Source organism: Prevotella sp. P5-108, from assembly GCF_002251385.1.
Taxonomy (GTDB): Bacteria; Bacteroidota; Bacteroidia; order Bacteroidales; family Bacteroidaceae; genus Prevotella.
Map to the genome: position 1 here is coordinate 173,015 of NZ_NPJJ01000018.1, position 57,671 is coordinate 230,685.

51 protein-coding genes (2 of these 51 running past the window's edge) are annotated in these 57,671 nt (G+C 54.9%); 24 read left to right on the plus strand and 27 right to left on the minus strand.

Annotated features, from left to right (window positions below):
- Together metK and CIK95_RS03000 are read right to left on the minus strand one after the other, a co-directional pair.
- Positions 1 to 988: the 5' portion of a methionine adenosyltransferase gene (gene metK, locus CIK95_RS02995; RefSeq protein ID WP_094466209.1), read on the minus strand. Its footprint begins 275 nt before the window's first position; the window shows 988 of its 1,263 coding nt (coding positions 1–988); the start codon lies at positions 986 to 988; its stop codon lies beyond the left edge, outside the window.
- 22 nt (positions 989 to 1,010) lie between these two features.
- Positions 1,011 to 3,833 carry a pitrilysin family protein gene (locus tag CIK95_RS03000; RefSeq protein ID WP_094466210.1) on the minus strand — a complete coding sequence of 941 codons (2,823 nt, stop codon included), beginning with the start codon at positions 3,831 to 3,833 and terminating at the stop codon, positions 1,011 to 1,013.
- A 41-nt stretch (positions 3,834 to 3,874) separates the two neighbouring features.
- Between CIK95_RS03000 and CIK95_RS12715 the strand changes: the two genes are divergently transcribed.
- The 3 genes from CIK95_RS12715 (at position 3,875) to CIK95_RS03010 (ending at position 5,681) form a co-directional block, all read left to right on the plus strand.
- On the plus strand, positions 3,875 to 4,054 hold the full coding sequence (locus CIK95_RS12715) for a hypothetical protein (RefSeq protein WP_144007699.1): 180 nt from the start codon (positions 3,875 to 3,877) through the stop codon (positions 4,052 to 4,054).
- A gap of 354 nt (positions 4,055 to 4,408) precedes the next feature.
- Positions 4,409 to 4,768 (plus strand): fluoride efflux transporter CrcB, encoded by a 360-nt coding sequence (crcB, locus tag CIK95_RS03005; RefSeq protein WP_254046091.1) that lies wholly within the window; start codon positions 4,409 to 4,411, stop codon positions 4,766 to 4,768.
- 40 nt (positions 4,769 to 4,808) lie between these two features.
- Positions 4,809 to 5,681 (plus strand): PfkB family carbohydrate kinase, encoded by an 873-nt coding sequence (locus CIK95_RS03010; RefSeq protein ID WP_094387554.1) that lies wholly within the window; start codon positions 4,809 to 4,811, stop codon positions 5,679 to 5,681.
- On the opposite strand, the gene CIK95_RS03015 is transcribed toward CIK95_RS03010, so the two are convergent.
- The 5 genes from CIK95_RS03015 to CIK95_RS03035 all read right to left on the minus strand — a co-directional run bounded on the left by CIK95_RS03015 (position 5,678) and on the right by CIK95_RS03035 (position 8,565).
- Positions 5,678 to 6,388: an ABC transporter ATP-binding protein gene (locus CIK95_RS03015; protein WP_094466211.1), complete on the minus strand. Its 711-nt coding sequence runs from the start codon at positions 6,386 to 6,388 to the stop codon at positions 5,678 to 5,680. The two genes, CIK95_RS03010 and CIK95_RS03015, sit on opposite strands and share 4 nt — an antisense overlap.
- Before the next feature lie 8 nt (positions 6,389 to 6,396).
- Positions 6,397 to 7,182: a glycosyltransferase family 2 protein gene (locus tag CIK95_RS03020; protein ID WP_094466212.1), complete on the minus strand. Its 786-nt coding sequence runs from the start codon at positions 7,180 to 7,182 to the stop codon at positions 6,397 to 6,399.
- 11 nt (positions 7,183 to 7,193) lie between these two features.
- Complete coding sequence (locus CIK95_RS03025) at positions 7,194 to 7,943, minus strand: glycosyltransferase family 32 protein (RefSeq protein WP_022310942.1); 750 nt, start codon at positions 7,941 to 7,943, stop codon at positions 7,194 to 7,196.
- Positions 7,944 to 8,000: 57 nt separating this feature from the next.
- On the minus strand, positions 8,001 to 8,258 hold the full coding sequence (locus CIK95_RS03030) for a DUF3791 domain-containing protein (RefSeq protein WP_022310943.1): 258 nt from the start codon (positions 8,256 to 8,258) through the stop codon (positions 8,001 to 8,003).
- Positions 8,259 to 8,322: 64 nt separating this feature from the next.
- Positions 8,323 to 8,565, minus strand: a complete 243-nt coding sequence (locus tag CIK95_RS03035) for a DUF3791 domain-containing protein (RefSeq protein WP_254046403.1) — start codon at positions 8,563 to 8,565, stop codon at positions 8,323 to 8,325.
- Between the two features lie 98 nt (positions 8,566 to 8,663).
- Between CIK95_RS03035 and CIK95_RS03040 the strand changes: the two genes are divergently transcribed.
- Genes CIK95_RS03040 through CIK95_RS03050 form a run of 3 tightly spaced genes read left to right on the plus strand, consistent with a single transcriptional unit; the run spans position 8,664 to position 11,613 of the window.
- The gene (locus CIK95_RS03040; RefSeq protein ID WP_254046404.1) at positions 8,664 to 9,689 is read left to right on the plus strand and encodes a C1 family peptidase; all 1,026 of its coding nucleotides are present in this window, start codon (positions 8,664 to 8,666) and stop codon (positions 9,687 to 9,689) included.
- The gene (locus CIK95_RS03045; RefSeq protein WP_022310947.1) at positions 9,664 to 10,305 is read left to right on the plus strand and encodes an HAD family hydrolase; all 642 of its coding nucleotides are present in this window, start codon (positions 9,664 to 9,666) and stop codon (positions 10,303 to 10,305) included. The genes CIK95_RS03040 and CIK95_RS03045 overlap by 26 nt, the downstream gene beginning before the upstream one ends.
- A 12-nt stretch (positions 10,306 to 10,317) precedes the next feature.
- Positions 10,318 to 11,613 carry a histidine-type phosphatase gene (locus CIK95_RS03050; protein ID WP_094466213.1) on the plus strand — a complete coding sequence of 432 codons (1,296 nt, stop codon included), beginning with the start codon at positions 10,318 to 10,320 and terminating at the stop codon, positions 11,611 to 11,613.
- 79 nt (positions 11,614 to 11,692) lie between these two features.
- Here the strand turns inward: CIK95_RS03050 and CIK95_RS03055 are convergent, their stop codons facing one another.
- The 4 genes from CIK95_RS03055 to CIK95_RS03070 all read right to left on the minus strand — a co-directional run bounded on the left by CIK95_RS03055 (position 11,693) and on the right by CIK95_RS03070 (position 17,548).
- On the minus strand, positions 11,693 to 14,350 hold the full coding sequence (locus tag CIK95_RS03055) for an ATP-binding protein (protein WP_158215068.1): 2,658 nt from the start codon (positions 14,348 to 14,350) through the stop codon (positions 11,693 to 11,695).
- A 976-nt stretch (positions 14,351 to 15,326) separates the two neighbouring features.
- The gene (locus tag CIK95_RS03060; RefSeq protein ID WP_094466215.1) at positions 15,327 to 16,376 is read right to left on the minus strand and encodes a glycosyltransferase family 9 protein; all 1,050 of its coding nucleotides are present in this window, start codon (positions 16,374 to 16,376) and stop codon (positions 15,327 to 15,329) included.
- Positions 16,373 to 16,981 (minus strand): DUF4254 domain-containing protein, encoded by a 609-nt coding sequence (locus tag CIK95_RS03065; RefSeq protein ID WP_022310953.1) that lies wholly within the window; start codon positions 16,979 to 16,981, stop codon positions 16,373 to 16,375. The genes CIK95_RS03060 and CIK95_RS03065 overlap by 4 nt, the downstream gene beginning before the upstream one ends.
- Positions 16,982 to 17,248: 267 nt before the next feature.
- Positions 17,249 to 17,548: a hypothetical protein gene (locus tag CIK95_RS03070; protein ID WP_094466216.1), complete on the minus strand. Its 300-nt coding sequence runs from the start codon at positions 17,546 to 17,548 to the stop codon at positions 17,249 to 17,251.
- Between the two features lie 192 nt (positions 17,549 to 17,740).
- Between CIK95_RS03070 and CIK95_RS03075 the strand changes: the two genes are divergently transcribed.
- From CIK95_RS03075 to rnc, 3 genes are read left to right on the plus strand one after another with little or no spacing between them, the layout of a single operon-like run.
- Entirely contained in the window at positions 17,741 to 17,977 is a 237-nt protein-coding gene (locus CIK95_RS03075) for an acyl carrier protein (RefSeq protein WP_022310954.1), read from the plus strand.
- Positions 17,978 to 19,240: a beta-ketoacyl-ACP synthase II gene (fabF, locus tag CIK95_RS03080; RefSeq protein WP_022310955.1), complete on the plus strand. Its 1,263-nt coding sequence runs from the start codon at positions 17,978 to 17,980 to the stop codon at positions 19,238 to 19,240.
- Positions 19,230 to 20,255, plus strand: a complete 1,026-nt coding sequence (gene rnc, locus CIK95_RS03085; RefSeq protein ID WP_094466217.1) for a ribonuclease III — start codon at positions 19,230 to 19,232, stop codon at positions 20,253 to 20,255. The genes fabF and rnc overlap by 11 nt, the downstream gene beginning before the upstream one ends.
- A 93-nt stretch (positions 20,256 to 20,348) precedes the next feature.
- Here the strand turns inward: rnc and CIK95_RS03090 are convergent, their stop codons facing one another.
- Positions 20,349 to 20,570: a hypothetical protein gene (locus CIK95_RS03090; RefSeq protein ID WP_094466218.1), complete on the minus strand. Its 222-nt coding sequence runs from the start codon at positions 20,568 to 20,570 to the stop codon at positions 20,349 to 20,351.
- 272 nt (positions 20,571 to 20,842) lie between these two features.
- Here CIK95_RS03090 and CIK95_RS03095 point away from each other — a divergent pair, with 272 nt between their 5' ends.
- From CIK95_RS03095 to CIK95_RS03125, 6 genes are all read left to right on the plus strand, one after another.
- On the plus strand, positions 20,843 to 22,378 hold the full coding sequence (locus CIK95_RS03095) for a GH3 auxin-responsive promoter family protein (RefSeq protein ID WP_094466219.1): 1,536 nt from the start codon (positions 20,843 to 20,845) through the stop codon (positions 22,376 to 22,378).
- The gene (locus CIK95_RS03100) at positions 22,368 to 24,332 is read left to right on the plus strand and encodes an Ig-like domain-containing protein (RefSeq protein WP_094466220.1); all 1,965 of its coding nucleotides are present in this window, start codon (positions 22,368 to 22,370) and stop codon (positions 24,330 to 24,332) included. Before CIK95_RS03095 ends, CIK95_RS03100 begins: the two co-directional genes overlap by 11 nt.
- 7 nt (positions 24,333 to 24,339) lie before the next feature.
- Positions 24,340 to 25,149: a DUF3108 domain-containing protein gene (locus CIK95_RS03105; RefSeq protein ID WP_094466221.1), complete on the plus strand. Its 810-nt coding sequence runs from the start codon at positions 24,340 to 24,342 to the stop codon at positions 25,147 to 25,149.
- A gap of 5 nt (positions 25,150 to 25,154) precedes the next feature.
- Positions 25,155 to 27,818: a DNA mismatch repair protein MutS gene (gene mutS, locus CIK95_RS03110; protein WP_022310960.1), complete on the plus strand. Its 2,664-nt coding sequence runs from the start codon at positions 25,155 to 25,157 to the stop codon at positions 27,816 to 27,818.
- 22 nt (positions 27,819 to 27,840) lie between these two features.
- Positions 27,841 to 28,140 carry a hypothetical protein gene (locus tag CIK95_RS03115; protein WP_094466222.1) on the plus strand — a complete coding sequence of 100 codons (300 nt, stop codon included), beginning with the start codon at positions 27,841 to 27,843 and terminating at the stop codon, positions 28,138 to 28,140.
- A gap of 492 nt (positions 28,141 to 28,632) precedes the next feature.
- The gene (locus CIK95_RS03125) at positions 28,633 to 29,226 is read left to right on the plus strand and encodes a hypothetical protein (RefSeq protein ID WP_144007700.1); all 594 of its coding nucleotides are present in this window, start codon (positions 28,633 to 28,635) and stop codon (positions 29,224 to 29,226) included.
- Positions 29,227 to 29,405: 179 nt separating this feature from the next.
- Here CIK95_RS03125 and CIK95_RS03130 read toward each other — a convergent pair whose 3' ends face one another.
- The 5 genes from CIK95_RS03130 to CIK95_RS03150 all read right to left on the minus strand — a co-directional run bounded on the left by CIK95_RS03130 (position 29,406) and on the right by CIK95_RS03150 (position 35,669).
- Entirely contained in the window at positions 29,406 to 31,118 is a 1,713-nt protein-coding gene (locus CIK95_RS03130) for an SUMF1/EgtB/PvdO family nonheme iron enzyme (RefSeq protein ID WP_094466225.1), read from the minus strand.
- A gap of 251 nt (positions 31,119 to 31,369) precedes the next feature.
- Complete coding sequence (gene lgt, locus CIK95_RS03135) at positions 31,370 to 32,251, minus strand: prolipoprotein diacylglyceryl transferase (protein WP_094466226.1); 882 nt, start codon at positions 32,249 to 32,251, stop codon at positions 31,370 to 31,372.
- 11 nt (positions 32,252 to 32,262) lie between these two features.
- Positions 32,263 to 33,369: a redox-regulated ATPase YchF gene (gene ychF, locus CIK95_RS03140; protein WP_022311234.1), complete on the minus strand. Its 1,107-nt coding sequence runs from the start codon at positions 33,367 to 33,369 to the stop codon at positions 32,263 to 32,265.
- 385 nt (positions 33,370 to 33,754) lie between these two features.
- Positions 33,755 to 34,852, minus strand: coding sequence for a hypothetical protein (locus tag CIK95_RS03145; protein ID WP_094466227.1), 1,098 nt, complete (start codon positions 34,850 to 34,852; stop codon positions 33,755 to 33,757).
- An 85-nt stretch (positions 34,853 to 34,937) separates the two neighbouring features.
- Positions 34,938 to 35,669 carry a hypothetical protein gene (locus CIK95_RS03150; protein ID WP_144007701.1) on the minus strand — a complete coding sequence of 244 codons (732 nt, stop codon included), beginning with the start codon at positions 35,667 to 35,669 and terminating at the stop codon, positions 34,938 to 34,940.
- Between the two features lie 148 nt (positions 35,670 to 35,817).
- On the opposite strand from CIK95_RS03150, the gene CIK95_RS13065 reads away from it, so the two are divergent.
- On the plus strand, positions 35,818 to 35,973 hold the full coding sequence (locus tag CIK95_RS13065; RefSeq protein ID WP_158214793.1) for a hypothetical protein: 156 nt from the start codon (positions 35,818 to 35,820) through the stop codon (positions 35,971 to 35,973).
- 148 nt (positions 35,974 to 36,121) lie between these two features.
- On the opposite strand, the gene CIK95_RS03155 is transcribed toward CIK95_RS13065, so the two are convergent.
- Complete coding sequence (locus CIK95_RS03155; RefSeq protein ID WP_144007702.1) at positions 36,122 to 37,360, minus strand: sel1 repeat family protein; 1,239 nt, start codon at positions 37,358 to 37,360, stop codon at positions 36,122 to 36,124.
- A gap of 55 nt (positions 37,361 to 37,415) precedes the next feature.
- Positions 37,416 to 40,178 (minus strand): DNA polymerase I, encoded by a 2,763-nt coding sequence (polA, locus tag CIK95_RS03160; protein ID WP_094466230.1) that lies wholly within the window; start codon positions 40,176 to 40,178, stop codon positions 37,416 to 37,418.
- A gap of 91 nt (positions 40,179 to 40,269) precedes the next feature.
- On the opposite strand from polA, the gene CIK95_RS03165 reads away from it, so the two are divergent.
- Positions 40,270 to 41,247 carry a polyprenyl synthetase family protein gene (locus tag CIK95_RS03165; protein WP_094466231.1) on the plus strand — a complete coding sequence of 326 codons (978 nt, stop codon included), beginning with the start codon at positions 40,270 to 40,272 and terminating at the stop codon, positions 41,245 to 41,247.
- 345 nt (positions 41,248 to 41,592) lie between these two features.
- On the opposite strand, the gene deoC is transcribed toward CIK95_RS03165, so the two are convergent.
- From deoC to mnmG, 8 genes are all read right to left on the minus strand, one after another.
- Positions 41,593 to 42,489, minus strand: coding sequence for a deoxyribose-phosphate aldolase (gene deoC, locus CIK95_RS03170; RefSeq protein ID WP_094466232.1), 897 nt, complete (start codon positions 42,487 to 42,489; stop codon positions 41,593 to 41,595).
- 31 nt (positions 42,490 to 42,520) lie between these two features.
- Positions 42,521 to 42,841, minus strand: a complete 321-nt coding sequence (locus tag CIK95_RS03175) for a nucleotide pyrophosphohydrolase (protein WP_022311227.1) — start codon at positions 42,839 to 42,841, stop codon at positions 42,521 to 42,523.
- A 2-nt stretch (positions 42,842 to 42,843) separates the two neighbouring features.
- Entirely contained in the window at positions 42,844 to 43,086 is a 243-nt protein-coding gene (locus CIK95_RS03180) for a hypothetical protein (RefSeq protein ID WP_094420840.1), read from the minus strand.
- Positions 43,087 to 43,116: 30 nt separating this feature from the next.
- On the minus strand, positions 43,117 to 43,410 hold the full coding sequence (locus CIK95_RS03185) for a hypothetical protein (protein WP_094466233.1): 294 nt from the start codon (positions 43,408 to 43,410) through the stop codon (positions 43,117 to 43,119).
- A gap of 9 nt (positions 43,411 to 43,419) precedes the next feature.
- Positions 43,420 to 43,872 carry a D-aminoacyl-tRNA deacylase gene (gene dtd / locus CIK95_RS03190; protein ID WP_094387583.1) on the minus strand — a complete coding sequence of 151 codons (453 nt, stop codon included), beginning with the start codon at positions 43,870 to 43,872 and terminating at the stop codon, positions 43,420 to 43,422.
- Between the two features lie 486 nt (positions 43,873 to 44,358).
- Positions 44,359 to 46,194, minus strand: coding sequence for an excinuclease ABC subunit UvrC (gene uvrC, locus CIK95_RS03195; protein WP_094466234.1), 1,836 nt, complete (start codon positions 46,192 to 46,194; stop codon positions 44,359 to 44,361).
- 179 nt (positions 46,195 to 46,373) lie between these two features.
- Positions 46,374 to 46,904 carry an adenine phosphoribosyltransferase gene (locus tag CIK95_RS03200; RefSeq protein WP_094466235.1) on the minus strand — a complete coding sequence of 177 codons (531 nt, stop codon included), beginning with the start codon at positions 46,902 to 46,904 and terminating at the stop codon, positions 46,374 to 46,376.
- 43 nt (positions 46,905 to 46,947) lie between these two features.
- Entirely contained in the window at positions 46,948 to 48,819 is a 1,872-nt protein-coding gene (gene mnmG / locus CIK95_RS03205) for a tRNA uridine-5-carboxymethylaminomethyl(34) synthesis enzyme MnmG (protein ID WP_094389231.1), read from the minus strand.
- A gap of 220 nt (positions 48,820 to 49,039) precedes the next feature.
- Here mnmG and CIK95_RS03210 point away from each other — a divergent pair, with 220 nt between their 5' ends.
- From CIK95_RS03210 to CIK95_RS03240, 7 genes are all read left to right on the plus strand, one after another.
- Positions 49,040 to 49,717 carry a fumarate reductase transmemBrane cytochrome b subunit gene (locus CIK95_RS03210; RefSeq protein WP_022311220.1) on the plus strand — a complete coding sequence of 226 codons (678 nt, stop codon included), beginning with the start codon at positions 49,040 to 49,042 and terminating at the stop codon, positions 49,715 to 49,717.
- A 49-nt stretch (positions 49,718 to 49,766) separates the two neighbouring features.
- Positions 49,767 to 51,749, plus strand: coding sequence for a fumarate reductase/succinate dehydrogenase flavoprotein subunit (locus CIK95_RS03215; protein ID WP_094466236.1), 1,983 nt, complete (start codon positions 49,767 to 49,769; stop codon positions 51,747 to 51,749).
- A gap of 5 nt (positions 51,750 to 51,754) precedes the next feature.
- Positions 51,755 to 52,513, plus strand: coding sequence for a succinate dehydrogenase/fumarate reductase iron-sulfur subunit (locus CIK95_RS03220; protein ID WP_094387589.1), 759 nt, complete (start codon positions 51,755 to 51,757; stop codon positions 52,511 to 52,513).
- A 918-nt stretch (positions 52,514 to 53,431) separates the two neighbouring features.
- A complete protein-coding gene (locus tag CIK95_RS13070) occupies positions 53,432 to 53,569 on the plus strand; it encodes a hypothetical protein (protein WP_158215069.1) in 138 nt (45 codons plus the stop codon).
- A gap of 74 nt (positions 53,570 to 53,643) precedes the next feature.
- On the plus strand, positions 53,644 to 55,605 hold the full coding sequence (locus CIK95_RS03230; RefSeq protein WP_094466238.1) for an Ig-like domain-containing protein: 1,962 nt from the start codon (positions 53,644 to 53,646) through the stop codon (positions 55,603 to 55,605).
- Between the two features lie 24 nt (positions 55,606 to 55,629).
- Positions 55,630 to 55,830 carry a hypothetical protein gene (locus CIK95_RS03235; protein ID WP_094466239.1) on the plus strand — a complete coding sequence of 67 codons (201 nt, stop codon included), beginning with the start codon at positions 55,630 to 55,632 and terminating at the stop codon, positions 55,828 to 55,830.
- Positions 55,831 to 56,585: 755 nt separating this feature from the next.
- Positions 56,586 to 57,671 carry the 5' portion of an SAM-dependent methyltransferase gene (locus CIK95_RS03240; RefSeq protein WP_371591359.1) on the plus strand. 150 nt of this gene lie beyond the right edge of the window, so 1,086 of the gene's 1,236 nt are visible here — the first part of the coding sequence; its start codon is at positions 56,586 to 56,588; the stop codon falls past the right edge of the window.

Genomic DNA, 57,671 nt, shown 5'->3' on the forward strand with positions numbered 1-57,671 from the left:
CGTAGGTGTTTACATATACGCTCACGGGCTCTGCCACGCCGATGGCGTAAGCCAGCTGCACGAGCATCTCATCGGCCACTCCGGCAGCCACCATGTTCTTGGCGATGTAGCGGGCGGCATAGGCAGCCGAGCGGTCTACCTTGCTCGAGTCTTTGCCAGAGAATGCGCCACCGCCGTGGCCGCCCTTGCCACCATAGGTGTCGACGATAATCTTGCGGCCGGTAAGACCGGTGTCGCCGTGGGGACCGCCGATGACAAACTTGCCGGTGGGGTTGACGTAGTACTTGATGTCGTCGCCGAAGAGCGCCAGCACCTTCTCGCTGTGTATCTGGGCCTTGACGCGGGGCATGAGTATATGGAGTACATCTTCCTTGATGCGGGCCAGCATGCGGTCGTCGTCATCGTCGAACTCGTCGTGCTGGGTGCTCACCACGATGGTGTCGATGCGCTGGGGCACGTTGTCGTCGCTGTATTCCACGGTGACCTGACTCTTGGAGTCGGGGCGCAGATAGGTCATCTCCTTGCCTTCCTTGCGTATGTCGGCGAGAGTGGTCATGATGAGGTGGGCCAGGTCGAGCGAAACGGGCATGTAGTTTTCGGTCTCGTTGCAAGCGTAGCCGAACATCATGCCCTGGTCGCCGGCACCCTGGTTGTCTTCCTCCTCACGGCTCACGCCGCGGTTGATGTCGGCGCTCTGCTCGTGGATGGCGCTCAGTATGCCGCATGAGTTGCCGTCAAACTGGTATTCGGCTTTGGTGTAGCCGATATTCTTGATGGTCTTGCGGGCGATGGCCTGCAGGTCGATGTAAGCCTCAGAGGTCACCTCGCCCATGATGACCACCTGTCCGGTGGTCACAAAGGTCTCGATGGCGCAGTGTGCCTTGTCGTCGTAAGCCAGGAACTGGTCGAGCAAAGCGTCTGATATCTGGTCGGAAACCTTGTCGGGATGTCCTTCGGATACCGACTCAGATGAAAATAGATATGACATGTCTTTTTTCTTTGTATTTAGTTTATTCCTTAAAGTCGGCAGGGAGCATAACCACCTCGATGCGGTTGCCCTGCTTTACAAATTCCTTCATGAAGTTGCAGATGTCCTCGGGCTTGATGCTCTTGAGCACATCGGCATAGCGTGTGTGCCATTCCACACCATACTTGTTGTAGGTGTTGATGGTGTTCATCCAGTAGCCATTGGTCTTGACGGCGAGTTCAAACTGCTTGCCCATCTGCTCCTTGACCTTGTTCAGCTTCTCGGCGTCGCAGGTCTTGGTCAGAGCCTCTACCTCGCCCAGCAGGATGGTGCGGGCGGTGTCGGCCTTGGCGGGCTTCACGGGGCACTGAGCCATAATCTGTGCCAGGGTATAGCCGTCTTCTTCGTGGCTCTGTCCGCCGTAGGCACCTACAGAGTAGGCAGCGCTGGCTTCCTCGCGTATCTTCTCCAGATAAATCATGGAGAGCACCTGACCTACCACCTGGCTGTTGATGCTGTTTTCGAGTGTCCAGGGCATCTGGTCGTTGTACCACATGGTGACGTTCATGGCCTTGGGAGTCTCCATCTTGCGTGTGAAGTTGTTGACTACCTCGCCCTTGACCAGCTGGCCCAGACGGTGCCCCTTCTTGGCTTTCTTCTTAGAGGGCAGCGAGCCGAGATACTGGCACACCAGCTGGCGCAGAGCCGCCTCGTCGAAGTTGCCCACGAAGGTGAAGGTGAAGTTGCCTGTGTTGGCGGTCATCTCTTTGGCTATCTGCAGGATGCGGTCATAGTTCACGTGCTGCAGGTCGCTCTCCTTGACGGCGCGATGGCGTGGGTTGTGGCCATAGAGTGTGGCGGTGAGCGAGTCAGAGTATGCCGACATGGGGTCCGAGGCGCGGTTCTTGAGCGTCAGAGCCATGGTGGTCATCAGGTTCTGGTATGCGTCCTGGTCCTTGTTGATGTGGGTGAGATAGAGGTATGTGAGCTGTAGCATGGTCTCCACGTCCTGAGGTGTGGAGCTGCCGGTCACGTTGACCGAGGTCTGTCCCAGACTCAGGTCAGCATTGGCTATCTTGCCTGCCAGAGCCTTGTCGAGCTCGGTACTGCTGAAGTTGCCCAGTCCGCTTACGCCGATGACCTCGTCGAAGAGCTGCAGATTGGCCCAGTCTTCCATGCCGTAGAGCGAGCTGCCGCCTGCACATTCGCCGGTCATGCGTACCTCGTCCTTCTTGTAGTCGGTCTTCTTCAGCACCACCTTGATGCCGTTGCTCAGAGTGAGCTCCTTGAAGCCCAGAGTCTTGTTTTCGGTCTCTTTCTTTATCTTTCCTGCCTTGGGGAGCTTCTGGATGAGAGGCTCGTTCTTCACGTTGTCCACGTAGGCAGTCACTTCAGCCTTGCGGGCAGCCTCGACGGCGGCGAGCAGAGACTCCTGGGTGGGATAGGCAGCGCCTTCCTTCTCCACGTTGAAGTTCATGATGACCATATTGCTGTCGTTCATGGTGATATACTCCTTGAACATGGCGTTGATCATGTCTACGTTGAGTGTGGGCAGCACCTGCTTCATCACCGCATAGCTGAAGTCGATAGAGGGCAGACAGTCGTTGTTGAGGTAGTTGCCCAGTATCTGGTTGAAGAGTTGGGTGTTGGTGCGCTTGTCGCGGTTGGTATACTGCTTTTCGAGCATGCTCAGCGCGTCTTTGCGTGCGCGGTCAAACTCGGAGGCTGTAAATCCGAACTCTGCCACGCGTCGTGCCTCTACGAGAGCGGCTGTCAGAGCGGCTTCTGTCTGTCCCTCCTTGGGAATGATGCCAATGGTGAAGGCGTCCTTGGTCTTGGCAAAGATGTAGTTGCCATCGTTGCCCGAAGCGGCCACGTAGGGGCAGTCGGCCTTCTGCACCGCCTCGTTGTAGCGAGTTGCCAGCATAGCCTCTCCCAGTGCCTGGGCCTCGCGGCTTATCATGTACATGAGTGTAGAGCGCAGACTGTCGGGGGTGGCGTCGTGCTTGAACATCACCTGGACCACGTTGCTGTTCTGTTCCTTGTCCTTGTCTATCACTACGATTGGTTTCGCGTTGTCGGGCACGGGCTCCTCTGTCACCTTACCGGCTTCGGGGCTGGCCTGGATGCCGCTGAAGAGCTTCTTGATGAGCGCTTCGGTGTGGGCCACATCCACGTCGCCCACCACGATGATGCCCTGGTTCTCGGGGTTGTACCACTTCTCATAGTAGTCGCGCAGCTCCTGATACTTGAAATTGTCTATCACGCTCATCAGACCGATGGGCATGCGCTGGCCATACTTGCTGCCAGGATAGAGGGCAGGCAGGGCGCGCTCAAACATGCGCTGCGAAGCGCTCGAGCGCAGTCGCCACTCCTCGTGTATCACTCCGCGCTCCTTGTCTATCTCCTTGGGAGCCAGAGTCAGGGCGTTGGCCCAGTCGTAGAGTATCAGCATGCACGAGTCGAGTGCAGACTGGCGCGCGGTGGGCACGTTGTCGATGTTGTACACCGTCTGGTCAATGCTGGTATAGGCGTTGAGGTCGGCTCCAAATCTTACACCCAGAGTCTCCAGATAGCGTATCAGGCCGTTGTCGGGGAAGTGCTCGGTGCCGTTGAAGCACATGTGCTCGAGGAAGTGGGCCAGACCGCGCTGGCTCTCATTTTCCTGCAGCGAGCCTACCTTCTGGGCGATGTAGAAGTTGGCACGATGTTCGGGCCATCCGTTGTGGCGGATGTAGTAAGTCAGACCGTTATCCAGCTTACCCATGCGTACTGCGGTATCCATAGGTACCGTCATGTTCATTTGGGCTTGCGCCATCACTACTGTCAAGAGTAGCAGCGCCAGCGTAAGAGACTTTTTCATCATAGTCGTGTTATTGTTATAATTACGTGTTATCTATATAAATAATGTGCAAAGTTACGTATTATTTCCGACACGAGGCTTATCCCGAGGTTAAAATCTCTTGTAAAAGAGATAAATTAGCCCTTCCCGCCACCACTTCAGCCACTCTCGGGGCGCAGCTCGCCCGGCGCCCTACCCTCTCCACGACCGCTGCGATGACTTCCGGCGGTCGTGGAGAGCCGTGAGCATCAGCGGGATGTACCTCGGCTGGCTCGTGCCTTCCGATACGTGGTCACGTGCCTTATGATACGCGGTCACGTAACTTACGATACGAGTCCTCGTGACTATTGATACGAGCCAGCAAGGGCGGTCACGGTGTGGCTGTAGCTGTCTTCCTGTGCGCTTGGGTTAGACTGTGGGCTGACGAGGATGGTCGGGGGATGGCGTATAAAAAAACATAAGTTTTTCCTTTGCATTGTCTTCGACTTGCACTACCTCTACGGCTGTCGCCGTGAAGGTAGGCGGCGGTTCGGAAATAAAAATAAAAGATTTTATTTTGTATTTCTCTCACCTTGCACTACCTTTGCAGCATGAAAGAAATGATGTGTGTATGTGTGGGAAGCTGCTTCGGCGGCTGTCTGCGTTATCTAGTGGGCCGATGGATGGAACTCTGGGTGCCGGCAGCGTCGTTTCCCTATGCCACATTGGCGGTCAATGTGGTGGGGTGCTTCCTGATAGGCGTGCTGGCGGCGATGGCCAATGTCGGCGGAATATCGCCTATGGCCAAGCTCCTGCTGGTGACGGGGTTCTGTGGAGCCTTCACCACCTTCTCTACATTCATGAACGACAACCTGCTGATGGCCCGCGACGGACAGATGCTGGCGGCGCTGCTCTACACCGTGCTGAGCATGGTGTTGGGCATGGCGGCGGTGGTGGCTGGCTATCAGGTGGTAAAATAATGAACTATAACGCGCCCCAGGGCGACAACAATCGATACTGATGAACCAAATCTGCTGTATAGGACATATCACTCACGACCGTATTATCACTCCCCAGCGCACCATGGAGATGGCGGGAGGTACGGCACTTTACTTCTCGTGGGCGCTCCACGCCATAGACCCTACATTCGACTTCAGTCTGGTCACCAAGGTGGGCAACGAGTCGATGGACGAGGTACAGAGGCTCCGCGAGGCTGGTGTCGATGTGACCCGATACGGCTGCCCCCACTCCGTGTTCTTCGAGAATGTCTACGGCTCCAACCTCGACGACCGCCGGCAGCGCGTGCTCGCCAAGGCAGAGCCATTCACCATCGACGAGCTGATGCACACCTCTGCCCGTGTCTATCATCTCGGCACGCTGCTTCCCGATGATTTCTCGCTCGACACCATTGCCTGGCTCCGCCAACGTGGCATCGTGTCTATCGACGTCCAGGGCTATCTGCGCCAGGTGGTGGGCGAGGACGTGGTGCCCATAGACTGGGACCAGAGCCGCTCGCTGCTTTCTCAGGTCGATGTGGTGAAGCTCAACGAGATGGAGATGCAGGTGGTGACGGGCATGACAGATGCCCACGAGGCGGCCCGCTACATCGCATCGATGGGCGTAAGCGAGGTGGTGCTCACCTTTGGCAGCATGGGCTCTATGATTTATGCCGGCGGCAGCTTCTACGATGTTCCGGCTTACGCTCCACGAGAGGTGGTCGATGTCACGGGCTGTGGCGACACCTACTCGGCGGGTTATCTCTATGGTCGCTCTATGGGCATGGATTATGGCGAGGCGGGCCGGTTGGCTGCCGCCATGTGCACACTCAAGATAGAGCGTGCCGGAGTCTTCACGGGCAGTCGTGAAGATGTAGACAGAATATTGCAGGGTTAGCCGCGCAACAGCCGTCCGATGATGCGGCTCACCTCATCGGCGGTGATTTTTCGGATATGCTTGTTCTCTATTTTCATCAGTTCGTCGCCCAGTTGTGCGGCGAGCTCCAGGTCGTGTGTGCTCATGAGTATGGTCTTGCCCTCGTCGTGGGCGAGTCGGGCAAGAGTCTTCATTACGGCCACCTTGCTGGGATAATCGAGAAAGGCGGTAGGCTCGTCGAGCACGATGACGGGCGTGTGCTGTGCCAGGGCTTTGGCTATCATCACCTTCTGGCGCTCGCCGTCGCTCAGTCTGCCCATGCGTCGGGTGGCGAGCGGGGCTATGCCTACCGTCTGCATTGCCTCGCTGATGAGGCGGCGGTCGTCATCGCTCAGCCTGCCCCAGAACCCCGTGTAGGGGGCTCGGCCCATGCCCACCATCTCTGCGGCGGTGAGCGAGGGGGTGAGCGGACGGTCGGTGAGCACCACGCTCACGTGGCGTGCCACCTCGGCGGCGCTCATGGTGGTGATGTCGCTTCCGGAGATGGTCACCGTGCCCGCTATGGGTGGCTGAAATCCGCACAGCGTGCGCAGTAGGGTCGACTTGCCTGCACCATTGGGACCGAGCAGACATACCAGACGGCCACAGGGCAGCGAGAGGCTGATGTCCTCGACTACTCTGTGGCCGCGATATCCTACGGTGAGACGGTTGGTCGTGATGGCTGTCATGGCGGGGGTCATTTCCGGTGGCGTATGTCGCGCTCGGCGTTTTTCGACTCTATCACCTTGGCGATGGTGATAAACCGATAATAGGCGTCGAGCGACGCATTGATGAATCCGGGCACGCCTTTGCATATCTGTCCTTTGAAGAAATAAGCCTTGACGAAGCGAAATAGGGGGTCAAAGACCAGCTTGAAGGCGCCATAGTGCTTGCCGCGCTTCTTCTCGACCTCGTTGTCGGTATACTCATTGGTCTTGTAGACTCGTGTGCGTATCGAGTCGTCGGCCAGATGTATCAACGCCAGTTCGCGGCGACGCCTCGGGATATACTCTATGCGGCCCTGGACGGTGGGGAATGTGTGTACATAAGGCGGCCAGACGGTTCCCTCGCGGATGAAGAAGCGCAACTGGTAGTCGGGATAGGCAAAGAGGCGGTGCATGAAGTATCCCTTTCGCGGTATATACAGTCCTTGCGGGCAGTCGGGTTGGCTGATGCGCTGGTAGAGATAGTCGCGCAACTCGGCGGTGATAATCTCGTCGGCATCGACGACCAGCACCCAAGGACATAGAGCTGACTGTATGGCAAAGGTTCGGGCTGGTTCGGCACTCTTATGGTCAGCTTTAGGGAATGTAACCACGCGTGCTCCCAGTCGCTCGGCTATGGCCACGGTGTCGTCGGTGCTCTCCATGTCGCACACCAGCACCTCGTCAAATCCCTCTGCGGCTCGGATGACCTCTTCGAGCATGGCGGCGGCGTTGTAGGTGTTGATGACCACCGAAATCTTGTGTTCGTTATTCTCCATGACGTGCTGTGTTATTTTCGGGTGATACGGCGCCACAGTTTCTGCAGTTTCTCCTTGACCGAGGGATGCCAGCTGTGGGCGCAGTAGTGTATGCAGTAAGATGCGGGGGTGACCTCGTGGCGGTTGCCGGCGAATATCTCTGAGCGGTAGATCATGATGTTGTCGCTGAGCTGCTGGTCGCGGTCGGCATAGATAAATCCGTATTTCTCGGCGACACGGGCATAGATCTGCGGCGATACCACGTCGGTGGCGAGGGTACCGTCGGGCTTGATGAATGGCTTGTCCTTATACCAGTCGAGCACATCCTTGATGAAGGGAGAGCCTGGCTCGGCGCCCATCACGGCTGCCTGTATCTGGATACCCGACACAAATCCCTCCTTGATGCGTTTGCCCTCGCTGTCTATCATCGCCATCGCTCCATCGCGCTCTATCTGGATGGGGTGATACTCCAATGACGACATGAAAGAGTGGTTGAGCAGGTCGTCGAAGGGCTTCAGAACCAGCACATCGGAGTCAAGATAGATGCCACCCTCATGGTAGAGGGCGTACATGCGTATGTAGTCGGCGGCGAAGGCCCACTTGCGCTGGCGGATGGCCTCGCGCACATAGTCGGGAGCACCCTCGACATCAAAGTTCTGGGCGTTCCACAGCTTTATCTCGTAATCGGGCATCACCCGACGCCATGTCTTCATGCACCGTTTAATCTTGGCTGGGTACGGGTCGCCGCTCATCCAGCAGAAATGTATCTTCTTAGGTATCATAGTAATACAGTATGTGTCTATATATAAACTTGGTAATTACAAAGTTAAGCCAAATAATCAATTCCCACAAGCATTTTGATGCTTATTTTCATGAGAGTTGTCTTTATTCTCATTCCAGATTTCTTCAGCCAGGTATTTGTCACTGCGGCAGTGCAAATCGGCAACTCCATCTTCAAGGAGCGTCAGCATATCAGAGTCATAAAACATATCCATCGCCTCCTTCAGCGTGATGTCGTGCATCTCGCTTATCTCCTTGATGATTCGCGCATACTTGGCCTCAAGTATAGCATGAAAGGAATCGTCGTGTACGTTCATAATCGGATACTGCTTTTATAAGTAAGACATCTGTCAATAACGCTTGATGCATGATATACTTCCATTAGCCAATTACTCCTTTTTCTTTCATATAGTCAACCAGGTCTTCGACAAGGTAATCTTTGCCGAAGGTATGGAGGACGTCGTAACTTGGAATGATGTAATCGCTCAATATGCCAGAAGACTTCAGTCGATGATAGACTTCTTTGGGGCATAGGTTCAGCTTGCGCGAAAGGTTACCTATGCAGTAAGTGATAAAGTCTACGGTGTCGATATTCATACTCTTGCTGTTTATTTCCAGTTCCAAAGTTAAGCCATTATTTTCTATTAGCCAAGCAATTTCCATGATTATTTCGCTGCTTATGTTGTATTTATTGTGTAACTTTGTTCCTATATTTATTAATAATGTATATACGAATAAAGTATTTAGTCTTGGCGGCGCTGGTGATGATGGCCTGCGAGAGGCCAGCCAACCCGGCAGCCGACAGTGAATTCACCGACGAGCTGCGGCTTGCCACCACACCTGTCAAGAACCAGGGGGCGAGCAGCGTGTGCTGGATGTATGCCATGCTCTCGACCATTGAGACCGACCGGCTCAGCCAGGGCGACTCCGTCAATCTCTCTGTGGCGTTCCCGTTGCGCCGCTATATAGAGGAAGGGGCTGCCGAGGCCATGCTCGGTGGCAGGCGCCACGCCATCACGATGCGCGGCACAGCCTGTATGGCTCTGAGTCTGCTCGACACCTATGGTGCCGCGCCCTATGACAGCTATCCCGCCGAGGGAGTGAACTATGACGCCTTGGCACGTGGTGTCAACGCGATGGCACGCCGTTCACAGTCTCTCAGCCACTTGCGCCGGCAGGTGGGCGATATGCTCGACAGCCGTATGGGCGCTCTCCCCCAGCGTGTCTATATGCTCCATGCCCAATACAGTTTCGGCGAGTTTGCCCGAAGCGTATATGCACAAGACTACCAGGCTCTCACCAGCTTCACCCATCATCCCTTCGGACGCAGGGTGGTGCTCGAGCTGCCCGACAACCACCGCCGCGACAGCTTCCTCAATGTGCCTCTCGACACGCTGATGCACGCCATAGACCGGGCGCTCGACCAGGGCTACGCCGTGTGCTGGGAGGGCGACATCTCTGAGCCCGGTTTCTCCTTCAGCCGTGGTGTTGCCACCCTACCCCACTCTCCACGCTACGACCAGCAGTTGCGACAGCGCTGGTTTGAGCGCCGACAGACCACCGACGACCACTGCATGTGCATCATAGGCCGTGCCCACGACCGCCAGGGCCATCCCTACTACATCGCCAAGAACTCCTGGGGCACGGACAATCCGTTCGGAGGCATGATGTACATCTCCCGCGACTATATCAGAATGAAAACCATAGCAATAGTAATCAACAATGAAACTTGTCATATTCGACTTTGACGGCACCTTAGCCGACACCGAGACACTCATCACCCAGACGATGATGAAGACCATCGAGGCCATGCACCTCGAGCCCCGCAGCCGCGAGGAGATAAGGGCTATGATAGGGCTGCCGCTCAAGGAGACCTTCACGCGGCTTATTCCTATGACCGACGCCACCGGAGATGCCTGCGCCCAACTCTACCAGGAGATATTCGCACGCGATAACCAGCCCGGAGTGGTCCAGCTCTTCCCCCACGTGAGGGAGACGCTGCAGAAGCTCTATGACGCCGGACTCACGCTGACCATCGCCACCTCGCGCCAACGCTTCTCGCTCATGGTCTTCCTCAGAGATATGCAGATAGAGCATCTCTTCAGCCACATTGTCACCGTCAACGATGTGGAGCATGCCAAGCCCGCACCCGACATGGTCGTCCAGACTATGGAGCGCATGGGAGCGACGCCCGACGAGACCATGATGGTGGGCGACGCCGTCTACGACATACAGATGGGAGTCAACGCCGGAGTACACACCACCGCCGTGACCTACGGCAACGGTTCGCGCGAGGAGATGGAGGCGTGCGGTGCGCAGCATGTCATCGACGACTTCGCCGACCTGTATCAAGTAATCGTATAAATGTAGCAAGATATGAGAAAACTCTTAGTTATCATCGCGCTGCTGTCGCTGACAGTGTGCGCAGAGGCGCAGAACGCGCGTCAGGAAATCAAGAAGAACCCCCGCGTATCGGCCAGTGGCTATCTGGCTTACCCCGGGCCGCAACACCGGCTTACCCCCGCGCCCAAGGGATACAAGCCTTTCTATCTGAGTCATTATGGACGCCACGGCTCGCGTTACCTTATCGGTACTGCCGACTACGACCGTGCCTATCTTACCCTCATGCGCGCCGACAGTCTGGGTCAGCTCACCGCCAAGGGACGTGAGGTGCTTGGCAAGGTGGCACAGATACGTCAGGAAGCCATGCACCGCGACGGCGAGCTCACCCAGCGCGGAGCCGAGCAGCACCGACAGATAGCCCGAAGGATGTGGGAGAGGTTTCCCGAGGTATTTGAGGGCAAGACCAATGTAGACGCCAAGAGCACCGTGGTGATACGCTGCATCCTGTCGATGGAGAACGCGCTGCAGGAGCTGGTGAGCATCAATCCCCAGCTCAACATCACCCACGACGCCAGCCAGCACGACATGTACTACATGAACCAGGACGACAAGGTGCTCTACAAGCAGAAGATGGCGGGTGGCACCAAGGAGCTGCTCGACAGCTTCAAGCGCCGCCACCGTGACGACAGCCACATGCTGGGTCTCATCTTCCGCGACCCCAACTGGCTCGGCAAGGCTAAAGCTGACAAACTGGCCGACCGACTCTTCAAGCTGGCAAGCAATGTACAGAGTACCGAGCTGCGCCACCAACTCTCGCTCTACGACATCTTCACCGACGAGGAACTCTACCAGCACTGGCTCTGCAACAATGCCTTCTGGTATCTCACCTATGGCCCCAGCACCGTCAATGGCGGCAACCAGCCCTTCTCTCAGCGCAATCTGCTCCACAAGATTATATCCCAGGCCGACAGCTGCATAGCTCTGCCCCACCCCGGTGCCACGCTGCGCTACGGCCACGATACGATGGTGATGCCGCTGGTATGTCTGCTCGACCTCAATGGCTACGGACGCCCCGTGAGCGACATCGAGCAGCTGCCCGCAGTGGGATGGTGCGACTACCGCATATTCCCCATGGCATGCAATGTGCAGTTGATATTCTACCGACGCTCTGTAGATGACAAGGACGTGCTGGTCAAGATACTGCTCAATGAAGACGAGGCGCGCCTGCCTATCTCTACCGACTGCGCACCTTATTACCACTGGAGCGATGTGCGCCGCTACTATCTCGACAAGCTCGCTTCCTACAAGCCGCAGCCACTCCAGAAGTAACCCCCGCCCCCACCCCGATAATGCCAATCGCCGCCATGTCTCTGCTGACATGGCGGCGATTGCTGTCTATGGCCCCGGCCTACTGCGCCGTGGGCTTGGCGGTCCACGCCGTGGGACTTACGCCCGTCACCGTGCGGAACACCTTGGCAAAGTGTGAGTAGTCGGTGAAGCCGCATGCCAGCGCCACGCTCTTGAGCGGCATCTCGGGCTTGGCGGCCATGATGGTCTTGGCGCAGTTGATGCGCGTGATGCGTATGAGTGCCGCCGGCGACTGGTTGATGAGCCCCGTCACCTTGCGGTGCAGCTGTCGGGCGGTGATGTTGAGGTCGTCGGCCACCATGGTCACGGTGATGTCTTCGCCCTTGTTGATATGGGCCACTATGACCTGCTCCACGCGGGCGAGGAAGTGGTCTTCGATGGCGTCGTCGCTCACGGGAGCCTGGGTGATGGTCTGCGCATACTTGTCTCTGAGCATGATGCGCTGTTCGAGCAGCTTGGCCACGCGGGTGAGCAGCTCTTCGGTGTTGAAGGGCTTGACCAGATAGGCGTCGGCACCTGCCTTGATACCCTCGATGCGGTCTTGCTCGGTCACGCGGGCAGTCACCATGATGATGGGTATGTGGGCGGTGAGGTCGTTGGCGCGTATGGCGCGCGCGAGGGCCATGCCGTCCATGTTGGGCATCATCACGTCGGTGATTACGAGGTCGGGAATTATCTCTCCGGCGCGCTTGAGTGCCTCGACGCCGTCGCGCGCAGCCACCACTTCATAGAAGGGTTCGAGCTGGCTGCAGAGCAGGTCGGCCACATCGGCATTGTCTTCGGCCACCACGATGATGGGCTTGCCCGAGTTGCCTATCTCGGTCTCGGTCACCGGGTCGGCAGAGCGGTTCTGTATCGGCATGACGATGTGGAATGTGGTGCCCTTGCCCACCTGGCTCTCGGCGGTGATGGTACCGTTGAGATGGGATATTATCTCTTGTGTTAGTGCCAGTCCTATGCCCGTTCCCTTGGCTTCGCCCATGTCGCCGGTGGTGTAGAACGGCTCGAAGATATGGGCGAGCTTGTCGCTGCTGATGCCATGACCCGTGTCGCTCACGTCGATGTGCAGCCGGTCGCCGCGCTGATAGAGATTGACGCTGATAGTGCCCCCGTTGGGTGTGAATTTCAGTGCATTCGACACCAGGTTGCTCATCACCTTGTTCACGTAATCGGGCACAAAGTCCATCTCGATGGCCTTGTCGTAATGATACTTGAGCGTCACGCCGCGGTTGGCGGCATAGTCTATATAGGTCTCGAGCAGCATGGCGACCTGGGCGCAGATGTTGCCGTGCTGCCAGTTGGGCTCGCCGATTACCGACTTGACCTTGCTGATGTCCAGCAGTTGGGTGACGAGCGTGAGCAGGCGGTTGCCCTGCCGCTCTATGGTCGACGCCTTGTCGCTGACCGACTGTGGCACCTCCGTGTTTTCCCTGATTTTGCGGCTCAGTCCGAGTATCACCGTCAGAGGCGTTCGGAACTCATGGGTAATGTTGGTAAAGAAGTCTTCGCGCAGCCTGCTGGCTTCTCTCATCATCTCCATGCTGCGGTGGCGCATGCGTTGCACGTAGAGCAGTGCGCTGATGACCGCCAGGAGCAGTATCACCGTGAGCCCGAAGAGCCATGCGCTCTGCTGGCGTATGCGCTTCTCGGTCTGCAGCTCGTTCTGCGCCATGTCTACCATCTTCTGCTGTCGCGTGCGCTCGATGTTGATGCCGATATTGTGTATGCGGTCCAGCTTCTCGTTGTCCAGGATGCTGTCCTGATAGGCGGTGGCGATGAGATGGTGGTCGAGCGCCTCGCGGTAGCGGCCCTGGCGCTGCATGAGCAGGAAGTAGAGATGGTGTACCTCGACGATATGCTCCCACGAGTTGATTTGGCGAGCCGTGGCGTCGGCCCTGTCGAGCAGCGCCAGTGCCTTGGCGTCCTCGTGGGTGTGATAATAGACCGAAGCCAGTGCCAGACGCGGCTCGAGAGCGTGCCAGAGGTCTTTCAGGTCGGTCATCATGCGGTCTGACTGTTCGTATTCGCGCAGCGCGAGGTCGTACTGCTGGCGTCTCTCATAGATATTGCCGAAGTAGAGGTGGCAGAGAGCCATGCCCAGCAGATTGCTGTCCTTCTTGTTGTAGAACATGGACTGGCGGTAGTAGTCGAGCGCCTTCTCGTCATCGCCGCGGGCACTGTAGATGGAGCCCAGATTGGCATAGTTGATGGCCTGGCCCGTGGCGCTGCCCAGCTGGTGCTCGCCCTCGAGCGCCTGGCGGAACACGCTGTCGGCGTCGTCGTAGCTGTAGATAGAGAGGTAGATGTTGCCCAGTCCGTTGAGCGCCTTCACGCGGTTCTTGCGCATCTGGTAGGTAGTGTCGGACGACTCGTCGCAGAGGCTGAGCGCCTGGTAGTGGTAGCTCTGCGCCACGTCGAGCATGCCCATGCGGCGGTAGTCGGTGGCAATGTTGTTGAGCGCCTGTATCCACTCGCTGCTGTCGCCCACAGCGCGGGCCATGTCGAGTCCGCGTATGTGGAGTCTGAGAGCCTCGTCGTAGCGGCTGGCGTCGCGCTCCTTCTTGCCCTGCTGGCGCAGCGTGGCAAGGCTGTCGCGTATACTTTGGGTCTCGCTCTCGCTCGGGCTGCCGTGTTGGCAGCAAGTCAGGATAAAGGCGAGTGCCGTGGCCCATAGCAGTCTGGTCAGAGTGTGTAGCATATAGGTCATGGAGTTATCAGATGACAGTATTCTCTTCCTTGCTGCAATATTCGGAAAAAATCGTGAAATGACCAAGCATTTCGTTAGATTTTTCGCAAATTGACACCGAAAAGGTGCAGATTTATTATAAATGTCCGATTCATACCACTTATTGTCCGAAATATACCAGTGGTTTGGTTAATATTTGTCGACCTTTGCAGCAGAGTAATGACAGTGGTCATAGAGGTAATTGATAATCTCTTTCCTTATGTGGTTTCAACATCCGTAAATTTTTGCAGGCAATCGTGAGATAACCCTATACAAAATCCATCAGATGACGCAAAGGCCCTCTTTACCTTCGACCGAAGGTAAGGGGGGCTGATTTTTTTGCCCATCAAGGTTGGGGGAGTTGAGCTACCCTTTTGCTCGCATGGGTCTACCTTTCTGTTCGCACCGAGCGTGCCTTGATAGAGCAAGAACTACCCTTTGCGCGCACCGATGGTCACCCCAACAGCATGGAAATTCCCATTTGCTCGCACCGAGGGTGCCTTGATAGAGCATAGAGCTACCCTTTTGCTCGCACCGAGGGCGTCTTGGCTGGCTCGTAACATACGATACGTGAGCTCGTGCCTTATGGTACGCAGCCTCGTGACATAAGAAACGTGGTCACGTGACTTCCGTTACGAGCCGCCCGATGCCCTCTCTCCGCTTGCCTGGCGTCTCTCCGGCTGCAGCAGCTGCTCTGCCTACACGCTGAGCGTCACTCCCGCTTTGCGGGTCGACCTTCTCCGCTTGCCTGAGCATCTCTCCGGCTTTGCCGACCGACCCTTTCCTACACGCCGGGCGTCACTCCCACCCCACCCCGCCCGTTGCGGGCGCGCGTATATATAATAAGGTGTTGTCCGGCGAGGCATCCAGACGCGACAAGCCCCTGCATGCCGTGTCGGATGGATGCAGGGGCTTGTCTTATGTCTTGTTGCTTGAGTCTACAGTAGCTCTACCGGCGCTCTGCGGTCGCCACGATGCGCGCCACGATGGTTTCGGGCTCTATCTGCTTCATGCAGGGATAGTTGCCGTGTATGCAGGGCTTGTTGCCGTAGATGCTGCACGGACGGCAGTCCATGTCGAACTGCACGGCGTTGTCCTCGCTCTGCCTCCAGCCCATGAAGCCGGCGTAGGGATGGGTGGCGCCCCAAACGCTCACCACGGGGGTGGCTACGAGCGAAGCCAGGTGCATGTTGGCAGAGTCCATCGAAACCATCACATCGAGCATGCTCATCAGCGCGAGCTCCTGGCGGAGTCCCTTGACCACGGCCGATGCCACGGTGCAGCCGGGGGTCTGCTCGGCGATGTGGTTGAGCTGTTCGGTCTCCGTCTTTCCGCCTCCGAAGAGGAATATGCGGTAGTCGGGGTGCTGCTCGGTGAGCAGGGCGACCACCTGCTTCATCTGTCCCAGTGGATATACCTTGCCCTGATGGGCTGCAAAGGGCGCTATGCCTATCCAGCGCTGGTTCTCGGGCTTGTCGCCTACCCTCTCAGAACGGTCTGCCGCCGGCGCTTTGCCGTCGGGATAGATGGAGGTGAAGTCGGGCTTGATGGGATAGCCCAACTCGGCGAGCACATCGGCGTAGTTCTGGAACGACGTGGGCTGCTGCACGCGCTGTTTCCCCTCCTGCTGAGTGAGCAGACGCTTGCCGCGGCGGTGCTTGTCTATATGCGCCACGTGGAAACGCCCCATGCAGAAGCGCAGACGCAGATACTTGGTGCGCAAGACGTCGTGGAAATCGGCGACAGCGGTGAAGTGCTTGGCTACAAGTCGGCGGTAGAGGCTATTGAGGCCATGCAGATTGTGCAGCTCTTCGGTCGAGGCTTCCATGAACCCGACATTGGGCGCGAGGTCGTCAAAGAAGGCGCGCGCGAAAGGTCGGCTCAGCACCGTGATGTGGGTGTGAGGGTACTGGGTGGCGAGCGAATAGACTATAGGCACGGTCATCGCCACGTCGCCCATCGCTGAGAGACGTATGATGAGTATGTGGTCGGTCTTCACTTCTTGCCGTAGAGTATCGGATTGGTTGATGGGTCGTTGTACATCTTCATCTGGCGATATACCTTCATATACTTGCGGCCGGCGGCGATGTCGTCGAGCAGCTGGTTGATGGCAGTGCCGAGGTCTACCTGCTGCTCGAGCAGCACGTTGAGCTTGGCCTGACACTTGGCGCGGTGCTCGGCGTCGGCGTCGGTACGCTCGGCCTGCTCGCGCATATGGTATATCTTGAGGGCGAGGATGCTCAGACGGTCGATGGCCCATGCGGGGCTCTCGGTGTTGATGGTAGCGTCGGGGGCTATGGTCACGTCGGAGTACTGCTGACGGAAATAAGAGTCAATCTGCTCTACCAGGTCCGTGCGGTCCTGGTTGCTGCGGTCAATGCGGCGCTTCAGCTGCAGGGCTTCCATCGGGTCAATGTGGGGGTCACGGATAATGTCTTCCAGATGCCACTGTACTGTGTCTATCCAGCACTTCAGATAGAGCCGGTTGTCGATAGACTCGCGGTCGTAAGGGTTATTAATGGGTGTATCTACATCGTTCTTAATGTGGTAATCACTAATCGCTTGATTGAAGATGTGATTGCACTGCTCAGTAAATGATGCCATGTTTTTAGTTGTTTATATTATTATACTTGTATCGTTGTTTAGGGGCGTAAACCTTAATTTTGCAAAGATAATGTAAAATGAAGACAGCGCCAAGCAAAACCCCGACTTTTTATATTTTTCCCCCGTTTTTGCCCAAGCCCCCACCTCAATGCTGGCGTCCATCACGCCATAAGTATCGCTATATATGCTTTATGTGTCAATGGATATCTGCCGTCTGTCCACCCATGATGCGCTGCCCGACAGCCCATCTACTATGTCCGTCTGCCTTTATATTCTATCCATGCACCTATATATTATTTCCACAGCCATATATATTCTATCCATGCACCTATATATTATTTCCATAGCCATATATATTTCATCCATGCACCTATATATTATATATAAGGTGTAAAAGTCTGCCGCCCAGGGTAAGGCCGGTTGGGGTAGGGGTGCTTCCGCCACACGCGAAGGCCTTAAATATTGGTTATAAAGGGCTATGGCTTGGTCGTGAAGATGAAAGTTGCCGTTTTGGAACTTGTCTGCGCTCTTCTGGCGGTCATCTCCCCGCGTTTTTAACAAATTCATTTTGTCCGATTTGTGTCATCAAAAGGTGGTTAATTATCAAAAGAATAGCCATTTTATTGCACAAACATAGGGGTAGTGTGCATGCGAATGTCGTTTTTATACGAAAAAATTTGCCAGAATGATAAAAAATGTGTTCCTTTGCAGCCAGAATTTTTAATAATACGTATTTTTAACAATTTAAATTTTACAATTATGTCAGAAATTGAAAGCAAAGTTAAAGAGATTATCGTTGACAAACTCGGTGTTGAGGAAGAGAATGTAACTCCAGAAGCAAGCTTCACCAACGACCTGGGTGCCGACTCTCTGGATACCGTTGAGTTGATTATGGAATTTGAAAAGGAGTTCGGTATCAATATCCCCGACGACAAGGCTGAGACCATCCAGACTGTAGGCGACGCCATCAAGTACATCGAGGAGAACGCAAAATAAATGGAGCTTAAGAGAGTAGTAGTAACAGGTCTTGGTGCCGTTACCCCATTGGGCAACACCCCCGAAGAGACATGGGCTGCCATGGTCGAGGGTAAAAGCGGCGCCGCACCTATTACACAGTTTGACGCGTCTCTGTTCAAAACCCAGTTTGCTTGCGAGGTAAAGAACCTTAACGTCAATGATTGGATTGACCGCAAGGAGGCCCGCAAGCTCGACCGTTACACCCAGCTGGCACTTATCGCCGCCATGCAGGGTGTAAAGGACTGTGGTCTTGACCTTGAGACTGCCAACAAGAACCGCATCGGAGTAGTATTTGGTGTGGGTATCGGTGGTATCAAGACTTTTGAAGAAGAGGTGACTTACTATGGTAAGCACCCTGAGAATGGACCTAAGTTCAATCCTTTCTTCATCCCCAAGATGATAGCCGATATCGCATCAGGACATATCTCTATCCACTTCGGTTTCCACGGTCCCAACTACACCACAACATCAGCGTGCGCTTCTTCGACCAATGCGTTGGCTGATGCGTTCAACCTTATCCGTCTGGGTAAGGCCGATATGATAGTAAGCGGCGGCGCCGAGAGCGCCATCTGCGCTTGCGGTGTAGGCGGTTTCAACGCCATGAAGGCGCTGTCAACCCGCAACGACGACCCTGAGCACGCTTCGCGTCCGTTCAGCGCCAGCCGTGATGGATTTGTGATGGGCGAGGGCGCCGGCTGTCTCATACTCGAGGAGCTGGAGCATGCCAAGGCCCGTGGTGCCAAGATATATGCTGAGATGGTAGGCGAGGGCGAAAGCGCCGACGCATATCATATCACCGCATCGCACCCCGAGGGACTGGGCGCCAAGCTCGTTATGGAAGCCGCTCTTGAAGATGCGGGTCTGAAGCCCGAGGATATCGACTACATCAATGTACACGGTACATCGACCCACGTGGGAGATATCTCTGAAGCCAAAGCCATCAAGGAAGTGTTCGGCGATGCAGCCTTCAAGCTCAACATCTCATCGACCAAGTCGATGACGGGTCACTTGCTGGGTGCTGCCGGTGCTGTAGAGGCTATGGCATGTGTACTGAGTGTCATGAACGACATCGTGCCTCCTACCATCAATCACGAGGAGGGCGACGAAGATCCTGAACTCGATTATTCGCTGAACTTTACGTTCAACAAGGCACAGAAGCGTGAGGTACGTGCTGCTCTGAGCAATACGTTCGGATTTGGCGGCCACAACGCTTGTGTTATCTTCAAGAAATATGCTGAATAATTTAATTGACCGAATAAAGCTCTCTTTCCGCAAGGACAAGGAGCTTTATTCGTCTTTATACGCCATTCTCGGCTTTTATCCCCGCCACATCGACAACTACAAGATGGCGCTCATGCACAAGAGCATCATGCACCGCAACAGCAAGGGCAAGCCCGTCAACAACGAGCGGCTCGAGTTTCTCGGCGATGCCATTCTCGATGCCATTGTGGGCGACATCGTGTACCATCATTTCCCCGGCAAGCGCGAGGGATTTCTTACCAATACCCGTTCCAAACTCGTTCAGCGTGACACCCTCAACAAGCTGTCGCAAGAAATGGGCATCGATCAGCTCATCCTCTCCAACGGTCATAGTGCCTCGCACAACAGCTATCTGGGCGGCAACGCTTTTGAAGCACTCGTCGGTGCCATCTATCTCGACAAGGGTTACAAGGGATGTATGGACTTCATGCAACAGCGTATCCTCGGCAAGATGATTAACATCGACAAGCTGGCTTATAAAGAGGTGAACTTCAAGAGCAAGCTCCTCGAATGGAGTCAGAAGAACAGGGTCAACGTGAGTTTCGAACTGCTCAGCCAGAAGGTTGACAGCAACGGCAGTCCTATGTTTGACTACCGCGTGGTTATCGAGGGCGTCAACGGATGCAACGGCCAGGGCTACAGCAAGAAGGAGAGCCAGCAGCTCGCCTCCAAGCTCACGCTCGAGAAGCTGCGCCGTGAGCCTCAGTTTATCGACCAAATCTTCGCGGCCAAGACCAATCGCACCAAGATGGAAGAGGAGCCTGTAGAGACTGTGCCCGACACCGCCGAGAAGCAGGATTTCATCATCACCGTCGAGTCGGCCCCCGCCGAGCCTCGTCAGCGAAAGTCCAGGAAGCCAACCGTTTCCAAGGAGCAGCCCGTCAAGGAAGCTGCCGATGACTCCGACGAGTTTGACTTGAGCGACATCTCTGCGCGAGCCATGAGCCGCGAGGAGATAATAGCCGCCGCCGAAGCCGAAGCCTTCGGAGGAGAGTAGGGGAGTGCCCGCTCCACTTCTGCCATCAGTCACAGGGTGGAAAACGATTACTTATGGGGGAGAGTTGATTACCATAAGGTTGAAATCAATTACTCACGAAGGGATGCTAATCTCCATGATGCAGTAGTCTGCCATCCCGAGGCAGTAGCCTGTCATCCTGATGCTGTAGATTGACATCTCGATGCAGTATCCGATTGCCAGAAAAAGGATGGCAGCCACCCCCAGGCAGAAGCCAATGACAATAGCCCCAGGACAGACGATAATCGTCGCTGTCCTGGGGCTATTGGCGTAGATGGAGGTGACTCCCACGCCCAAAGTCCCTCATAAAAATGTAGCAATAGCCATAAAAGTCCCTCATAAAAGTGTGGCGGTATGCGCAAAAGTCCCTCATAAAAGTGTGGTGATGCGCTCCAAAGTCCCTCATAAAAGTGCGAGCAGCCCATAGACTATCCAGTCTCTCTTCATGATACTCACGGCACTTGTCCTGTTCACTTCCCCACGTTTATTTTATATTAAAAATGGTAAATAATTGTGCTATGTGAAAGAAATCGGTTAACTTTGTATGATTAATTGGCAATTACATACACATGAGTTTAACCCGTATAGCAAGCATGGCTTTTTTGCCGCGACAGAAGAGTCTTGAGAAGCATTTTACCACTCCTGACGAGCTGCAGGAACGTGTACTCAGATATCTTATCTCCAAGGGAAAGAATACCGAATATGGCGCCAGCCATCACTTCGATGAGATAAGAACTTATACAGATTTTGCCGCCAATATTCCCGTCAATACTTACGAAGAGCTGAAAGGCGATATAGACCGTATGCGTCATGGTGAGAAGAACGTGCTGTGGCCCGGTACCGTCAAGTGGTACGCCAAGTCATCCGGAACCACCAACGACAAGAGCAAGTTCATCCCCGTCTCTGCCGACGGACTCAAGAACGTCCATTATCAGGGCGGCACCGACGTCGTGGCCATGTATCTCCAGAACAACCCCAACTCCCGCCTCTTCGACGGCAAGGGCCTGATACTCGGAGGCAGCCACTCACCCAACTACAATCTCAGCGGATCGCTCGTGGGCGACCTCTCCGCCATACTGATTGAGAATATCAATCCTCTGGTCAACCTCGTGCGAGTGCCCCAGAAGAAGACGGCGCTGCTGTCCGACTTCGAGGTGAAGCGCGACCTCATCGCCCGCGAGACGATGCACAAGAATGTCACCAACCTTTCGGGCGTGCCCAGCTGGATGATGTCTGTGCTGGTGCGCGTGCTCGAGCTTACCGGCAAGCAGCACATCAACGAAGTATGGCCCAACCTTGAGGTCTTTTTCCATGGCGGCATAGCCTTTACCCCTTACCGCAAGCAGTACGAGCAGATTATCACATCGCCCGGCATGCACTATATGGAGACTTACAACGCCAGTGAGGGATTTTTTGGCATCCAGAACGACCCCTCCGACCCATCGATGCTGCTCATGCTCGACTACGGCGTCTATTACGAGTTTATCCCCATGGACGAGTTTGGCACCGACCGCCCCACCGTCCTGCCATTGAGTGGGGTAGAGGTAGGCCGCAACTACGCCATGCTTATCTCCACCTCCTGCGGACTGTGGCGTTACCTCATCGGCGATACCGTCCAGTTCACCTCCACACGCCCTTACAAGTTTGTCATCACCGGCCGCACCAAGTATTTCATCAATGCCTTCGGCGAGGAGCTTATCATGGACAATGCCGAGAAGGGCCTCCAGTATGCCTGCGAGCAGACTGGCGCCCAGGTGAGCGAGTATACCGCCGCCCCAGTCTATATGGACGCCCGTGCCAAGTGCCGCCACCAGTGGCTCATCGAGTTCAGCCGTCAGCCCGACAGCCTCGACCATTTCGCCCATGCCCTCGACGAGCGTCTGCAGCAGCTCAACAGCGACTATGAGGCCAAGCGCTTCCACGACATCACCCTCCAGCATCTCGAGGTCATCGAGGCGCGCCAGGGACTCTTCAACGACTGGCTCAAGGCCAAAGGCAAGCTGGGCGGACAGCACAAGGTGCCCCGTCTGAGCAACAGCCGCAAAAATCTCGACGAACTGCTTCAACTTAACGGTAACAACAAGTCAAACGACAATGATAAATAAGAGGTTTACGCCTGTCAGCCGCTGCGCCTTTGCCGCGGTTGTCGCCATAGTGCTTCTGACGGTCATGGCGGCGTGTGCCCGCATGGGCCAGCCCGACGGCGGATGGTACGACGAGACCCCGCCCCGCATACTCTCTGCCAGCCCCGCAGACAAGTCGGTCAATGTCAGCAGCAAGAAGATATACATCAACTTCGACGAGTATATCCAGATAGAGAACGCACAGGAGAAGGTCATCGTGTCGCCGCCCCAGATGGAGCAGCCCGACATCAAGAGCCAGGGCAAGCGCATCATGGTACAGCTCCGCGACACGCTCCAGCCCAATGTCACCTACACCGTAGACTTCTCTGATGCCATCACCGACATTACCGAGAACAATCCTCTGGGCAACTACACCTACAGCTTCTCCACCGGCGAGGCCATCGACACCATGGAGGTCGCTGGCTATGTGGTCGATGCCCAGAACCTCGAGCCCGTCAAGGGCATCCTCGTGGGCCTCTATGCCAACCTGGCCGACAGCGCCTTCACCACGCTGCCTATGGCGCGCGTGGCCCGCACCGACGCCACCGGACGCTTTGTCGTCAAGGGTGTAGCCCCCGGCAGCTACCGTGTCTACGCCCTCGAAGACGCCGACGGCAACTTCCTTTACAACCAGAAGAGCGAGAAGATGGCCTTCGACACCGCAGTTGTGGTGCCCACCTTCAAGCAGGACATCCGCCAGGATACCATCTGGCGCGACTCGCTCCACATCGACTCCATCATCCAGGTCGGCTACACCCATTTCCTCCCCGACGACCTGGTGCTCCGGGCCTTCACCACCACCCTTACCGACCGCTATCTGGTCAAGACCGACCGTACCCAGGCCGACCGTTTCACCCTCTTCTTCAGCTACGGCGACAGCCTGCTGCCCCGCGTGCGTGGCCTCAATTTCGACGCTACCCACTCGCTCATAACCGAGGCCAGCGAGCGCCGCGACACCGTCACCTACTGGCTACGCGACACCGCTCTCGTCAATCAGGACACCCTGCGCATGGAGCTCCAGTACCAGATGACCGACACCACCGGCGTGCTCACCCTCCAGACCGATACCCTCGAGCTGCTCGCCAAGACCCCCTATGCCCAGCGCATCAAGGACAAGCAGAAGAAGCGCGACGACTGGCAGAAGGTGCAGGACAAGGCCAAGAAGCGGGGCAAGCCCTATCTCGAGGTGATGCCCCCCGAGGCCCTCGAGGTCAAGTATGAAAGCGTATCGCAGACCGACCCCGACCGCAATATCCGCTTCACCCTCGCCGCGCCTGTAGCCCGCATCGATACCAGCCTCATCCATCTCTACGCCAAGGTCGACACCGCCTGGTATCAGTCGCGCTTCATGCTCAGAGAGGTTCAGGGCGAGCCCCGTACCTACGAGATAGTGGGCGAGTGGCGCCCCGACCGCGAGTACAGCCTCGAGGTCGACAGCATCGCCTTCACCGACATCTACGGGCGTGTCTCCACGTCCAAGAAGATAGGCTTCAAGGTCCATTCGCTCGACGACTACGGCTCGCTCTTCGTCAACATCGCAGGCATGGAGGGCCGCAGCGTCATCTGTCAGCTCCTCAATATGCAGGACGCCCCGGTCAAGGAGGTCACCACCACCACCGGCACCGCCGAGTTCTTCTATGTCAAGCCCGATACCTACTATCTGCGCATGATAGTCGATGCCAACGCCAACGGGCGCTGGGACACCGGCGACTACGCCACCCTCCAGCAGCCCGACGAGGTCTACTACTATCCCGAAGAGATAGTCTGCAAGGCCAAGTGGGACATCACCCAAGCCTGGAACCCCACTGCGCGCGAGCTCTACCGCCAGAAGCCCGCCAAGCTCATCAAGCAGCGCAGCGAGACCCGCCGCAAGACTGTAGGCCGCAATGCCCAGCGTGCCAAGAATATGGGCATACCCTATAATCCCAATATGTGATAACAATATGAAAAAGTATAGAATCCTTATGGCATCACTGATGATGGTCATGGCTGTAGCAGCCCATGCCCAGTGTGCCTTCCACAACGACGCCTTCAAGTCGGGTGAGTTCCTCACCTACAACCTCTACTACAACTGGCAGTTTGTATGGGTCAAGGCCGGCAACGCCTCGATGTCTACCGTCCAGAGCCGCTACAACGGCCACCCCGCCTATCGTGCCAGCCTCACTACGCGTGGCAACAACCGTGTCGACCAGATGTTTGTGCTCCGCGACACGCTTCTCTGCTACAGTTCGCTCGACATGGAGCCCCTCTACTTCCGCAAGGGAGCCCGCGAGGGCAAGCGCTACGGCGTAGATGAGGTCTTCTACTCCTACCACGACGGCAAGGTCAAGCTGCGCCAGCACCAGCTCACCAGCAGTGGCGAGCACCTATGGGCCCACCGCACCGTCTCCCACTGTGTCTACGATATGCTCAATATCTTCCTGCGTGCCCGCTCGTTCAATCCCGAGGGCTGGAAGTCTGGCCACGAGATAGATTTCCCCATTGCCGACGGCAAGAACATCAGCCCCGCGCGTCTGCGCTATTCGGGCAAGGTCAAAATCAAGGCCGACAATGGTATCAAATACCGCTGTCTCAAGCTCTCTTACCTCGAGAAGGAAGACGGCAAGTACAAGCGCATCGTAGACTTCTATGTTTCCGATGACAAGAACCACATCCCCGTGCGCCTCGACATGTTTCTCAAGTTCGGTGCAGCCAAGGCGTTCCTCGTGAGCATGAAGGGACTGCGCAATCCGGTCACCTCAGTCGTAAGATAACCGCTATGGCAAAAGACGACAAGGGGCTCACCCCGATGATGAAGCAGTTCTTCTCCCTCAAGGCCAAGCACCCTGAGGCGCTGATGCTCTTCCGCTGCGGCGACTTCTACGAGACCTACTGCGAAGACGCCGTCACCGCCTCGCGCATACTGGGCATCACCCTCACGCGCCGCAACAACGGCGGCCAGGCAGGCAGCATGGAGATGGCAGGCTTCCCCCATCATGCCCTTGATACCTATCTGCCCAAACTCATCCGAGCCGGCAAGCGCGTGGCCATCTGCGACCAGCTCGAAGACCCCAAGAAGAAGCGTGAACAGCTCAAGGGAAAGAAGGGACTCACCGAGATGGACAAGATGGTGAAGCGTGGCATCACTGAGCTCGTCACCCCAGGTGTGGCGATGGGCGACAACGTGCTCAACTATCGCGAAAACAACTTCCTGGCTGCAGTCCACTTCGGCAAGACATCATGTGGAGTCAGCTTTCTCGATATCTCTACCGGCGAGTTCCTTACCGGCGAGGGCAATTATGACTATGTAGAGAAACTCTTGGGCAACTTCCAGCCCAAGGAGGTGCTCTACGACCGCGCCCGCAAGACCGACTTCGAGACGCGGTTTGGCAACCGCTACTGCGTCTTCGAGCTCGACGACTGGGTGTTTACCGAGCAGACTGCCCGGCAGAAGCTCCTGGGCCATTTTGCCACCAAGTCGCTCAAGGGATTTGGCGTAGACCATCTCCACAACGGCGTCATAGCCGCCGGAGCCATCATGCAGTATCTCGAGATTACCCAGCACACCCATATCGGCCACATCACCTCTCTGGCCCGCCTCGAGGAAGAGAAGTATGTGCGCCTCGACGGCTTCACCATACGCTCGCTCGAACTGCTCCAGCCCATGCAGGAAGACGGGCGTTCGCTGCTCGATGTCATCGACCGCACCGTCACCCCTATGGGCAGCCGCATGCTGCGACGCTGGCTGGTCTTCCCGCTCCGCAATATCGACCCCATACGCAAGCGGCTCGACATGGTCGACTGCTTCTTCCGTTCCCCCGACTTCCGCATGCTGGTCAATGACCAGCTCCATCGCATAGGCGACCTCGAGCGCATCGTCTCCAAGGTGGCAGTGGGCCGCGTATCGCCCCGCGAGGTGGTCCAGCTCAAGCACGCCCTCGTGGCGATCGAGCCCATCAAGGACGCCTGCTCCCACTCCGACAATGTCACCCTGCAGCGCATCGGCGAGCAGCTCAATCTCTGCGAGAGCCTGCGACAGCGCATAGAGAGCGAGATACAGCCCGACCCGCCACAGCTCGTGGCCAAGGGCGACGTGATAGCCACTGGCTACAGCGCCGAGCTCGACGACCTGCGCAACATATCGCACAACGGCAAGGAGTATCTCATGCAGATTCAGGAGCGCGAGATTGAGCAGACGGGCATCACCTCGCTCAAGGTGGGCTACAACAATGTGTTCGGCTACTACCTCGAGGTGCGCAACACCTTCAAGGACCGCGTGCCTGCCGAGTGGGTGCGCAAGCAGACGCTGGCACAGGCTGAGCGCTACATTACCCAGGAGCTCAAGGAGTACGAAGAGAAGATTCTGGGCGCCGACGAGAAGATTCTCGCCCTCGAGCAGCAGCTCTTCGCCGAGCTCATCTCGGCCATGCAGGAGTTCATCCCCCAGATACAGATCAACGCCAACCTCATCGCCCAGCTCGACTGCCTCATGGGCTTTGCCAAGGTGGCCGAAGACAATCACTACGTGCGCCCGGTGGTCGACGACAGCCTGGAGCTCGACATACGCCAGGGCCGACACCCCGTGATAGAGCAGCAACTGCCCGTGGGCGAGCGCTTCGTGCCCAACGATATCTATCTCGACGACGACAAGCAGCAGATAATCATCATCACCGGACCCAATATGGCCGGAAAAAGCGCTCTGCTGCGTCAAACCGCCCTCATAGTACTGTTGGCCCAGGTGGGATGCTACGTGCCCGCAGAGAGCGCGAAAATAGGCTTGGTGGACAAAATTTTCACCCGAGTGGGTGCGTCAGACAATATTTCGCTCGGCGAGTCCACTTTTATGGTCGAAATGACCGAGGCTGCCAACATACTCAACAATGTCACCGAGCGCTCGCTGGTGCTCTTCGACGAACTGGGGCGTGGCACCTCTACCTACGACGGCATCAGCATAGCCTGGGCCATCGTCGAGTACCTCAACCAGAATGCCAAGGGACGCCCACGCACGCTCTTTGCCACCCACTATCATGAGCTCAACGAGATGGAGCGCCAGCTCCCCGCCATACGCAACTACAATGTGAGCGTCAAGGAGGTCGGCGACAAGGTTATCTTCCTGCGCAAGCTCGTGCCCGGTGGCAGCGAGCACTCCTTCGGTATCCATGTGGCAGAGATAGCCGGCATGCCCAAGAGCATCGTGCGCCGCGCCAAGGTTATCCTCAAGCAGCTCGAAGCCGACGGGGCAAGCGTGGGCAACGCCGATGCCGCCGCCATCAAGCACATAGGCGATGACCGCGAGGGCATGCAGCTCAGCTTCTTCCAGCTCGACGACCCGGTGCTCTCGCAAATCCGCGACGAGATACTGGGGCTCGACATCAACAACCTTACGCCCGTCGAGGCGCTCAACAAGCTCAACGAAATCAAGAAGATACTCAAGGGCAAGTAGATTTGCCCCATCCAGAAAGGCAGTGCTCAGAGGCGCTGCCTCTTTTCTGCCCCTCTCCCGATGGGTCGCTGTCTCCACCGCTCTGCCCGTTTCTGCCGTCGTGCAGACTGCCATCGACACCATCCTTCTCTCTATATCCACCGCTCAGCCCACCATCGCCCCATCCCTTCTCTCTATCTCCACCGCTCTGCCCACCATCGTCACCATTTTTCTTTCATTCTCCACCACTCTGCTATCCATCTCTGTGGGCATGGGAATGGCCTCTGCTGCGCCCGAGGGCGTCTTGGCGCGGCTGGAGACCATGTCTGTCGGCTTCTGTTAACAATCTTTCACCCCCCCCGTTAACTCTATTTCACTTAATTGGTTTGGTGGTGTCGCTGTTAACCACTTACTTTGCAAATGTCATCATCTTCATCGGGTTAGTCGTTACCGATGCCGAGACGGAGATGGACTCGGCTGGCTCGTGACGTATGATACGAGGCCACGTGCCTATTGATACGAGCGCTCGTAACAAATGATACGTGAGCACGTGACGTAAGGCACGAGCCGCCAGCGGTGGTCAGCACGCGGGCCAAAGCCCTTACGCCGGCGCCGTCTGTCATGGCGCGCCCCGCAGACCATGAAGCGCGGGGCATGGAAGTCATTGGAAAGGTTATCCTAATATTCACCCTTAAAACTGAAACAACAATGAAAAAGTCGATTTTGTGTTTGCTGTTTGCCATTGCCGCTATGGCGTGGGCAAACGATGCTGCGGCGCAGCAGTGTAAGAAAAAGGTGACTCTCAGAGTGGAGTCGACTGTAGCCCAAGGGCAAGATGCCCCCACGGTGGCTGCTCAACAAGGTGACGCCGGCGCAGTATGACACGCTCGTGGCGCTCAACCGCCTCTGCATGGTAGACTACTCGATGCTCAAGGGCTATAAGGTGACGCCACAGATGGTGGAGAAGGTGATGGGCCAGGCACGCAAATATATACGCGAGGCTATGGACCGCCATGATGGCGTGGTGCCTCGCGTGGGGTGGACGGCCCTCGTCACGAAGACGCTCACTACGTGGAGCGACAAGACAGAAAAGGGCACCCGCACGGTGGAATATCTGGTAGGCTCGTCGGCCGACGGCTATGATGTCCATCTGCTGCTGCGTGCCACCCTGCAGCGCGACCGCCAGACGGGTGGTTACCGCTCTGTGGCTTACGAACTGGTGCCTTACAGCGTGCAGGGCATGCCTGTCGATGTCAAGAGTCCTCGCGTCTATGCTGGCGGAACCACTCCCGCCGCTCAGCTGGAGTGGGGCAAGGATGGCAAGTCTCCTTACTATGCCGTTAACGCCATTCTGGACTTTACCGACCCTCTCGGAGCCAAACACCGTGAGCAGATAAACGTAAGCGTCGCTCTCTGTCTTGGCAGATAGGCTGCTGCAACGAGCCACGGGGGCGCCACATCGGCAGCCTGCCCTTGCCGAGGCGCTCAACAAGCTCAACGAAATCAAGAAGATACTCAAGGGGAAGTAACTATCGGCTCCCCATATACGCCAAAATCCCATACCTTGGAAGTAAGGTATGGGATTTTTGGCATATATTGCGCGGCCCGTCATCGCTGTATATGCGAGGCAGCCAGCCGCAATCCTGTCAGATTATTGGCCTGAGCGCAATAGTCACGGCCATTATACCATCTGAGACACCTGAAGTTTCCGCCACGTACTACATGCCTATGGTCGGGCTTATTGCTGACGCAGGGCGATGGATTAGGGCCCTGTGGATTAACTTGAGCCTTCTTGCTGTGCGATGTGCGCCATATATCACTGCATATCTCATCAACATTGCCCGTCATGTCGTACAGGCCCAGTACATTGGGAATGAGCTGACCCACAGCCTGAGGATGGCGTAGGTCGTCGCCCCACCAGGCAACCACTTTGGCAGATCCGTCAACCTGTTCGTGTCCGCTATAACGCTCTACAGGCTCGCCCCGACCACCTATACACGCATACTCCCACTCTGCCTCGGTGGGCAGACGGAACTGCTGACCGCTAAGGGCATTGAGCTTACTGATAAACAGCTTGATGTCGCTACAGCCTACATTAGTTACAGGCTGGTTAGCATCGTCTTGGTTCTCCGAAGGGTTCACGCCCATTATAGCTTGCCACAATGCCTGGGTTACTTCGTACTTACACAGATAGTAACTGTCTAACGTTACCTGGTGGGGAGCCATCTCCTTTGGCGGTATATAGTACTGACGTAGTTCGGGAAAGACAAAACCCATAGTAAAGGTACCTGCGGGCACCTGTACCATGTCGTTGACCACCTTAGCTATCAGCTCGCTGCGGGATGATGGCTGCGGGGATTTGTCCAGATGGATGCTGACAGACTTAGGCAACTGGCTTAGAGCCAGGCGGATGCCTGTTCTGGTAGGACGTCTGGTATTGTCCCCGATGTAGAAGCCTGTACGCTCGTAACTGCCCAGGTCAGTAATGTCGTAGAAACAGCCACGGTCCACGCGGTAGTCCTTCTGCGATTTAGCATCCAGATACTCTGCACCACCCTGATTTGCACAGAGTTCACTTACGTTGCCCGTCATGTCGTAGAGACCCAGGGCATTGGGCTTGAGCATACCTACCGCGTGCGCACGGAGGTCGCTGTTCCAGTAGATCCACCCTACCTCCTTGGCGTCATCGCTGCCACTGTACTTATAACGGCGTGGCGATTTGCCCTCATCGTAAGCCCACTGCCATTCCTCCTCGGTAGGCAAACGGAACTTGAGTCCAGTTATCTGGTTGAGGCGATAGATGAACAGCTGGGCCTCGTCCCAATAAAAACCCTCTACGGGCCGATTGCCCACAGTATGCTGCGAGGGATTGGAGCCCATCACGGCCTGCCACAACTGCTGCGTCACCTCGTACCGACACAGATAGTAACCGGCCACCGTGGCGCTATAGGCTGCCGGACATTTGCCGGTATAACCAGGATAGAAGTTGCGGTCGTACATAGTGAACGTTCCGCCAGGGATATACACCATGTCGGCTATCAGCTTCTCTATTACCTGGGTGGGAGTCATCTCCACTGGGGGCGGGTCTTCCCTCTTTGTCACCTGGTTTTTTACTTCAACAGGCTCCTTGGGCTCGGGCTTAGGTTCCGCCTTTCGCTCTACCCGTTTCTTGGGCTTGGGGGCTGTCTTGGCTTTAGCCTTGGCGGTATGCTCAGTCTTGTCCTTTGGCTTCTTCACCTGAGTCTGCTGTCGGATAATGCCCTGCGCATCCATACTGATGGTCCATGCCAGTGCCAGCATGATGAGAATACATTGTTTCATACGTGTTTTAAGTTATAGGAATATAGATAGTCCAAACCGAAGGCCATAAGCTCGCTTAATGGCTGAGGTGCAGCCTATCTTCTACAAAGGTACATCTTTTTTGAATACCGACAGCCTTTTTTCCGTTTTTTCTGACATGGTGAGAGTCATTTACTTCCATCACGATGAAAATGAAAATCGCCGCGGCTATCCTGTTAACAAGATAACCGCGGCGACGGGGTACTTATATCAGTGGGCTGATGGCTGCCGGCTTACTGCCGTGCCTTGCGCAGAGCGCGGCGCATGCACACGATGCCTATGATGATGAATGGCACAGAGAGCAGTTGGCCCATATTGAACAGCATGTCGTGCTCGAAAGCCTCCTGCACGTCCTTGGTATACTCTATCACAAAGCGGAAGCAGAAGATAAGCGTCAGACAGAGTCCGAAGAAGAAGCCCGTGCCTGCCCACTCTTTGTGCTTCTTGTAGAAATGCCATCCCACAAAGAAGAAGAGGAAGTAGGCGATGGCCTCATAGAGCTGTCCGGGGTGGCGGGGCATCTGGTCTACGCGCTCGAAGATGAACGCCCAGGGCACATCGGTAACCTTGCCGACTATCTCTGAGTTCATCAGGTTGCCCAGGCGTATGAAGCAGGCGGTGATGGGGGTGGCTATGGCTATGTCGTCGAGCACCTGCCACAGGTTCATGTGGGTGCGACGGTAGTAGCACCACAGCGCCAGCATCAGTCCCAGCGTGCCTCCGTGGGAAGCCAGTCCCTCGTAGCCCGTGAAGATGACGGTGCCGCCGGTGAGGCTGTAGAGCATGCCGCCATGGGCGAGGGGAGCGCCATCGACAAACTTGATGGGCAGCAACATCTCTATCACGTGCTGCCAAGAGGAAAGGAAATAGTGGGGTTCGTAGAAGATACAGTGACCAAGACGAGCTCCCATGATGATACCCACAAAGCAATAGAGGAAGAGTGGGTCAAAATACTCGTCCTTGACGCGCTGGTCGTGGTAGAGCCATCTCACGAGGAAGTAGGCGAGGGCCAGTCCGGTAATCCAGCACAGTCCGTACCAGCGCACATCAAACGGCCCGAGATGCAGCGCTGTCGTATCGGGGTTCCAGAGGATAAAGTTGAGCAGACTTGTCATAGCTTGATGCGTTATACGTTGAACCGGAAGTGCATGATGTCGCCGTCCTGGACCACATACTCCTTGCCCTCGATGCCCAGCTTGCCGGCTTCGCGTACGGCAGCCTCAGAGCCATACTGGATGTAGTCGTCGTACTTGATGACCTCGGCACGGATGAATCCCTTTTCAAAGTCGGTGTGTATCACGCCGGCACACTGGGGTGCCTTCCAACCCTTGTGATAGGTCCATGCCTTGACCTCCATCTCTCCGGCGGTGATGAATGTCTCGAGGTTGAGCAGACTGTAGGCCTTCTTGATGAGACGGTTTACGCCGCTCTCCTCCAGTCCCAGCTCGTCGAGAAACATCTTCTTGTCGTCATAGGTCTCGAGCGACGCGATGTCTTCCTCTGTCTTGGCGGCTATCACCATGGCCTCGGCGCCCTCTGAAGCGGCTATCTCTTCTATCTGGCGTGAGTACTGGTTGCCCTCCTTGGCGCTGGCCTCGTCTACGTTGCACACATAGAGCACGGGCTTGGTGGTAAGCAGGAACAGGTCGTGGGCGGCCTGCTGCTCCTCCTTGCTCTCAAAGGTCACCGAGCGGGCGTTGCGGCCCTGCTCCAGCGCCTCCTTGTAGGCTTCGAGCACGGTCACCAGCACCTTGGCGTCCTTGTTGTTGCCTATGGCTGCTATCTTCTGGTTCTTGGCGAGCTGGGCCTCGATGGTGTCGAGGTCTTTGAGCTGCAGCTCGGTGTCGATAATCTCCTTGTCCTGCACGGGATTGACGGGAGCACCGCCCTCGCGCACCACATTGTCGTCGTCGAAACAGCGGATGACATGGATGATGGCGTCGCACTCACGGATGTTGCCCAAAAACTTGTTGCCCAGTCCCTCGCCCTTGGAGGCACCCTTCACCAGACCGGCTATATCTACAATCTCGCAGGTGGCGGGCACAATGCGGCCGGGGTGTACTATCTCTGCCAGACGGGTGAGTCGGTCGTCGGGGACGGTGATGACACCTAAGTTAGGTTCTATCGTACAGAAAGGGAAGTTGGCTGCCTGTGCCTTGGCACTGGACAGGCAATTGAACAGCGTAGATTTTCCCACATTAGGAAGACCTACGATACCACATTTTAATGACATATCTTATTATAAACGTTTATTTCCAGAGTACAAAGGTAGTGCAAACCGAAGACAATGCAAAGAAAAAACGCATGTTTTTTCATTTGGCATTGTTGAGGTGCAGCCTATCTTATCCAAAGGTAATGCAAACCGAAGAGATTACAAAATAAATTTATTTATTTTTAATCTTGAGGTGCCGCCTACCTTCACGGCGCAGCCGTAGTGGTAGTGCAAACCGCAGACAATGCAAAGAAAAAACGCATGTTTTTTCGTTTCGCATTGTTGAGGTGCAGCCTATGCTCTACAAGTGTAAGCTGAAATATGGGTAGGTTTGCTATGCGAGGCCAATGGGGTGACTTCTGCTACCCCATCAGTAATCCCACAGCGCGCGGCGGTCTTCAGCGTATCAGTCATATACATATACCCACTTTCCATTGCGCAGCACCCATCTTCCATTTTTCGTGTGCTGGTATTTGCCGATGATGGTCGACAGGAGGAAAGCTATCAGCGGCGAGGCGAGGGCCATGGCCATCATAATCCACAGCGAAACCTGGACCACCGTGGTCAATGCCACTACAAAGGTGTGGATGGCGACCAGCGTGACGAGGGTCATGACGACACCATAGAGGCGTAGGCGCAAACCATTGATAAGCACGGGGATGCCATAGCATACCAATAGGGCGGGCCAGATGCTTCCCGTGAAGTGGGCAGACACCAACATGGCGGGCCACTGCAGTATATAGCCTATCACGAGGGGCCATATCAGCAGCGGTGCTTTGATAAAAATAGTCACACACAAGAGATACATGAGCGCCAACGCCATAAACAGCGCCACGGGGATGATGCCGACGATGGCATTTTCTATGCCTACATAGTCGGGGTTGCACCACCACAGCGCATCCCAGTCTATCATCAGCGCCATATAGATGACTATGCCCACGGCGGCGAAGAAGGGCAGCGCCGAAAGCACCAGAAAGCGGGTGCGGAGGGGCATCCATACCGCCAGAAGCATGAGCAGCAATGCCATGAAGGGCAGCCATCGGCTGTAGAGCATCCGTGTGGAGGCAGAGTGGACGTCCAAGTGGGGCATAGCCAGCCAGGAGGTGAGCTGTAGGCGCGGGCGGAAGTTGTCGGAAGCAAATCTGTCGGTCGCCGAGGGTGGGTTTTCGTCAGCGAACTTCAGCCAACGGGCTTCCACAAGGTATCTCCTGCCGTCGTAATGGATGATGCCTTTAATCTGTCTTACATCTACAGAGTCGCCCACATCTCCAAAATGGGAGGCGGTGCGGCCATCGGGGCCGGTAACTGTGCGCCCTACGACATCGACGAGGGTGCCGTTGGCGATGTAAAGCACTGTGCGTGAGCCGTCGTACTCGGTGGGCTTTTCGACTGGGGTGGCTTTGATTTCGGGGCCGACGAGGCAGTCGACCTCATACTTCTGCGCCATGACGAGGGTAGTCAGTCTCAGGAAGAAGAGCAGTGACAGAATTCTGAAGGCTTTCATATCTACTGGGTTTAGGATTGGGAGAGTGAGGGTGTGGGTCAGGCTGTGGGGCTCTATGCGGGAGAGGATGCAGGGGTGGCGTACTCTATCCGCGTCTTACGATGATAGGAATGTAGAAATAGGCCCGGTTGTTGGTAAACTGGGTGTAGCCTATCTGTTGGGCAATGCGGTAGTAGGGGTCGTGGTCCAGCAGATTGCCGGGGTCATCATCGTACTCTACGCGGGTGATGACGGGGCGGCTGTTGCTCACCTGGCAGTAGAGGCGCAGCTGGTGCAGCTGGTCGTCGCCATAGATGGCTCGGCTGGCGATGCTTATCTCGTAGCATTCAGTATAATTCTTCTTTCCCACGTTGGCGTCGAAGTCGTCTATAAGCAGACTTATTGTGGTTCCAACCTTCCAGTTGATGTAGCCCTGCAGGTTGGCGTCGCCCTTATTGCCGTTGCCTTGGGTCGGGTTGTAGTGGCTCATGTCCTGGACCAGGTTCTGCGCGGGGTGGCTTACCCTGAAATTGGAGTAGGGCAGGGTGGGGTTGCCCTTGTCTATGAAGTCGGCAGTCTTGCCGTCGCTCTTCCGTCTGCACAGGATGCTGATGCGGTCGTCGCAGAAGTAGTCCTGTGCGGTCTTATAGCCCTTGCTGTAGTCGGCAAACGCATTGGCATCAAGCAGATTGTTGCCCTCGGGGGTGACGAAGTCGAGATAAATGCGTTGGGTAAAGATGTTGGCAGATGAGTCATTGTCATCTTTGTCGCACGAGGCGCACATGGCAAGCGTGGCGATACATGCCACCAAGACCAAGATATTCTTCCTGAGTTTCATATTGATGCGGATATTAATGATGTACTGTTTGCAAATGTAGTGCATATTCATTAATCTTCCAAGGAAAAACGCAATTATTGTTGTAGCTTGGTCTACAAAAGTATTCAGCCAAGCCTATGGTCGCGCAAGAAGTGGCGCGTCTCAGCCTATGTATCCTCGGCTGCATTTCCAGCCCTCAGAGGCTGCCGTACTGCTGGTTACGACCAGGCAGAATGTTACCAATATGCGAAGCCGAATGATGCCGAAGGTCTTTGGCGAAGAGGGCAGTGCCGCCGACTTCGGTTTGCGTATCGCGGAGATATAATAGGAGGCAGCGGATGGCCAAAAGGCTTCAGCAAGGGAACGGGCAGTCTCTTGCTGAAGCCTTTTGGCATTGTGTAGGGAGGAAGGGTGGAGTGGGGGCAACTCGCTCTGGTGCTCTGACCGTGGCAGCGGGTCGCTCAAGCAGCCTCTCAGGCCTCGCTATCGCAGGGATAATCGTCGTCATCGGCTACGTGTCTCAGCCATTCATCGTATTTGGGCAGCCAGATTTCCTCAATCTTAGCCTTGTGGTGGTCGAGGAAGCCCTGTCTGTAACCTCTGATTACTGTCTGGAGCAGGTCGCTACAGCCAAGCATAAGCCCCTTGTAGGCATACTCGTAGGCGAAGCTCTCGCCGCAGCCAGCGGGCGCGGTGGAGTCGTCCAGTATCATGCGGGTAAGGGCTGCATAACCGTGGGGACTGCGCAGACGGGCGGCACGGCCATACCAGAGCCAAGCCTGCTGATAGTCTTGGGCGAAGCCATAGAGCCCTTCCTCGTAGTAGAAGCCGAGGTAATAGGGGCATACGCAGTCGCCGAGGCACCATCCTGCCTGGAGGTCGTCGCTGAGACAGGCGCTGAGTTCGCGCCGGGCGTCGGGGTCGAGGGCATCGTAGGTGGCGTCGTCGGTGAGCATGGTGTACATGAGGTAGCAGTCGCGAGCATCGACAGCCCTGCCTTTCTGCATGATTTCGGCGAAGCCATCACGGTCGACGACGATGCCGTCGCGGTCGCAGCAGTCGGTGACAGCCCACCAGAAGAAGGCTGCGCTGCCACCATGTTCGGTGGCCAGTTCATAGTTGGTCACGGCGTTGCCGATGCGGCCCAATTCCCTGTCGGCGTTGCCCATGAGCATATAGTATTCGGGGTCATGAAAGTCCTGCTGATGGACATGGTTTTCGGCGAGTTCATAGCCTTTTAGCGCATCGCGTGGGCTGCCGTTGGTGCCATAGATGATGTCGCGGATGTGCTGCTGCATGGCTTTCTCGCTGTGGTTGTCCAATGCCTTCTGCATCAGGTCATTGTAGGCATCGTAGTCGCACTCTCCCAGGTCGCCGTCCTTGTGCATGTAGGCGAGTTGGGCATAGGCGTCGCCGATACCGTGGCTGGCAGCGAGCTTGTAGAAATCGTGCTTGATGCTGTCGGAGTCGTTGTCGTATTGGAGCACATCGTGCAGCCTGGCATAGGCGTACATCATGTATGGATTGCCCTGCCAGGCCATCATCTCGATTTTCTTCACATCATCGAAGAGCAGCGGCACGTTGTTGTTCTGGCGGAGCAGCAGCAGGAAGAGCATCTGCGCTTCGCTGTCGTAGGCCACGGTTTCTGCGGTGGTCCAGAATGCTTCCTGCACCCTGAACTCCCTGAAAAGTTGTCTGGTTAGGGCTGTCATACACATTAATATTCAAGTTGTTTGGCGTATCTCTGTCGCCGTGGCGGCGGTGGCGTCAATGGGCTTCGAGCCAGTTGGCGCCCCAGCCTGCATCGGCGGTAAGCGGGATGCTGAGTCGGCAGGCGTTTTCCATCTCCTCGATGACGATACGCTCTACCTGCTCGCGCTCCTCGGGATAGACGCTGAAGTTGAGTTCATCGTGTACCTGCAGTATCATCCTCGAGCGCAGTCCTTCGGTGGCGAACCGCTTGAATATGTGTATCATTGCCACCTTGATGATGTCGGCCTCCGAGCCCTGGATGGGCGCGTTGATGGCGTTGCGTTCGGCGAAGCCTCTCACGGTGGCGTTGCGCGATGCTATATCGGGCAGATAGCGTCGGCGGTGGTAGATGGTCTCGGCGTAGCCCTTCTCGCGGCAGGTGGCGATGGCCTCGTCCATGTATGCCTTGACGCGTGGGAAGGTGGCGAAATAGTCGTCGATGAGCTGGCGCGCCTCGGAGTTGCTGATATTCATACGCTGCGCCAGTCCGTAGGTGCTGATGCCATAGATGATGCCGAAGTTGGCTTGCTTGGCTTTCTTGCGCTGCTCGGGCGTGACCTCTTCGACCGGCACGTGCCATATCTTGGCGGCTGTGGCGGCATGGATGTCGGTGCCGCTGCGGAAGGCGTCGAGCATGTGTTCGTCCTGCGAGAGATGGGCCATGATGCGGAGCTCTATCTGCGAGTAGTCGGCAGAGAAGAAGAGGCATCCCGGCTCGGGCACGAAGCTCTTGCGTATCTCCTTGCCGTCATCGTCGCGGATAGGGATATTCTGCAGGTTGGGGTCAGACGAACTGAGGCGCCCCGTGGCGGTGATGGCCTGGTTGAAGCAGGTGTGGATGTGGCCCGTGCGGGGGTTGATGAGTCGGGGAAGTGCCTCGACATAGGTGCCGAGCAACTTCTTCAACCCTCTGTAACTCAGTATGTCGTCGACGATGGGCGCGCGGCTGCGCAACTGGGTCAGCACCTCTTCCGAGGTGACATACTGGCCCGTCTTGGTCTTCTTTGGCTTGTCTACAATCTTCATCTTGCCAAAGAGAATATCTCCCACCTGCTTGGGACTGGATATATTGAATGTCTCGCCAGCCTCGGCATATATCTTCTGTTCGTATTCGGCGAGTCGGCGGTTGAAGTTCTTGCCTGTCTCTGCCAGTGCGGCGGTGTCCAAGCATACTCCGGTGAGCTCCATCTCGGCCAGTACGGGCACCAGTGGCATCTCGATGTCGTAGAAGAGGCGTTCGCCGTCGACCTCCTTGAGCTTCTGCTCGAGCACGTTCTTCAGTCTGAGCGTCACGTCGGCATCTTCGGCAGCATACTCATATACTTCCTGGGGCTGGAGGTCACGCATAGACCGCTGACCTTTACCTCGGGGTCCGATGAGCTGGTCGATGTGTATCGTCTGGTAGCCCAGCAGCGTCTCGGCCATGTAGTCCATGTTGTGGTGAAGCTCGGGCTGCACGATGTAGTGGGCGAGCATGGTGTCGAACATTGGTCCGCGCACCTCTATCCCATAACGACGCAACACTTCGTAGTCGTACTTGACGTTCTGTCCTACCTTCATGATGTGCTCGTCTTCGTAGAGCGGACGAAAAATGTCGACCATGCGCTGCGCCGCTTCCCTCTCTGCGGGCACGGCGACATAGACGGCCTTGAATTCTTCGACCGCGAAGCTCAGACCGACCAATTCGGCGTCGATGGCGTTGGTCGATGTCGTTTCTGTATCAAAACTCAAGATTTCTTTTGTCAAGAAATAATCACGTATTTTTCGTGCTTCTTCTTCTGATTCAATAAGTTGGTAATCGTGGTGGGTCTCTTTGAGGCCCAAAATACTCGCATTTTTTGGCTCGCCTTGGCTCTCGGCCGCAAATTCGCCAAACAAATCGAGCTGTAAATCGTCCTTTTTGGGCGTATTTTTAACTTTTTTAATAATTTTGTCGGTCAGGGCTCTGAACTCGAGTTCCTGGAAGATTTTCTCGAGTCGCTCCTCGTCGGGCGAGGTCATCTTCATTTTTTCCAAATCGAGCGCTATGGGCACGTCGGTCCTTATGGTCGCCAGGAACTGGCTCATCCGTATGTCGTCGACGGCACCTTCAACTTTCTCTCTCAACTTGCCTTTGATTTCGTCGGTATGTGCGAGCATGTTGTCGATACTCCCAAACTGTGTGATGAGTTTCGCGGCAGTCTTCTCTCCCACTCCCGGACATCCGGGGAAGTTGTCGGCAGAGTCGCCCATAAGCGCCAGCAGGTCGATGACCTGTGCGGTGGTCGCTATACCATACTTCTGCGTCACCTCGCTTTCGCCCAGCGTGTCGTAACCGCCACCATGACGGGGTCGGTAGATATAGACATTGCCCCCCACGAGCTGTCCGTAGTCCTTGTCGGGGGTGAGCATGTAGGTCTCGATGCCCTCGTGTCCGGCAGCGGTGGCAAGGGTGCCTATCACATCGTCGGCCTCGAAGCCGTCGGCCTGGAGCACGGGTATATGGTAAGCCTCGAGGATGTCCTTGATGATGGGCACGCTCGCCCGGATGTCCTCGGGCGTCTCCTCGCGCTGTGCCTTGTAGGCGGGAAAAGCCTCGTGACGGAAGGTCTTGCCGTGGTCGAAAGCCACAGCCATGTATGTGGGCTGCTCCTTGGTTATCACCTCGTTGAGGGTATTGACGAACCCCATTATAGCCGATGTATTGAGTCCCTTGGAGTTGATGCGTGGGTTTTTGAGGAATGCGTAGTACGACCTATATATAAGTGCATAGGCGTCCAATAGAAAGAGTCTGTCCATAGTTCTAATTGCTTTAGGTGTGTAAAATTACGAAAATAAATTAGATAATGACAGAAAATATCTGTAATTTTGCAACAAAATACTCATAGTCATGGATTATCAAACAGTTATCAAGGCGCCGATATCTGCAGAATTGGCCGATTTCATCGAGATGTTCAACCGCTCGCTCGACCACGAGGATGGCATGCTGGCGCAAGCCCTGAACCATATCCGCCAGCGCGGCGGCAAGCGTATGCGACCCATTCTCATCCTGCTGATAGCCAAAAGTTTCGGAGCCGTAACCGAGGTAACCCAGCATGCAGCCATAGGACTGGAGTTGCTGCACACAGCGTCGCTGGTGCACGACGATGTGGTCGATGAAAGCGCCGAAAGACGCGGCCAGGCTTCTGTCAACGCCATCTATGACAACAAGGTGAGTGTGCTTGTGGGCGACTATATTCTCTCTACCGCTCTGCTCCATGTCTCTTACACTCATCGTGAGCGCATTATCCGTTATCTGGCGCAGTTGGGGCGTACACTCTCAGACGGTGAAATTCTGCAGCTTTCCAACATATCCAACCATGACATCTCGGAGGACGTCTACTATAATATAATAAAAGGTAAGACCGCTGCGCTCTTCGAGGCGTGTGCCTCCATTGGTGCGCTGGCGTCGGGAGCCACCGACGAGGAGATTGAGGCTGCTGCCCGCTTCGGCCAGAACCTCGGTATAGTCTTCCAGATACGCGACGACATCTTCGACTATTACGACAGCGCGGACATAGGCAAACCCACCGGCAACGACATGGCTGAAGGCAAGCTCACGCTGCCCGCTATCTACGCTGTGAACCACGATGCGCCCGCCGAAATCAGAGAGCTGGCTTACAAGGTGAAAGACCGCAGCATCAGCACCGATGAAATCGGCAAACTTGTGGCCTATACCAAGGCCAACGGCGGTATAGAATATGCCGAGCGCCGCATGTGGGAGTTTCACGATGAAGCCTGCCACTTCATCGATACCTATATCCATCAGGACGATATACGCCAGGCACTTAGAGCCTATCTCGACTACGTCATCAAGCGCAACAAATAATCCCCAATTCATCGCGATTTTCCCCTCGTCAGTGCATCATATAGCCATCCACGTGCAATATGATGCACTGATTGTTTTCGGCCGTATTTCGGGGCGTGAAACCGTGGTTGCGGGGCGTGATATATGTAATGCAAGCCATGAAAACACCGTTTCGCGCCATGCACTCAGCGTTTCGCACCCTAAAATTATCGCCAACGTGACCTCCGCCGAGTTGTCGGGATGGTCGAAATGGCTCTGGATGAACGGGAAACGCGCGCAGAGGCGGATGAAAAAAGGGCGATGCAGACTGCGCGGTCTGCATCGCCCTTAGGCGTTATGCCATCCCTCGTGGGGAAGGCTGTGGGGTTAGAAGTATTTTACCTCTTTGCCTTCGATTGTGCTGATAAGCAGGTTGGTAAGACGGCTGGTGCCCAAGCGGAACCACTTGTTGGTGAGCCACTTCTCGCCCAGCACCTCCTTGACGATGGTGTAGTAGGTCACAGCGTCCATCACGGTATTGATACCGCCTGCGGGCTTCAAGCCAATCTGGATGCCGGTCTCGTCGTAGTACTCCTTGATGGCCTGGCACATCACGTAGACAGCCTCTGGAGTGGCAGAAACCTTCTCCTTGCCTGTAGATGTCTTGATATAGTCGGCACCGGCATACATGGCGATGATAGAAGCACGCTTCACGTCGGCCATCGATGGCAGGTCGCCTGTCTCGAGGATTACCTTGAGTGGCACTTCACCACAAATATCCTTGATTTCGCTGATTTCATCGGCCACAGTCTCATAGTCGCCCGACAGATACTTGCCCACCGACTGCACGATGTCAATCTCGGTGGCGCCATCCTTGACTGCGAGCGCAGTCTCGGCAATCTTGACCTCGATGAAGGTCTGAGAAGAGGGGAACGAGGCACATACGTTGGTTATCTCTACACCGTCTACCTCCAGGCTCTCGCTCACCAGTTTGGCGAAGCAGGGATAGGTGCATACGGCAGCCACGTGGGGCAGTTCCTTGTAGTCCTTGGCAAAGTTGTTAACACGCTCTACCATAGCCAGAATTTCCTCTTCGGTGTCGGTGGTACGGAGCGAGGTAAGCTCGATGCTGCCCAGGAGGAAGCGGTGAACCTCGTCGGTATTGTTCTCAGCTGCTTTTTCTACGATTTTCTTTACTTCTTCGGCAACTTCAGCATCGGTGATGTTGAGGTTGTACTTGTTCAGCGCCTGCTGATACTTGTCAACGTTCTTAATGTCTGTCATATTGTTTGGGTTATTAATGATTGTCCTAAAGTTACAGTTTGCTGTTGTTGATATGGCGCGTGGCGTCGCGGCGGGTCTTCTTTTCAAAGCTCTTTTCGAGCTCGGCGGTGAGGTCTATGCCCGTCTGGTTGGCGAGGCAGATGAGCACCCACAGCACATCGGCCATCTCTTCGCCCAGGTTGGGCTTTTCGCCCGCCTTGAAGCTCTGGTCGCCATAGGTGCGCGCCATGACGCGTGCCAGTTCGCCCACCTCTTCGGTGAGGCAAGCCATATTGGTCAGCTCAGAGAAGTAGCGCACTCCATACTGCCTTATCCATTCGTCTACTCGTTGTTGTGCTTCCTGTATAGTCATAATCAGTGGGTTAGGAGGTATGCTGCGATTATGCCCAAGAGCGTCAGGGCCATGATGAGGTAGACCACGGCGCTTCGGCGCTTGTCCTTCCAGTTGCGCAGGGCGGTGATGGTGTAGTAGATGGTACACATGATGCCGCCTATGATGAGCCACGTGGCGCTCTTCATCAAGATTCCGCCCACCACGATGGCGAGCATGCCCAGGATGTTGATGAGCCAGATGGCCGTTTCCTTTATTTCGTTCATATCTTTCACTTAGTTGAAGGCAATTGTGGTTCAGACGGTTACGCCGTCTATCATAACCCGCATGGCGAGCATCACGGTCAAGAAGGCGAAGATGAGGGTAATCACCGCATAGTAGGCGAGCATGCCCTTGTGCCACACGCCCGTTGCGATGCCGGTGCGGAGAATCTGGATGAGCGTCTGGAGCAATATGCCGAACATGATGGCGGCGCCCACCCACGCCACGGCTGCTGCCGAGAGGTGGAGCAGGCGCTCCAGAGTCTTGCTGAGCAGTATGATGGCAAGCGCCACAATTTTTGCGATAGTCTTGATATTCATGTTGTTCATTGCTATAGTTTACTCTTTGTTCTTGGTGTCCATACAGATGGTCACAGGGCCGTCGTTGACCAGTTCTACCTTCATGTCGGCGCCAAACTCGCCCGTGCCTACCTGCTTGCCGAGCGCCTCGCTCATTCGGGTGCAGAAGTAGTTGTACAGGGGCACCGATACGTCGTGCGTAGCGGCTCGGAACCATGCCGGGCGGTTGCCCTTCTTGTAACTCGCGAAGAGCGTGAACTGTGATACCACGAGTATCTCGCCCTGTACCGACAGGATATCACGGTTCATGACTCCCTGTTCGTCCTCAAAGACGCGCAGACCTATAACCTTGTGTACCAGCCAGTCGGCATCCTCGTGCGTGTCGGCGCCTTCTATGCCTACAAGGATAAGGTAGCCTTTGCCGATGGATGATTTGACCTCGCTGTCTATGGTGACCGATGCGCGCGAAACGCGCTGTATGACAATTCTCATAGTGACTATCGTTGTGCTATAATCTGCAAATATACTAAATTTGCCATAATTTAACCCATCATTTGTTTTATTTTTACTCGCGAGGGTAGAAATATCGTCTGCAACAGCCATTCTGAGCCCTCTGAGAGCCTCTGTGGCGGCGTTTTGGGCTGCCATGGGTGTGGAGATACCCTCCAGCCTCGCAGAAGGGCTCTCCAGCTTCGCAGAGGTACCCTCCAGCTTTGTAAAGGTACCCTCCATGATTGTAGACGCGAACAGCATGGTTTCCTATGTAAACTGCATGGTTTTGATGTAAACTGCATGGCTGGCGATGTAATCGCTATGATTGCTGTGAAGGTCGGAAAGGTGGTCGTGGTGGGCTGTTGTTATATGTAATACAGTACCGCTGATGCTGTCACTGACGGCGGGACATAAAAAGACTATCAGCGCAGCGGCGGAGGCTACTGCGCTGATAGTCAATGGGTTAACGAGTGGAGTGGGAGAGAGCTACTCGCTTGCGGGGTGGAAATGGTCGTAAATCACCTTGGCCTTGGCGTTACCCACTGAGGCAGCGAGGGTTGGGAGCGAAGCCTCGCGGATGGCCTTGACCGTCTTGAACTGTTTCAGGAGCGCCTCGCGCGTCTTGGGGCCTATGCCTCGGATGTCGTCGAGCTGAGAGTGGAGCGCGTGCTTGGACCGCTTGTCGCGGTGGAAGGTGATGGCGTAGCGGTGAACCTCGTCCTGGATGCGCGTGAGGGCATGGAACAGCTCGCTCTTGACATCGAGCGCCACCGTGCAAATGGGGTCGCCGAAGAGCAGTTCATTGGTGCGGTGGCGGTCGTCCTTGGCGAGTCCAGCCACGGCAATATTGAGTCCCATCTCGCCATTGACGACAGCCGATACGACATCCATCTGGCCCTTGCCGCCATCGGTGATAATCAGGTCGGGCAACGGCTGGTGTTCGTCGGTCATGCGCTGATAGCGGCGGCGCACTACCTCCTGCATAGACGCATAATCGTCGGGTCCGACGACGGTCTTGATGTTGTATTTGCGGTATTCCTTCTTGGCAGGGCTCATGCCCTTGAACACCACGCAACCCGCCACGGCGTCGGAGCCAGAGATATTGGAGTTGTCGAAACACTCGATGTGGTAGGGGAGCTTGGGCAGCTTCAGTTTGGCCTGCAGCTCCTTCATCAGGCGCGTTTGCTTCTGCTCAGGGTTGAGTTTTTCTGCCTGTTTGAGCCTGTCGAACTTGTACTGACGGCTGTTCATTTCAGACAACTCGAGCAGATGGCGCTTGTCGCCCCGTTGCGGCACCGTGAAGGTGACGTTGCTGAGCTGCCACGACAGTTCGAACGGCACTATCACCTCGCGCGCCGTGCTCTGGAAGCGGTCGCGAATCTCGGGAATGGCGTCAATGAGCAGCTCTTCGCACGTTTCATCGAGCTTACGCTTATATTCAAAGGTGAAACTCTGGTTGATGGTACCGTTTTTCACGTGAATATAGTTGATATATGCATTCCGTGACGCCTCGTCGTCAATAATGCTGAAAACATCGACATCGGTAATGGTGTGGCTCACTACCTCGCTGCGGCTCACGAAGCCCTGGAGCAGCATATAGCGCTGCTTGACCTGCTCGGCCTCCTCGAACTTGAGCGCTGCAGACAGTTGCTGCATCTGCTGATACAGCAACTTGCTCAACTCGCGCGTATTGCCCTTGAGAATTTCACGTGCTTGGCGGATACATTCCATATAATCATCGTAGCTCTGACGACCACAGCACGGCGCACCACAATTATGAATGTGGTATTCGAGGCAAGGCTTGTACTTACCGGCAGCGATGCCTTCGGCGGAAATAGGGAAATGACACTTGCGCGGCTTGTAAATTTTGCCGATTAGGTCGAGAATGTTGTACATGCTACTGATGTGGCTGTAGGGACCAAAGTATTGCCCGCCCTTGCGGTTGATGGTACGCGTCTTGAAAATTCGGGGCAGATACTCCTTGGTGATACAGATGCTGGGGTAGGTCTTGCTGTCCTTGAGCAGCACATTATAGCGCGGGTTGTAACGCTTGATAAGGCTATTCTCGAGCAGCAGCGCGTCTTCTTCGGTGTTGACCACAGTGTAGGTGATGTCGCAGATTTTGGACACCAGCACCTTGGTCTTGAACCTATCGACCTCGGTATGGAAGTAAGACGAAACACGGCTCTTCAGCCTCTTGGCTTTTCCCACGTAAATGATGGTGTGGTCCTTGTCATAGAACTGATAACTGCCCGGTTTCTCCGGCATATTGAGGACAATGTTTTTGAGTCTTGCCAATAGTTCCTCTTTCTCTTTCTTCATGCTTAAACCTATTGGAAACAAATGAAATAGCCGCTTAAAGTTTCACGTGAAACTTTAAGCGGCCTTTAATCTTTGCCGTCATTGTTTCATGCTCGCCGCCGATGGTTCCGACAGTTGTCGGGATGGTGGAGTGGGGCACGGGAATGATGCAAAGCCTAAAGGCCGCTCTCGCTAAAATATTAAACCTGTATGAGAGATGTCACTTCGATATCGTCGTCGAAAGCATCTCGGCCATTGAGACCCTCATTGACAAGCTCGATGATGAAGTTGCAGTACACCTTTTTGGGGTTGAACTTCTTGACCAGGTCACAGGCAGCCTTCATGGTTCCGCCGGTAGCGAGCAGGTCGTCGTGGAGCAACACCACATCGTTCTCGTTGATGGCGTCCTTGTGGATTTCGATGGTGTCGATGCCATACTCCTTGGCGTAGCTCTCCTGTACGGTCTCGCAGGGCAGCTTGCCCGGCTTGCGGCAGAGCACGATACCTGCGTTGAGCTGGAGTGCCACTGCCGACGACATCACAAAACCTCGGCTCTCGATACCCACAATCTTGGTAATGCCCTTGTCCTTGTAGAGGTCTACCATCTCATTGGTAATAATCTTAAGACATTCGGCGCTCTTGAAGAGTGTGGTTACATCTCTGAAATTTACGCCCTTGATTGGCCAGTCGGGAATGCAGCGTAAATTCTTCATCAATACTTCGTTGTTCATTGCAATTATAATATTTATAGATTTATCCTTGTTTCACGTGAAACTATCTTCCCATAAGTACCAGCAGCACATTGATGTCGCTGGGTGACACTCCAGGGATGCGGCTTGCCTGTGCCAGGGTCTCGGGGTTAATCTTCTCGAGCTTCTGGCGACCCTCGGTCGAGATTTCGTGGAGCTCGCTGTACTTGAAGCGGCCCCTAATCTTGATATTCTCCAGTCGGTGCATCTTGTCGGCAATGATGCGTTCGCGCTCGATGTAACCCTTATACTTGATTTTGATTTCTGCTGCCTCGCTGGTTTCCTCCTTGCGGTTGGGCAGACCCTCTATCAGTGCGCGGAGCTGGGGCACGGCGTCGGCCATCTGCTGGATGCTCACCTGGGGACGGCTGACGAGGTCGGCGACCTTGCATCCCATGCGGAGTGGGGTAGTGCCGATGCTCTCGAGCCACGGGTTGATGTCGGCGGGCTTGACGCTGGTGCTGGCGCAGAAGTCAATGATGCGCTCTATGCCCTCGCGCTTCTGCAACCACCAGTCGTAGCGCTCGCGCGATGCCACTCCGAGGTGGTAGGCACGCTCAGTGAGTCGGGCGTCGGCATCATCCTGCCGCAGAAGTATACGGTATTCTGCGCGCGAGGTAAACATGCGGTAAGGCTCGTCGACCCCCTTGGTGGTGAGGTCGTCGATGAGCACACCTATATAACTCTCGTCGCGCGCCATGACAAACGGCTGGCCTCCGCCACACTTGATGGCAGCGTTGATGCCCGCCACGAGACCCTGACCTGCAGCCTCCTCGTAGCCCGTGGTGCCGTTGACCTGTCCGGCGAGGAAGAGTCCGCTGACGACCTTGGACTCCAGCGAGTGGTCGAGCTGGGTGGGGTCGAAGTAGTCGTACTCGATGGCGTAGCCCGGGCGATAGAAGCGCGCGTCGCGCAGTGCGGGGATGGCGTGGAGCGCCTGCAGCTGTATGTCGATAGGCATGCTCGACGAGAAGCCATTGAGATACATCTCGTTGGTATTCTCCCCTTCAGGCTCGAGAAACAGCGGGTGCTGCTCCTTGCCGGGAAAGGTGACGAGTTTGGTCTCTATCGACGGGCAGTAGCGCGGTCCGGTGCTCTGTATCTGCCCGTTGAAGAGCGGCGAGTCTGCCAGTCCGCTGCGGAGTATGTCGTGAGATTGCTTGTTGGTATAACAGGTCCAACAAGGCAGTTGCTGCAGTGTGCGGAGAGGAGCCATATAACTGAACTGATGAAATCCCTGTTCGCCGGGTTGCTCCTCTGTGTCTTCGAAGTGTACACTTCGTCGGTCGATGCGTACGGGTGTGCCCGTCTTCATACGCCCTACGCGTATGCCGTGGCTGGCTATGCTCTCGCTGAAGTTCAGGACAGCCGGCTCGGCGCATCTGCCACCCGGCACCTTATGCTTGCCGATGTGCATGAGTCCGTTGAGGAATGTGCCTGCCGTCACCACCACCGCGCGGGCATGGAATGTTACTCCCCAGATGGTGGTAACTCCCACAGCCACACCGTCTTTGACGATGAGTGTGTCTGCCTGGTCCTGCCAGATATCCAGATTGTCGGTGTGGTCAAGTATTTCGCGCCATTTCCAGATGAACTTTCCCCTGTCGCATTGCGCCCTTGGCGACCAAACGGCTGGGCCTTTTCCCTGATTGAGCATTCTGAACTGTATGGCAGTGGCGTCGGTGACGATTCCGGTCTGACCGCCGAGAGCATCAATCTCCCTGACTATCTGTCCTTTAGCTATGCCACCGATGGCCGGGTTACAGCTCATCTGTCCAATCTTGTTCATGTCCATAGTAATCAGGCACGTCCGAGCGCCCATCCGGGCAGCTGCGGCAGCGGCTTCGCAGCCTGCGTGTCCGCCTCCGATTACTATCACATCATAATCAAATTTCATTATGTTGTAATATTTTCCGCAAAAGTAAGAAATTAAATCCAATTTTTTGATGGTTTTGCTTTGAATTATAATAAAAATATAGTATTTTTGCATCCGCTGAGCCTCTATCATACCTTATAATAATGTGCGAGCAGTCATTTTAGGGTCTATGATAGTGGCTCCCGGTAGTATTGTCATGATATACATTACTAACAATTAAATAATTAAATTACAATCATTTATGTGGTTAATCAATTCATCTATTGGTAGAAAGGTAGTGATGTCTGTAACCGGCATTGCGCTTATCCTTTTTCTGACGTTCCATTGCTGTATGAACGTTGTAGCCCTATTTTCGGGTAAAGCCTACAACATGATTTGTGAGTTGCTTGGTGCCAACTGGTATGCCCTCGTGGCTACTCTTGGTCTGGCTGCTCTCGCAGTGTGTCACATCGTGTACGCGTTTATCCTCACCGCACAGAACCGTCGTGCGCGTGGCGCTTCACGCTACGAGGTAACCGTCAAGCCCGAGAAGGTAGAGTGGGCTTCGCAGAACATGCTCGTGCTGGGTATCATCATCCTGCTGGGTCTGCTGCTCCACCTCTTCAACTTCTGGTACAACATGATGTTTGCCGAGCTTACCGGCATGGCTGTTGGTCATCTGCCCTCTGACGGCTTCGCCTTCATCCAGGACACCTTCAAGAATCCTGTTTATGTAGTGCTGTATCTCGTGTGGCTTGCCGCTCTGTGGTTCCACCTCGCTCACGGTTTCTGGAGTTCTATGCAGACACTCGGCGTAAGTGGCAAGGTATGGTTCAAGCGTTGGCAGTGCATCAGCGTGGTTTACACCAGTCTGCTCATGCTCGCCTTTGTAGTAGTGGTTCTGGCTTTTGCCTTCAATTGTGCCCCCAGCCTCTGCTGAATCGCCTAAGTAATTAATTCATGTAACAATCGAAAAAGTAATAGTAATTATGGCTAAGACTTTAAATTCAAGAATACCCGAGGGTCCAGTAGCTGAGAAATGGACCAATTACAAGGCTCATCAGCGCCTGGTTAACCCCAAGAACAAACTCAAGCTCGATGTCATCGTCGTAGGTACAGGTCTGGCTGGTGCCAGTGCTGCCGCCTCACTCGGCGAGATGGGATTCAACGTGCTCAACTTCTGCATCCAGGACTCTCCCCGTCGTGCTCACTCTATCGCCGCCCAGGGTGGTATCAATGCCGCCAAGAACTATCAGAACGACGGCGACTCTGTATATCGCCTTTTCTATGACACCGTAAAGGGTGGTGACTATCGTGCCCGCGAGGCCAACGTCTACCGTCTGGCTGAGGTGTCTAACAATATCATCGACCAGTGTGTAGCCCAGGGTGTACCTTTCGCCCGCGAGTATGGTGGTATGCTTGCCAACCGCTCTTTTGGTGGTGCCCAGGTTTCACGTACCTTCTATGCCAAGGGTCAGACCGGCCAGCAGCTGCTGCTCGGTGCCTACTCTTCTCTGAGCCGCATGGTTCAGGCTGGCAAGGTGAAGCTCTACACCCGCTACGAGATGGAGGATGTGGTAATCGTTGACGGCCACGCCCGTGGTATCATCGCCAAGAACCTGGTGAGCGGCGAGCTCGAGCGCTTCTCTGCCAATGCTGTGGTTATCGCCACCGGTGGTTATGGCAACACCTACTTCCTCTCTACCAATGCCATGGGCTGCAACTGTACAGCTGCTGTACAGTGTTATCGTAAGGGTGCCTACTTCGCTAACCCCTGCTACGTACAGATACACCCCACCTGTATCCCTGTTCACGGTGACAAGCAGAGCAAACTTACCCTAATGTCTGAGTCGCTGCGTAACGACGGCCGTATCTGGGTGCCCAAGAAGCTCGAAGACGCCAAGAAGCTGCAGGCTGGCGAGATCAAGGGTTCTGATATACCCGAGGAAGACCGCGACTATTACTTGGAGCGTCGCTATCCTGCCTTCGGTAACCTCGTTCCGCGCGACGTGGCCTCACGTGCAGCCAAGGAGCGCTGCGACAAGGGCTATGGCGTTAACAACACTGGCCTGGCCGTGTTCCTCGACTTCTCTGAGTCTATCAACCGCCTCGGTATCGACGTTATCCTCCAGCGTTACGGCAACCTCTTCGACATGTACGAGGAGATTACAGACGTTAATCCTGGTGAAGTGGCCCGCGAGATTGACGGTGTGAAGTACTACAATCCTATGATGATCTTCCCCGCTATCCACTACACCATGGGTGGTATCTGGGTTGACTACGAGCTGCAGACCACAGTTCCCGGCCTCTTTGCCATTGGCGAGTGCAACTTCTCTGACCACGGTGCCAACCGTTTGGGCGCTTCTGCCCTTATGCAGGGTCTGGCTGACGGTTACTTCGTACTGCCTTACACCATCCAGAACTACCTGGCCAACCAGGATCTCTGGCCCCGTCTCTCTACCGACCTGCCCGAGTTTGCTGAAGCTGAGAAAGGCGTTCAGGCTGAGATTGACCGCCTGATGAACATCCATGGCAAGCGTTCTGTCGACTCTATCCACAAGGAGCTGGGCCACATTATGTGGGAGCATGTGGGCATGGGCCGCACCAAGGAGGGCCTTGAGAAAGGTCTGCAGCTGCTCAAAGGCATCCGCGACGAGTTCAATACCAACCTCTTCATCCCTGGCACCAAGGAAGGGCTTAACGTCGAGCTCGACAAGGCCATCCATCTGCGCGACTTCATCCTCATGGGCGAGCTTATCGCCTACGACGCCCTGCACCGCGAGGAGAGCTGCGGCGGTCACTTCCGTGAGGAGTACCAGACTGAGGAAGGTGAGGCCAAGCGCGACGACGAAAACTTCTTCTATGTAGGCTGCTGGGAATACCAGGGCGACGACACCAAGGCTCCTGAACTCATCAAGGAACCGCTGGAGTATGAGGCAATTAAGGTTCAAACACGTAACTATAAGAATTAATAATCATGGCTAAGAATATATCATTCACACTTAAGTATTGGAAACAGAACGGCCCCAAAGACAAGGGTCATTTCGATACACACGAGATGAAGAACATCCCCGATGATACCTCGTTCCTTGAGATGCTCGACATCCTCAACGAGGAGCTTATCGAGGCTGGTCAGGAGCCTTTCGTTTTCGATCACGACTGCCGCGAGGGTATCTGCGGTATGTGCTCACTCTACATTAACGGTGTGCCCCACGGCAAGACCGAGCGTGGCGCTACCACCTGTCAGCTCTACATGCGCCGCTTCAACGATGGCGATGTCATCACCGTAGAGCCCTGGCGCTCGGCCGGTTTCCCTGTTATCAAGGACTGTATGGTAGACCGTGGTGCCTTTGACAAGATTATCCAGGCTGGTGGCTACACCTCTGTCCGCACAGGTCAGGCTCAGGATGCCAACGCCATCCTTATCTCTAAGGAGGCTGCCGACGAGGCCATGGACTGCGCTACCTGTATCGGCTGCGGTGCCTGTGTGGCTGCCTGCAAGAACGGCTCGGCCATGCTCTTCGTCAGCTCTAAGGTAAGTCAGCTCGCACTGCTGCCCCAGGGCCGTCCGGAGGCTGCCAAGCGTGCCAAGGCCATGATAGCCAAGATGGATGAACTCGGATTTGGTAACTGTACCAACACCCGCGCCTGCGAGGCCGTGTGTCCTAAGAACGAGACTATCGCTAACATAGCTCGCCTTAACCGCGAGTTTATCAGCGCCAAGCTCAGCGACTAACACGTCGCCACAGCATACAGCTAAAGAGCCCTGCAAGCACCCTCACCGGGTAGCCTTGCAGGGCTCTTTTTTAGTCTGTCGTCATCGCGGGTTTAGCAGTGGTCTCCCTCGTCCGCCCCCTTATAACTTGCTTTCTGCATAAGGCTTTTCCATGATTTATAACTGCCACTGTTTTAGTTGGTTATAAATCTCTCTCTTCATACAGGTACACTTTTATGAGGGAATAATTGCTGCAAATATACACTTTTATGAGGGAATAATCAAGTCCTCGGTACACTTTTATGAGGGAATGATGGCTCCCGTCACCTTCGGATCCCTTGTCCGTGGCCCCGCCATGTCCTCTCTGTCCAGGCCCTTATCCCCCTCCGCCCCCCTTATTCTCCGCAAAAATGGGGTGAATATGCGGAGAATAGCGCAGATAATCGTCGCAAAACTTGCGCGGGCTGCCGAAGAGTAGAGCTTTACTCCCGTGCTCGTCCGAGTGGTAATTGTCCTTATCCTGATACGCATAGGTGTATTAATAGCCGTTACCGGATGAAAAGTAAAAAGGTAAAAAGGTAAAAGGGTAAAAAGCGCTGGACAGGTTACTTCCCTAATGTTAGGGATAGTAATCATACTAATCGTAGAAACCGACCTTTACGTTTCCCGGAGCCGTCATTAGCGAGCTGGGAGCCGTCATTAGAAACGTGGAGACCGGTCTTTTCATTTTCCGTGGTTCCTGCCTTGGCAGCGCTTGCCATTTTTGCATCCCTCTTGGGGGCTTGGGGCCATTTATCTTTTTGTTTTTCTTTGAAGTTGGGCGTTAGTTGGTTGGTCGGAGCCGTCTCAAGGTCTGCTTTTAGTGTTATTTAACTATCGTTGCGTGCAGTTTTAACATTTATATTGCTTTTTTGTAACATTACCGCTGTAATTTTGCAAATGAAGTCTAAAATATTTGAAGTAACGACCATCGCTTTGTCCATCGCAGTATGCTTGTGGGTTCGTGGTGCTCATCATCTTCTTACCCCGTCAACCAACTATGGCCCTGAGGACGGTCATCGCCCCACCGCCTATTAACCATATAGTGCTAACATATATATCGCAAACTCTAATAAACATCTGGAATTATAAACTATTAAATAATTAATTTTATGACAAAACATTTACGATTATTAATGCTGGCTCTCCTTGCAATAATTTGTACGGGGGGGGTAAAGGCAGCTGTAGGTGATACCTACAAGTTAGTTACACCTACCGATGAACTTAAAGCTGGTGATGTGATAGTAATAGGATGTAAACAGTATGCTAAAGCTATGGGTGCTCAAAAAACAAACAATCGAGCTGCAGTTGACATTACTATTACTAATGGCGTCTTCTCTTTTGTAGATGGTATTGAAGAACTTACTTTGAAGAAAGTAAATGAGAAATGGCAACTTGTTACTTCTGATGGAAAATATCTTTATCAACCTGACAAAAACAAGCTACAGTCAACTGATGATGCTTCTAACACAAATACCCAAGCCTCTATCTCGTTTACGTCTGTTGGAAATTCTACAATTTGTTTTGGTAAATTTACTTCGTTCATCAAACTGAATATAAACCCATACTGTTTCTCTTGTTATGCTTCCTCTACTAGTAACACATATATTGTACAAATCTACAAGAAACAAGATTCTGGTAAGACAGCTACTACTATTGCTTTTGCTGAAGGGATAGAGAACGCTACAGTTACCGTGAAAGACGGTGAGACTTTTAAGGGCTATACAGCTACATGTACTACCGAGGGAGCTAAAGGTGACATCAAATATAGTAGCAGCAATACAGATGTGGCTACCGTAGACAAAAGCACCGGTGCTGTAACCATGGGTAGCAAATATGGGAAGACAGTTATCACTGCTCAGTTTATCGGAACAGGCGGTTATGCCAACTCTAACAAGATTAGCTATACTATAGAACATAAAGGTGCCTATGCTTTCTATGAGTCGTTTGATAAATGTGATGGAAAAGCTGGATGGTCAGGTGGTGCTGCTGCTGCAGGTGCATGGGACCAAGATAAATTAGATAATGCTTGGACTAGAAATGGAACAGTACTCTTGGGTGATGGCTGCATCAGAATAGGAAAGAATGCATCATCTGTCTCCACACCTACCATCAAGGTGGCTGGAAAGGCTAAATTAACGTTTAAAGCAGGTGCTTGGCAAGGAGATAATACCAAAGTTAAAATTGAAATTTCAGAAGGAACATTAACTTATGGTGATAACACACCTGCTAAATCGGTTACGATATCTCCAACTCAAGGAAAATGGGATGATTATGAGATGATAATTACAGGTGCTACTTCTTTTACATTGACATTTAGTAATTCCACGAAAAGTTATCGTTTCTTCCTTGATGAGGTGATGGTTAAGGAGATAGCTGCTGCTGATGTTACACTTGATGAGGAAAGGGATAATGTTGTAGAGGCAGCAGAAAATGCTAATGTAACCTTGAAGCGTACCCTCTATGCAGATGGAGGATGGAATACCCTTTGCCTGCCGTTCTCTCTTACCGATGAACAGACCAAAGCTGCGTTTGGCGATGATGTGGAGCTGCGTACATTAGAGTCTGTCAGTGGCAACACTTTGACCTTTGCCAAAGCTACGGGTATAACAGCAGGTGTGCCTTGTCTTATAAAGGTTAGCAAAGTAGCCAAGGATAACACCTATACATTCACAGGTGTATCAGTCAAGGCTATTAAAGCAGATGCCAAAAAATATGTTATGGATGAAAGTCGTACATTTGTAGGCATTTATGCCCCTATGGATGTAGCAACGAAGTTTGAGAAAGATGGAAATGCGCTTTTCCTTGGCGAGGCCAACAAGTTCTACAAGGCTAAGGCTGGTACTACGATGAATGCTTTCCGTGCTTTCTTCCTTGTCCCTGCAAGCACCGATACCCAGGCGCTTAGGGCTGTTATTGACGGAACCACTACGGGTATAGACGACCTGAATATAGACACGGTCAAGGCCGATGGCCGCGTGTATAACCTGAATGGGCAGTGTGTAGGCTATAGCCTTGAGGGCCTCAAGGCTGGTATATATATCCAGAATGGTAAGAAGGTAATTAAGAAATAACATAATCTAAAAGATATTACGACTATGAACAAGAAATCATATATCACCCCACAGACTGAGCAAATAATAATAGCAAATGATGCCATCCTGGCTGGTTCTCTCTCTGGTAATGGCATGTCGGGTACTTATGGTGATGAACCCGAAGCAGACCAGGGCTATGCCCGTGCTCCCCGTTTCAACCAGTGGGAAGACATTGACGAGACCAACGGGTACGCGGAAAAGTAAATATAAGGTAACGTGAGCTACCCTTAGTGGGTGCCCCGATATATGGCAGACGCGCTGTAAGGTGTGGGAGTGGTTCCCAGCCTTGCAGCGCGTTTTTTATAGGAAACAGCCCTAACCGTTCCGATGGGGGAGTGCTGTTTTAGTTTTGGGGCGATAGCTCCCACAGGGCTGTATCTCCATAAAAATATGGAAATTGCTTGTTTTATTGCTAAATAAAAATTAACTTTGCGACCCGTGTGGGCAACGTGCAAGCCTGTGTGGCCAGCGCGTGCTGGTTGCGGAGGCATCCCCGTCACATCCGAAGTTCCCGCAAATATTCCCGCAACCATCGTGAGAAATACAAAGACCGACCTCCACGAAGCAAAGTAAAAAGATAAAATGGTGAAAAAGGACTTTGAAAAGTAAAAAAGTAAAAAGGTAGAAAAGTAAAAAGGGTGGTCTGCTTGCTGATGCCGGCTGCCTGCACGCCCGTGGTAGCTATGGGAGAAGAAAAGACCGACCTTTGGCCGTCTCATGACGGCTCCCAGCTCGCTAAAGACGGCTCCCAGAATAGAAACGAGCGGTCTTTCGTAAATTGCGAGGACTTCTATGACCGCGAAAGTAGCTGATTTCTCCTTTGGAGGACTTAGTGGACTTTAGGATGGTATCTGTCTCTGTGCTTTTTGCCATCTTGCTTTTTGCTTTTTTACTTTTAGGGGGCTTTCAGGCTGTCTTTCGGCCGCGCGGTGATGGTGGCTACGGCCCTACGAATGACTATGATGAAGAACGAAGATACAATACGGTTTGTGCGCGAGCACGCCTCAGACGATGTGCGGGCCTTAGCCCTTATGGGCGACCGCCAGGGCACGGTAGACATGCCCTGGGCGCTTAACCAGATACGCGGCCGGCAGACGGCGATGAAGAAACTGCCCACGCTGGCCATGACGGAGGGTATAGTGTATCCTCCCCACCTGTCTATGGAGCAGTGCTCGAGCGAGCAGACGGCCGCGTGGAAGGCCGCGGTGTGCGCCTCGGGCGACCATGAGTCCATGGCAGACCTCACGGGCGGCTTTGGCATAGACTTCATGGCCATCTCTAAGGGTTATGCCCATGCCACCTACGTAGAGGCCAACAGCGAGCTGTGCGACACCGTGCGCCACAACCTGGGCGTGCTGCACCGCAGCGCTAACGTGGTGTGTGCCGATGCCACCAACTATCTGCACACCATGGGCCACGTGTCGCTGATATACATAGACCCAGCCCGGCGCAGCCAGAGTGGTGCGCGCACCTATGCCATAGCCGATTGCAGTCCCGACGTGACGGCGCTGTGCGATGAGTTGTTGGCCAAGGCCGACAGGGTACTCGTCAAGCTGTCGCCCATGCTCGACTGGCACGAGGCCGTGCGCCAGCTCCGTGGCGTGCGCGAGGTACACATCGTGTCGGTCGACAATGAGTGCAAGGAGCTGTTGCTCCTGCTGTCGGGCCAGTCGAGTGCTGAGGCTGAGGCCCAACCGATGCCCCCAGGCCAGGCGGCCCCCTTGGTGCGATGTGTAGACTTCACGACGCGGAGCGCGGAGCCCCTGGTCGAAACTTTCAGCGCCGCTGAGGCCACTGAGTCCCCCGCTATCCTGACCGGTGCCGTCGCCCCTGGTGCCTACCTCTACGAACCCTCTGCTTCGGTGATGAAGGGCGGATGCTTTGGCCCCCTCTGCCGCCGCTATGGCCTGCGGATGGTGGCCCCTAACTCGCACCTGTTCGTGGGCGACGCCCCCGGCGATTTCCGCTCGGGCCGCTGTTTCCGCGTCGTGGCCGTCAGCACCCTCAACCGCAAGCAGCAGCGCCGCGCCCTTGGCGGCATAGAA

Bases quoted from the DNA above. Each gene is read 5' to 3' on its own strand.
- CIK95_RS03000 (WP_094466210.1), bottom strand. From the start codon at position 3,833: ATGATGAAAAAGTCTCTTACGCTGGCGCTGCTACTCTTGACAGTAGTG.
- CIK95_RS12715 (WP_144007699.1), top strand. From the start codon at position 3,875: ATGTGCAAAGTTACGTATTATTTCCGACACGAGGCTTATCCCGAGGTT.
- crcB (WP_254046091.1), top strand. From the start codon at position 4,409: ATGATGTGTGTATGTGTGGGAAGCTGCTTCGGCGGCTGTCTGCGTTAT.
- CIK95_RS03010 (WP_094387554.1), top strand. From the start codon at position 4,809: ATGAACCAAATCTGCTGTATAGGACATATCACTCACGACCGTATTATC.
- CIK95_RS03015 (WP_094466211.1), bottom strand. From the start codon at position 6,388: ATGACAGCCATCACGACCAACCGTCTCACCGTAGGATATCGCGGCCAC.
- CIK95_RS03020 (WP_094466212.1), bottom strand. From the start codon at position 7,182: ATGGAGAATAACGAACACAAGATTTCGGTGGTCATCAACACCTACAAC.
- CIK95_RS03025 (WP_022310942.1), bottom strand. From the start codon at position 7,943: ATGATACCTAAGAAGATACATTTCTGCTGGATGAGCGGCGACCCGTAC.
- CIK95_RS03030 (WP_022310943.1), bottom strand. From the start codon at position 8,258: ATGAACGTACACGACGATTCCTTTCATGCTATACTTGAGGCCAAGTAT.
- CIK95_RS03040 (WP_254046404.1), top strand. From the start codon at position 8,664: ATGTATATACGAATAAAGTATTTAGTCTTGGCGGCGCTGGTGATGATG.
- CIK95_RS03045 (WP_022310947.1), top strand. From the start codon at position 9,664: ATGAAACTTGTCATATTCGACTTTGACGGCACCTTAGCCGACACCGAG.
- CIK95_RS03050 (WP_094466213.1), top strand. From the start codon at position 10,318: ATGAGAAAACTCTTAGTTATCATCGCGCTGCTGTCGCTGACAGTGTGC.
- CIK95_RS03055 (WP_158215068.1), bottom strand. From the start codon at position 14,350: ATGCTACACACTCTGACCAGACTGCTATGGGCCACGGCACTCGCCTTT.
- CIK95_RS03065 (WP_022310953.1), bottom strand. From the start codon at position 16,981: ATGGCATCATTTACTGAGCAGTGCAATCACATCTTCAATCAAGCGATT.
- CIK95_RS03070 (WP_094466216.1), bottom strand. From the start codon at position 17,548: ATGAATTTGTTAAAAACGCGGGGAGATGACCGCCAGAAGAGCGCAGAC.
- CIK95_RS03075 (WP_022310954.1), top strand. From the start codon at position 17,741: ATGTCAGAAATTGAAAGCAAAGTTAAAGAGATTATCGTTGACAAACTC.
- fabF (WP_022310955.1), top strand. From the start codon at position 17,978: ATGGAGCTTAAGAGAGTAGTAGTAACAGGTCTTGGTGCCGTTACCCCA.
- rnc (WP_094466217.1), top strand. From the start codon at position 19,230: ATGCTGAATAATTTAATTGACCGAATAAAGCTCTCTTTCCGCAAGGAC.
- CIK95_RS03095 (WP_094466219.1), top strand. From the start codon at position 20,843: ATGAGTTTAACCCGTATAGCAAGCATGGCTTTTTTGCCGCGACAGAAG.
- CIK95_RS03100 (WP_094466220.1), top strand. From the start codon at position 22,368: ATGATAAATAAGAGGTTTACGCCTGTCAGCCGCTGCGCCTTTGCCGCG.
- CIK95_RS03105 (WP_094466221.1), top strand. From the start codon at position 24,340: ATGAAAAAGTATAGAATCCTTATGGCATCACTGATGATGGTCATGGCT.
- mutS (WP_022310960.1), top strand. From the start codon at position 25,155: ATGGCAAAAGACGACAAGGGGCTCACCCCGATGATGAAGCAGTTCTTC.
- CIK95_RS03125 (WP_144007700.1), top strand. From the start codon at position 28,633: ATGCCCCCACGGTGGCTGCTCAACAAGGTGACGCCGGCGCAGTATGAC.
- CIK95_RS03130 (WP_094466225.1), bottom strand. From the start codon at position 31,118: ATGAAACAATGTATTCTCATCATGCTGGCACTGGCATGGACCATCAGT.
- lgt (WP_094466226.1), bottom strand. From the start codon at position 32,251: ATGACAAGTCTGCTCAACTTTATCCTCTGGAACCCCGATACGACAGCG.
- ychF (WP_022311234.1), bottom strand. From the start codon at position 33,369: ATGTCATTAAAATGTGGTATCGTAGGTCTTCCTAATGTGGGAAAATCT.
- CIK95_RS03145 (WP_094466227.1), bottom strand. From the start codon at position 34,852: ATGAAAGCCTTCAGAATTCTGTCACTGCTCTTCTTCCTGAGACTGACT.
- CIK95_RS03150 (WP_144007701.1), bottom strand. From the start codon at position 35,669: ATGAAACTCAGGAAGAATATCTTGGTCTTGGTGGCATGTATCGCCACG.
- CIK95_RS13065 (WP_158214793.1), top strand. From the start codon at position 35,818: ATGTATCCTCGGCTGCATTTCCAGCCCTCAGAGGCTGCCGTACTGCTG.
- CIK95_RS03155 (WP_144007702.1), bottom strand. From the start codon at position 37,360: ATGACAGCCCTAACCAGACAACTTTTCAGGGAGTTCAGGGTGCAGGAA.
- polA (WP_094466230.1), bottom strand. From the start codon at position 40,178: ATGGACAGACTCTTTCTATTGGACGCCTATGCACTTATATATAGGTCG.
- CIK95_RS03165 (WP_094466231.1), top strand. From the start codon at position 40,270: ATGGATTATCAAACAGTTATCAAGGCGCCGATATCTGCAGAATTGGCC.
- deoC (WP_094466232.1), bottom strand. From the start codon at position 42,489: ATGACAGACATTAAGAACGTTGACAAGTATCAGCAGGCGCTGAACAAG.
- CIK95_RS03175 (WP_022311227.1), bottom strand. From the start codon at position 42,841: ATGACTATACAGGAAGCACAACAACGAGTAGACGAATGGATAAGGCAG.
- CIK95_RS03180 (WP_094420840.1), bottom strand. From the start codon at position 43,086: ATGAACGAAATAAAGGAAACGGCCATCTGGCTCATCAACATCCTGGGC.
- CIK95_RS03185 (WP_094466233.1), bottom strand. From the start codon at position 43,410: ATGAACAACATGAATATCAAGACTATCGCAAAAATTGTGGCGCTTGCC.
- dtd (WP_094387583.1), bottom strand. From the start codon at position 43,872: ATGAGAATTGTCATACAGCGCGTTTCGCGCGCATCGGTCACCATAGAC.
- uvrC (WP_094466234.1), bottom strand. From the start codon at position 46,194: ATGAAGAAAGAGAAAGAGGAACTATTGGCAAGACTCAAAAACATTGTC.
- CIK95_RS03200 (WP_094466235.1), bottom strand. From the start codon at position 46,904: ATGAACAACGAAGTATTGATGAAGAATTTACGCTGCATTCCCGACTGG.
- mnmG (WP_094389231.1), bottom strand. From the start codon at position 48,819: ATGAAATTTGATTATGATGTGATAGTAATCGGAGGCGGACACGCAGGC.
- CIK95_RS03210 (WP_022311220.1), top strand. From the start codon at position 49,040: ATGTGGTTAATCAATTCATCTATTGGTAGAAAGGTAGTGATGTCTGTA.
- CIK95_RS03215 (WP_094466236.1), top strand. From the start codon at position 49,767: ATGGCTAAGACTTTAAATTCAAGAATACCCGAGGGTCCAGTAGCTGAG.
- CIK95_RS03220 (WP_094387589.1), top strand. From the start codon at position 51,755: ATGGCTAAGAATATATCATTCACACTTAAGTATTGGAAACAGAACGGC.
- CIK95_RS13070 (WP_158215069.1), top strand. From the start codon at position 53,432: ATGAAGTCTAAAATATTTGAAGTAACGACCATCGCTTTGTCCATCGCA.
- CIK95_RS03230 (WP_094466238.1), top strand. From the start codon at position 53,644: ATGACAAAACATTTACGATTATTAATGCTGGCTCTCCTTGCAATAATT.
- CIK95_RS03235 (WP_094466239.1), top strand. From the start codon at position 55,630: ATGAACAAGAAATCATATATCACCCCACAGACTGAGCAAATAATAATA.